59 protein-coding genes and 1 pseudogene (1 of these 60 running past the window's edge) are annotated in these 57671 nt (G+C 43.5%); 16 read left to right on the top strand and 44 right to left on the bottom strand.

Annotation, left to right across the window (positions count from 1 at the left end; translation table 11 throughout):
* The 3 genes in view from F6X55_RS01700 to F6X55_RS01690 are tightly spaced (at most 52 nt apart) and all read right to left on the bottom strand, a layout consistent with a single transcriptional unit that may run on beyond the window.
* On the bottom strand, positions 1-265 hold the 5' portion of the coding sequence (locus F6X55_RS01700) for a DUF4350 domain-containing protein (RefSeq protein WP_153461717.1). Its footprint begins 878 nt before the window's first position; the window shows 265 of its 1143 coding nt (coding positions 1-265); the start codon lies at positions 263-265; the stop codon falls past the left edge of the window.
* A 20-nt stretch (positions 266-285) separates the two neighbouring features.
* Entirely contained in the window at positions 286-933 is a 648-nt protein-coding gene (locus F6X55_RS01695; RefSeq protein WP_026771811.1) for a DUF4129 domain-containing protein, read from the bottom strand.
* 52 nt (positions 934-985) lie between these two features.
* Entirely contained in the window at positions 986-1906 is a 921-nt protein-coding gene (locus F6X55_RS01690) for a hypothetical protein (RefSeq protein ID WP_153461715.1), read from the bottom strand.
* Positions 1907-2334: 428 nt separating this feature from the next.
* Between F6X55_RS01690 and F6X55_RS01685 the strand changes: the two genes are divergently transcribed.
* Positions 2335-2583, top strand: coding sequence for a helix-turn-helix domain-containing protein (locus F6X55_RS01685; RefSeq protein WP_051382133.1), 249 nt, complete (start codon positions 2335-2337; stop codon positions 2581-2583).
* Positions 2584-2664: 81 nt separating this feature from the next.
* Positions 2665-3207, top strand: coding sequence for a competence protein ComK (locus F6X55_RS01680; protein ID WP_153461713.1), 543 nt, complete (start codon positions 2665-2667; stop codon positions 3205-3207).
* Positions 3208-3236: 29 nt separating this feature from the next.
* On the opposite strand, the gene F6X55_RS01675 is transcribed toward F6X55_RS01680, so the two are convergent.
* Positions 3237-3734, bottom strand: a complete 498-nt coding sequence (locus F6X55_RS01675; RefSeq protein ID WP_153461711.1) for a DinB family protein — start codon at positions 3732-3734, stop codon at positions 3237-3239.
* A 194-nt stretch (positions 3735-3928) separates the two neighbouring features.
* Between F6X55_RS01675 and F6X55_RS20155 the strand changes: the two genes are divergently transcribed.
* From F6X55_RS20155 to F6X55_RS01635, 10 genes are all read left to right on the top strand, one after another.
* Positions 3929-4258: an NAD-dependent epimerase/dehydratase family protein gene (locus F6X55_RS20155; RefSeq protein WP_237648579.1), complete on the top strand. Its 330-nt coding sequence runs from the start codon at positions 3929-3931 to the stop codon at positions 4256-4258.
* Positions 4259-4278: 20 nt separating this feature from the next.
* A complete protein-coding gene (locus F6X55_RS20150; RefSeq protein WP_237648578.1) occupies positions 4279-4797 on the top strand; it encodes a Rossmann-fold NAD(P)-binding domain-containing protein in 519 nt (172 codons plus the stop codon).
* Between the two features lie 204 nt (positions 4798-5001).
* Positions 5002-6252, top strand: coding sequence for a hypothetical protein (locus F6X55_RS01665; RefSeq protein ID WP_153461709.1), 1251 nt, complete (start codon positions 5002-5004; stop codon positions 6250-6252).
* Between the two features lie 195 nt (positions 6253-6447).
* On the top strand, positions 6448-7095 hold the full coding sequence (locus F6X55_RS01660) for an HD-GYP domain-containing protein (RefSeq protein ID WP_237648577.1): 648 nt from the start codon (positions 6448-6450) through the stop codon (positions 7093-7095).
* Between the two features lie 255 nt (positions 7096-7350).
* Positions 7351-9147: a cation:proton antiporter gene (locus F6X55_RS01655; protein ID WP_153461707.1), complete on the top strand. Its 1797-nt coding sequence runs from the start codon at positions 7351-7353 to the stop codon at positions 9145-9147.
* A 151-nt stretch (positions 9148-9298) separates the two neighbouring features.
* Positions 9299-9832: a GbsR/MarR family transcriptional regulator gene (locus F6X55_RS01650; RefSeq protein ID WP_153461705.1), complete on the top strand. Its 534-nt coding sequence runs from the start codon at positions 9299-9301 to the stop codon at positions 9830-9832.
* Between the two features lie 20 nt (positions 9833-9852).
* Positions 9853-10524 carry a cysteine hydrolase family protein gene (locus tag F6X55_RS01645; protein ID WP_153461703.1) on the top strand — a complete coding sequence of 224 codons (672 nt, stop codon included), beginning with the start codon at positions 9853-9855 and terminating at the stop codon, positions 10522-10524.
* A 5-nt stretch (positions 10525-10529) separates the two neighbouring features.
* Complete coding sequence (locus F6X55_RS01640) at positions 10530-11438, top strand: glycine betaine ABC transporter substrate-binding protein (RefSeq protein WP_153461701.1); 909 nt, start codon at positions 10530-10532, stop codon at positions 11436-11438.
* 398 nt (positions 11439-11836) lie between these two features.
* On the top strand, positions 11837-11968 hold the full coding sequence (locus F6X55_RS20290) for a hypothetical protein (protein WP_272914930.1): 132 nt from the start codon (positions 11837-11839) through the stop codon (positions 11966-11968).
* A 150-nt stretch (positions 11969-12118) separates the two neighbouring features.
* Positions 12119-12751: a DUF4352 domain-containing protein gene (locus F6X55_RS01635; protein ID WP_153461699.1), complete on the top strand. Its 633-nt coding sequence runs from the start codon at positions 12119-12121 to the stop codon at positions 12749-12751.
* A 239-nt stretch (positions 12752-12990) separates the two neighbouring features.
* On the opposite strand, the gene F6X55_RS01630 is transcribed toward F6X55_RS01635, so the two are convergent.
* The 15 genes and pseudogenes from F6X55_RS01630 to F6X55_RS01565 form a co-directional block, all read right to left on the bottom strand.
* Entirely contained in the window at positions 12991-14235 is a 1245-nt protein-coding gene (locus F6X55_RS01630; protein WP_026571323.1) for a metal-dependent hydrolase family protein, read from the bottom strand.
* Positions 14236-14265: 30 nt separating this feature from the next.
* The gene (locus tag F6X55_RS01625) at positions 14266-15435 is read right to left on the bottom strand and encodes a hypothetical protein (protein ID WP_153461697.1); all 1170 of its coding nucleotides are present in this window, start codon (positions 15433-15435) and stop codon (positions 14266-14268) included.
* 304 nt (positions 15436-15739) lie between these two features.
* On the bottom strand, positions 15740-16198 hold the full coding sequence (locus F6X55_RS01620; protein ID WP_153461695.1) for a hypothetical protein: 459 nt from the start codon (positions 16196-16198) through the stop codon (positions 15740-15742).
* 56 nt (positions 16199-16254) lie between these two features.
* Positions 16255-16698 carry a hypothetical protein gene (locus F6X55_RS01615; RefSeq protein ID WP_153461693.1) on the bottom strand — a complete coding sequence of 148 codons (444 nt, stop codon included), beginning with the start codon at positions 16696-16698 and terminating at the stop codon, positions 16255-16257.
* An 82-nt stretch (positions 16699-16780) separates the two neighbouring features.
* A complete protein-coding gene (locus tag F6X55_RS01610; protein WP_153461691.1) occupies positions 16781-17125 on the bottom strand; it encodes a hypothetical protein in 345 nt (114 codons plus the stop codon).
* A 13-nt stretch (positions 17126-17138) separates the two neighbouring features.
* Positions 17139-17363 (bottom strand): annotated as a pseudogene (locus F6X55_RS01605) (lipid II flippase family protein); the annotation flags it as partial.
* A gap of 799 nt (positions 17364-18162) precedes the next feature.
* Positions 18163-19887, bottom strand: coding sequence for a glycoside hydrolase family 35 protein (locus tag F6X55_RS01600; RefSeq protein WP_153461689.1), 1725 nt, complete (start codon positions 19885-19887; stop codon positions 18163-18165).
* Entirely contained in the window at positions 19874-21952 is a 2079-nt protein-coding gene (locus F6X55_RS01595) for a beta-galactosidase (RefSeq protein ID WP_153461687.1), read from the bottom strand. The genes F6X55_RS01600 and F6X55_RS01595 overlap by 14 nt, the downstream gene beginning before the upstream one ends.
* 128 nt (positions 21953-22080) lie before the next feature.
* Positions 22081-22203, bottom strand: coding sequence for a hypothetical protein (locus F6X55_RS20285; RefSeq protein WP_272914929.1), 123 nt, complete (start codon positions 22201-22203; stop codon positions 22081-22083).
* A 127-nt stretch (positions 22204-22330) separates the two neighbouring features.
* Positions 22331-25441, bottom strand: coding sequence for a beta-galactosidase, LacZ type (gene lacZ, locus F6X55_RS01590; RefSeq protein WP_237648576.1), 3111 nt, complete (start codon positions 25439-25441; stop codon positions 22331-22333).
* A 26-nt stretch (positions 25442-25467) separates the two neighbouring features.
* Positions 25468-26283 (bottom strand): carbohydrate ABC transporter permease, encoded by an 816-nt coding sequence (locus F6X55_RS01585; protein WP_026571312.1) that lies wholly within the window; start codon positions 26281-26283, stop codon positions 25468-25470.
* Positions 26280-27194 (bottom strand): carbohydrate ABC transporter permease, encoded by a 915-nt coding sequence (locus tag F6X55_RS01580; protein ID WP_051382168.1) that lies wholly within the window; start codon positions 27192-27194, stop codon positions 26280-26282. The genes F6X55_RS01585 and F6X55_RS01580 overlap by 4 nt, the downstream gene beginning before the upstream one ends.
* A 153-nt stretch (positions 27195-27347) precedes the next feature.
* Positions 27348-28649, bottom strand: a complete 1302-nt coding sequence (locus F6X55_RS01575) for an extracellular solute-binding protein (RefSeq protein ID WP_026771818.1) — start codon at positions 28647-28649, stop codon at positions 27348-27350.
* A 110-nt stretch (positions 28650-28759) separates the two neighbouring features.
* Positions 28760-30580: a sensor histidine kinase gene (locus tag F6X55_RS01570; protein WP_153461684.1), complete on the bottom strand. Its 1821-nt coding sequence runs from the start codon at positions 30578-30580 to the stop codon at positions 28760-28762.
* Between the two features lie 9 nt (positions 30581-30589).
* Complete coding sequence (locus F6X55_RS01565; RefSeq protein WP_153461682.1) at positions 30590-32107, bottom strand: response regulator transcription factor; 1518 nt, start codon at positions 32105-32107, stop codon at positions 30590-30592.
* A 350-nt stretch (positions 32108-32457) separates the two neighbouring features.
* Here F6X55_RS01565 and F6X55_RS01560 point away from each other — a divergent pair, with 350 nt between their 5' ends.
* The gene (locus tag F6X55_RS01560; RefSeq protein WP_153461680.1) at positions 32458-33291 is read left to right on the top strand and encodes an aldo/keto reductase; all 834 of its coding nucleotides are present in this window, start codon (positions 32458-32460) and stop codon (positions 33289-33291) included.
* Between the two features lie 363 nt (positions 33292-33654).
* On the opposite strand, the gene F6X55_RS01555 is transcribed toward F6X55_RS01560, so the two are convergent.
* Positions 33655-33963, bottom strand: a complete 309-nt coding sequence (locus tag F6X55_RS01555; RefSeq protein WP_153461678.1) for a DUF5634 family protein — start codon at positions 33961-33963, stop codon at positions 33655-33657.
* A gap of 137 nt (positions 33964-34100) precedes the next feature.
* On the opposite strand from F6X55_RS01555, the gene F6X55_RS01550 reads away from it, so the two are divergent.
* Positions 34101-34271: a hypothetical protein gene (locus F6X55_RS01550; protein WP_153461676.1), complete on the top strand. Its 171-nt coding sequence runs from the start codon at positions 34101-34103 to the stop codon at positions 34269-34271.
* 101 nt (positions 34272-34372) lie between these two features.
* Here F6X55_RS01550 and F6X55_RS01545 read toward each other — a convergent pair whose 3' ends face one another.
* A complete protein-coding gene (locus F6X55_RS01545; RefSeq protein ID WP_153461674.1) occupies positions 34373-34816 on the bottom strand; it encodes a hypothetical protein in 444 nt (147 codons plus the stop codon).
* A gap of 177 nt (positions 34817-34993) precedes the next feature.
* Here F6X55_RS01545 and F6X55_RS01540 point away from each other — a divergent pair, with 177 nt between their 5' ends.
* Positions 34994-35293 carry a hypothetical protein gene (locus F6X55_RS01540; protein ID WP_026571305.1) on the top strand — a complete coding sequence of 100 codons (300 nt, stop codon included), beginning with the start codon at positions 34994-34996 and terminating at the stop codon, positions 35291-35293.
* Between the two features lie 80 nt (positions 35294-35373).
* Here the strand turns inward: F6X55_RS01540 and F6X55_RS01535 are convergent, their stop codons facing one another.
* The 3 genes from F6X55_RS01535 to F6X55_RS01525 form a co-directional block, all read right to left on the bottom strand.
* Positions 35374-35586: a hypothetical protein gene (locus F6X55_RS01535; RefSeq protein WP_026571304.1), complete on the bottom strand. Its 213-nt coding sequence runs from the start codon at positions 35584-35586 to the stop codon at positions 35374-35376.
* A gap of 83 nt (positions 35587-35669) precedes the next feature.
* On the bottom strand, positions 35670-35951 hold the full coding sequence (locus F6X55_RS01530) for an AbrB/MazE/SpoVT family DNA-binding domain-containing protein (protein WP_026571303.1): 282 nt from the start codon (positions 35949-35951) through the stop codon (positions 35670-35672).
* A gap of 292 nt (positions 35952-36243) precedes the next feature.
* Positions 36244-37224, bottom strand: a complete 981-nt coding sequence (locus F6X55_RS01525; RefSeq protein WP_026771824.1) for a formylglycine-generating enzyme family protein — start codon at positions 37222-37224, stop codon at positions 36244-36246.
* 349 nt (positions 37225-37573) lie between these two features.
* Between F6X55_RS01525 and F6X55_RS20280 the strand changes: the two genes are divergently transcribed.
* Positions 37574-37702 carry a hypothetical protein gene (locus tag F6X55_RS20280; protein WP_268744594.1) on the top strand — a complete coding sequence of 43 codons (129 nt, stop codon included), beginning with the start codon at positions 37574-37576 and terminating at the stop codon, positions 37700-37702.
* A 146-nt stretch (positions 37703-37848) separates the two neighbouring features.
* Here the strand turns inward: F6X55_RS20280 and F6X55_RS01520 are convergent, their stop codons facing one another.
* From F6X55_RS01520 to F6X55_RS01425, 20 genes are all read right to left on the bottom strand, one after another.
* On the bottom strand, positions 37849-38556 hold the full coding sequence (locus tag F6X55_RS01520) for a copper homeostasis protein CutC (RefSeq protein ID WP_237648575.1): 708 nt from the start codon (positions 38554-38556) through the stop codon (positions 37849-37851).
* Between the two features lie 387 nt (positions 38557-38943).
* The gene (locus tag F6X55_RS01515; RefSeq protein WP_153461672.1) at positions 38944-39879 is read right to left on the bottom strand and encodes a hexose kinase; all 936 of its coding nucleotides are present in this window, start codon (positions 39877-39879) and stop codon (positions 38944-38946) included.
* Between the two features lie 34 nt (positions 39880-39913).
* Entirely contained in the window at positions 39914-40876 is a 963-nt protein-coding gene (gene lacD / locus F6X55_RS01510; protein WP_153461670.1) for a tagatose-bisphosphate aldolase, read from the bottom strand.
* Positions 40839-42041, bottom strand: coding sequence for an N-acetylglucosamine-6-phosphate deacetylase (gene nagA, locus F6X55_RS01505; RefSeq protein ID WP_153461669.1), 1203 nt, complete (start codon positions 42039-42041; stop codon positions 40839-40841). Before nagA ends, lacD begins: the two co-directional genes overlap by 38 nt.
* A 16-nt stretch (positions 42042-42057) precedes the next feature.
* A complete protein-coding gene (locus tag F6X55_RS01500; RefSeq protein WP_026771828.1) occupies positions 42058-43239 on the bottom strand; it encodes an SIS domain-containing protein in 1182 nt (393 codons plus the stop codon).
* A 53-nt stretch (positions 43240-43292) separates the two neighbouring features.
* Positions 43293-43709, bottom strand: coding sequence for a PTS sugar transporter subunit IIA (locus F6X55_RS01495; RefSeq protein WP_026571290.1), 417 nt, complete (start codon positions 43707-43709; stop codon positions 43293-43295).
* Positions 43710-43734: 25 nt separating this feature from the next.
* Entirely contained in the window at positions 43735-44553 is an 819-nt protein-coding gene (locus F6X55_RS01490; RefSeq protein ID WP_026571289.1) for a PTS system mannose/fructose/sorbose family transporter subunit IID, read from the bottom strand.
* Positions 44543-45322: a PTS N-acetylgalactosamine transporter subunit IIC gene (gene agaW / locus F6X55_RS01485; RefSeq protein ID WP_153461667.1), complete on the bottom strand. Its 780-nt coding sequence runs from the start codon at positions 45320-45322 to the stop codon at positions 44543-44545. Before agaW ends, F6X55_RS01490 begins: the two co-directional genes overlap by 11 nt.
* A gap of 37 nt (positions 45323-45359) precedes the next feature.
* On the bottom strand, positions 45360-45845 hold the full coding sequence (gene agaV, locus F6X55_RS01480; RefSeq protein ID WP_153461665.1) for a PTS N-acetylgalactosamine transporter subunit IIB: 486 nt from the start codon (positions 45843-45845) through the stop codon (positions 45360-45362).
* Between the two features lie 146 nt (positions 45846-45991).
* The gene (locus F6X55_RS01475; protein ID WP_026571286.1) at positions 45992-46708 is read right to left on the bottom strand and encodes a GntR family transcriptional regulator; all 717 of its coding nucleotides are present in this window, start codon (positions 46706-46708) and stop codon (positions 45992-45994) included.
* Positions 46709-46855: 147 nt separating this feature from the next.
* A complete protein-coding gene (locus F6X55_RS01470) occupies positions 46856-47206 on the bottom strand; it encodes a PTS glucitol/sorbitol transporter subunit IIA (RefSeq protein WP_153461664.1) in 351 nt (116 codons plus the stop codon).
* Positions 47207-47224: 18 nt separating this feature from the next.
* On the bottom strand, positions 47225-48235 hold the full coding sequence (srlE, locus tag F6X55_RS01465; protein WP_153461662.1) for a PTS glucitol/sorbitol transporter subunit IIB: 1011 nt from the start codon (positions 48233-48235) through the stop codon (positions 47225-47227).
* 10 nt (positions 48236-48245) lie between these two features.
* Positions 48246-48797: a PTS glucitol/sorbitol transporter subunit IIC gene (srlA, locus tag F6X55_RS01460; RefSeq protein WP_153461660.1), complete on the bottom strand. Its 552-nt coding sequence runs from the start codon at positions 48795-48797 to the stop codon at positions 48246-48248.
* Positions 48781-49251, bottom strand: a complete 471-nt coding sequence (locus tag F6X55_RS01455) for a transcriptional regulator GutM (protein ID WP_153461658.1) — start codon at positions 49249-49251, stop codon at positions 48781-48783. Before F6X55_RS01455 ends, srlA begins: the two co-directional genes overlap by 17 nt.
* A 3-nt stretch (positions 49252-49254) precedes the next feature.
* Positions 49255-51138 carry a BglG family transcription antiterminator gene (locus F6X55_RS01450; RefSeq protein ID WP_153461656.1) on the bottom strand — a complete coding sequence of 628 codons (1884 nt, stop codon included), beginning with the start codon at positions 51136-51138 and terminating at the stop codon, positions 49255-49257.
* Between the two features lie 22 nt (positions 51139-51160).
* The gene (locus F6X55_RS01445; protein WP_153461654.1) at positions 51161-51955 is read right to left on the bottom strand and encodes an SDR family oxidoreductase; all 795 of its coding nucleotides are present in this window, start codon (positions 51953-51955) and stop codon (positions 51161-51163) included.
* Positions 51956-52729: 774 nt separating this feature from the next.
* Complete coding sequence (gene galU / locus F6X55_RS01440; protein WP_153461730.1) at positions 52730-53611, bottom strand: UTP--glucose-1-phosphate uridylyltransferase GalU; 882 nt, start codon at positions 53609-53611, stop codon at positions 52730-52732.
* Positions 53612-53878: 267 nt separating this feature from the next.
* Positions 53879-54799, bottom strand: coding sequence for an LCP family glycopolymer transferase (locus F6X55_RS01435; protein ID WP_153461652.1), 921 nt, complete (start codon positions 54797-54799; stop codon positions 53879-53881).
* 138 nt (positions 54800-54937) lie between these two features.
* Positions 54938-56053, bottom strand: coding sequence for a non-hydrolyzing UDP-N-acetylglucosamine 2-epimerase (gene wecB, locus F6X55_RS01430; protein WP_153461650.1), 1116 nt, complete (start codon positions 56051-56053; stop codon positions 54938-54940).
* Between the two features lie 132 nt (positions 56054-56185).
* A partial coding sequence (locus tag F6X55_RS01425; RefSeq protein WP_153461648.1) for an SH3 domain-containing protein occupies positions 56186-57671 on the bottom strand: 1486 nt, incomplete at its 5' end.

The following is a 57671-nucleotide window of genomic DNA, read 5'->3' as shown; positions in this document are numbered from 1 at the left end:
TGAAAGACGGTTCTATCATCAGCAGCATGCTGCCGTGTTTTCCCGAAGGCAAGCGTTCGGGAGACGCAGACCAACGCCCCGCCGTCCCCCGCTCATTTTCCAGATATGTGTACATTGCTTTTGTACCGGTAGGTGACGGAGAAGTGGAAAGATACGGCGGGTATTCCTCAGGTTGTTGACCTTGAATCACATAACTGAGCCCGACAAACAACAAGAGAAAAGCCGCCAGCCATAGCCAGGTGTTTCGGTATGATAATTTACGCAAGCTTGCTTCCTCCTTCTCCGCTACCCATTCTTGCCGGCAGGGTGTTCTGTTGAACGCAGCCAGTGCATCGCCTGGCGGCGGTACGCTTCGTACTCTTCTTGTTCTAAATGCCTGTTTCCATAGGTGACTTCTTCGAAAAGCAATGCCAGCTTATAAAATTGCTCCGCTTTTTGCTGATCGCTTTTCTGCAATTCTTCATAATAATCCCAGTTGGTTTTCCAAATTCTCGCCTCCAGCCATTCCCGCTCATGAAAATATAAAAGCAGGGCGAGAAATAAATGGCGGGCGGCTGCAGGGTAAGCAGCTTCTCCCTCAAGTTTCCTAACCTCGGACAGATGACGCCCGTATGACCATTGCCGCTCGTCCATTCCCTGCAAGGGGGCGACATCGCGGAATGCCTGCCGCCGCTTGACCCTGCCGCTCCATAAGACAATGCCGATCACCAGGCCGGCCACCACGACGACAATAATCAACAGCAGGACGGCATCTGCCGCCCCGCTCGATGGAGTGAGGGAATTAAACCAGTCACTAAGATGGTCGGCCACCCATTGTTTCGCTTTTTCCCACCATGCCTGCAGGAAGTTTTTCGACTCTTCCTGGTATGCTTGGTATTCATCCTGCTCGAGGATCTTCTCCAGCTCCCGTTTAGCATTTTCGTTACTTGCCATTCCCTATCACCTGCCTGCTGCCTTCCCAATCACTGCTTGATTGTGGTTATCATCAACGGAACTGCTGTTCATCCTGGTAATCATCGAGCATTTCCTGTAAATCCTCGCCACTGTTGCGTGTCTTGCTATCCAAGAACATCACCGAATAACCGACAGCAAAAATCATCGACGTAATTAGTGAAAATAAATTGACGAGAATGGTAAAAAGGACACTCGCTCCAAGGGCGATGCCAAAGATTGACTCCACGGCTGTATTAACGACAGCCGTAATCAAATACAAAATGAGATACAATCCGAAAAGCTTCCATGTCTGCTTGCGAGTCAAATTCCAACTGCGGGATAAACCCGGCGACTCCTTATCCAGGACAGTGCTTCCAAGGTAGAAACCCCAGCGAGTAGCCAACAACCCCACCCCGAGCATCAGACCAAGCATGAAGACGATGATGAAAATGATTCCGGTGACTGGTTCGATAAAGGCACCGGCCATACCGCCGATAATGATGATGATCAGGGGCACAAAAAACAGTGCAAATAGAATGACCCCGAATAACAGGCTGCTGCCCAAAATCCCTCCGAACCTTGAAAATGCCTGTTTAATCACAGAGCCGACTGTATATGATTCTTCGTTTTTAATATGATTGATGGCGAACAGGATCGCTCCATAAGCCACCGCCGTCAAGATCATGGCGATCAGTCCGACGAATAACGTGCTGATATCCTCCCCTAACGATGTCGTCTCCACATTGCTCTGATCGAAGGTGGCGATCAACTGTTCAAGCCAAGTGTCTCCACTCTCGAATTCCCGGAAAAAGCCACGTCCGGAGAGCAGTTGGACAATCGCCTGCAATAAGAAAACCGGACCGACGATAATCAAAAAAATCATGAAAAATTCCGCAAAGCGGTTTTTACTCAATCGAAAGGTTTGATCAAGAATCTCTCCAAACCCTTTCGGCTTCCTGAATTGTTCGTTCATATTACATTCCTCCAATAAACTCATCTTTCAACATACCTAACGACTATTTTAACATTGATAGGGGGATTAGCGAACAAACATTGTAAATTTTTAGAATTGATTTTACATACCTTTTCAATGATTTGACCATTCATTTCGGATCCAAAAGAGACGCTTTCCGATTGATGTTCAAATGAGCATATGAAACGCATAAATTCCAGAGCGACCAAGGGCGGACGAATATGTGAGCGATACTGATCATAGTCGTTTGGCTAAAATAAGGGGACTACGGGAAAGGACAAATACCCAATAAATCTGCCTGAAACAACGAATTATCGCCTATTCCACCAACTTCCTCTCCCAAATCCACCAATTTTTTCAAAAAAGTTACTATAGGACCTTTATTTTTCCAATTTATAGGAAGATAATAGAAAAAAGGAGGGTGAGCAATGAAGGAAAAGCAAGTATTTAGACAACTGCTAGGAAAACGCTTGAGGCAAAGACGGACAGAACGTAACATGACTCTGCGTGAATTGGGGAACATGGCCGATTTGGATGACAACTATATCGGAAAAATTGAGCGCGGTCAGAAGAATCCTTCTGTCTACATTATTGTAAAGCTTTGTGATCCACTTGATTTGAATCTCCATTTCTTCCTCCATGAGGTCAAAGAAGATATGAATTCGGAGGTTTTCTGAAATTGAATGAAAGCGTATTCAAATTTTATTCTTGCTTCATCTATGGTTCAGCACAAATTTTATTCAAGGAGTGTGTTATAGATGGAAAAAGTACAAAAGGATTACAAAATCAACAAACAGACGATGGCCCTGCTGACGGCATGCCAGTTGGAATATGAAACGATTGTAATGGAACGGAATCGTCAGCTTTACATAAAGAGGCCACCGCTGCAGTTGATCAAAAATGCTTGTCTCAATGCAGGCTCCTCTTATGACGGACGCCGTTCAGCAGTGATCCATCATACCGGTTCGAAGAAAAAGGTGCCGATTCCGGTCAGTCCAGAAAATAACATCTTTGCCTTTCCCACCTGTTCTCCCGATACTATTCCCTGCCACTGGATCTTTTTAGAACACATCTTCGACATCAAGTCCGCCCCGAAGAAAGAAGAAACTGCTGTTCAATCCATCATTGTTTTCCATAACGGCATGCAGCTACGGTTGACGGAATCCAAGCGGGTTTTGGAAAAGCAATTCCAACGTACCATGTTTGCCAACATCAAGCTTTCAAGCCACATGAGTGCTGCACAGGAAATCGTACAGGACCATAGTTTTGATCCGCCGGAGGAGCTATCTCCACCATCCTGAACAGCTGATCGAACAACCACGTTCACTGCTCATAAATATTTATCCATATCGGCGGGCGTCAACAAATCCGTATCCACCGGAGTGTAACCAAGCTGCCGGGCCATCGAGACGATTTGGCCCTTATGGTGGAATTCATGGGTTACCGTATGGGTGAACAACCAGAGGGCGGAAAGACGTTCCTCCTCTTTTTGCCATGGTACAGAGCCGGTTATCTGCAAAGAGTAGTCTTGTTGATAGAAAGTTAAAAACTCATCGACAAGCTGATCTACCAGCCTGAATTGTTTCCGCATTTCCGGGACGTTCGTGATTGTTTCCGGGTCGGCTCTTCTTCTGTCTTTTTTCAGGGCAAAATGGCCGAGCCACGCCTGGTAACAATCCGCAACGTGGACATGCAGCGTCCGGATCGATCCCCAGCCAAAGCCGTTCAATTCCTTTGTATAGTCTTCGGCTTCAAGCTGCTCACAAAATGCAAATGCATTTTCTCTGGTTAACCGGACAAGTTTATACTGTTCCTTCAAAATGGACATAAAAGTTCCTCCTTTAATCGGATTCGACTCGGAATACTCAATAAAATTGTACTGTATCCTCCAGGGCTGTTCCATAACAATTCACAAGCATTTCTGCAAATAGTATATTGGGACTAGGGAGGAAATGCCTGATAATGTTATGCATGGCATGCATTCAGAACGCATTCAACTTATGGGAGAAAGAGGGAATTATGATGAAAAAAGCCTTGATTTTCGGTGGCACCAAGTTTTTCGGAATCCATTTAGTCAACCAGCTGCTCGATAAGGGGTATCATGTGACCATTGCCACCAGAGGGCAAACACCTGATCCGTTCGGAGACTCGGTGCGCCGTGTGGAGGTAGACAGAACCGATAAACAAAGCCTGGCCCGCGCATTCAAGCATGAAACATGGGATGTCATCTATGACCAGATTTGTTTTTCGTCTCAGGATGCGATGACCTCTATGGAAATTTTCAAAGGAAAAACCTATAATTCACTTCGTCTCTGTCTGTTTACGACATGGAGCAGATTACTCCTCCCGTAACAGAAGAAGATTTCGATCCAATGAAAGAAAACCTGATTGTAGCCGGCAGTGACGCGTTCAGTTATCAAGAGGGAAAACAACAAGCCGAAGCTGCTTTTTTCCAGCATGCTCCCTTCCCGGTCACTGCTGTTCGTTTTCCTATAGTGCTTGGCGAAAATGACTATACCGGACGTTTAGCCCTGTACATAAAAAAGATCAAGTATCACCAGGGTGTTTACCTGGATAATCCCCAAGCAGAAATGAATTTCATTTCCGAACAGGAAGCAGGGCATTTTTTAGCGTGGCTTGCCGGCATGCACATTGCAGAACCGATCAATGCCTGTGCCACCGGTGTTGTATCCCTGGAAGGGTTACTGAATCAAATTGCCGAAATTACCGGACAAGGGGTCGTTTACTCGGATAAAGAGTCGGAATCTCCGTACAATATCCCATCCACATGGACAATGAGCAATGAAAAAGCCGAAGGCCATGGATTTGCTTTTTCCAATCTGCAAGACTGGCTGCCAAAGCTGATCGAGAAATTGGCAGTACAGGTTTAACCGCCAAAAAAGCCCGACATTTCCCATGGAAAGTCGGGCTTTTTTGATGCGCATGATGTGTGCAAGCATGCGCCTTTTCATCCGCTCACCTGGCGTTTTGCCTTATGTGGACTAGCAAGCCGGCGTTTACCTTCTCGTTAAAACGGAAATACCAATTAATAACGTCCTACCGAATGAAACCTAGACAGAGAAGGAGTTACCGCCATGGACAGCATTCACCCATCCAGACCGAGTGCCGACCGCCAGGACACACACTTGGAGACGGAGCTGGAGGAACAGGATACAGACAATCCCCAAGCAGATATCACATTGGGACTGGTTCCTTCTCCCGATTTACCAGAGTCTATCGCTAACAAGCTGGCGGCAAGTTTGCCAGATTATCTAAGCCGCTATGTGGATGACCAGGTCACCTGGGAAGTGAAAACAGTCACCGATCCGCTGACTGGCGCCACAGCTGATTCGGATGAACTTTTAGAGGAAACATCCCGTTCCAGAGAACGCTTTGGATGGGATTATGCCATTAGTATCACGGACTTGCCCATCTTCCTGGATAAACGGCTGATTGTAGCCGAAGCCAGCCAAAATCGATGCAGCGCCTGGTTATCCCAGCCCGCGCTCGGTGCAGCGCCCATCCTTCACCGTGTAGAAGAAAGCATTTTACAATTAACCAATGAGATGTATTATGGCAGTTCTAATGAAGCCCGGGAAAAGCAACAGGAAAAATTCAGACGAAACCATAAAGACAACAAAAAGCTGAAAATCAAAAATGCAAAAGATCTTTACGGGAAAAGACTGTTTGAACGATTGTCTCCGATCCGCAGAACCACGCCGGATGCCGACTATGATGTCGATGTCCGCTACACAGTCGAGTCGAAAATATACGGAGGCTGGCGCATGTTGACCGGCATGGTCCGAGCCAACCGGCCTTATACCATTTTCCCGGCCTTCAAACAGGTTATTGCCGCAGCCTTCACATCCGGTGCCTATGGCCTGATTTTCCCGACACTATGGCAGTTAAGTAACGCATTGGAAGGTTTCCGGTTAGTACTACTAATGTTGACCTCCATCACCCTGCTCTCCGTATGGATCGTCGTTGTCCATGGTTTATGGGAGAACACCGTTGATGCTAATTCACCTTATATTGCCAGACTGTATAATGTAGCAACAGTATTCACATTGATGGTCGCTGTTATCATGTATTACGTGGCACTATTTCTGTTGTTCTTTCTGGCTGTGGTCATCTTTGTTCCGGCCGATATCCTTGAATCCCAAATAAATGATGAAGTGGACTTCTCCAATTACATTACGCTGGCCTGGCTGGCATGTTCTGTCGGTACCTTTGTCGGGGCATTGGGAGCCGCACTGGAAAGCGAAGATACGGTGTTGAACACCACCTACGGTTATCGACAACGACGCCGTTATGAAGAAAGCCGGGATGATGATAATAATGAATGAAGAGACCGTTCTCTATGAAAGGAGAACGGTTTTTTATCGGTGATCATGAAAGAGACAGGATTTGTATAAAGATGAAGTCTGACAAAAACAAAGCTTTCTCGAACTCTATGGTTATCTTATACCCAAGCTTTAATTGTTTGAATATTCTGGTTTTATAGCTATAATAAATGTATCCCCTTCTGAGAGGCTGGTTGGATGATAAAACGTACCCCAGAAACGTTATTTGAAGAAATAGCCCAGGATAATGAGGTTTTGCAATTATTCCGTAATCATTCCTTGCGTGTCATGTACTTATCCACCTTATTGGCCAAAAAAGCAGGCTGTTATGATGATGATTTACGGATCGCCGCCTTTTTACACGACATCGGAAAAATTGGAGTTGCAAAAGAAATTTTGTTGAAACCGGATAAATTAACTCCTATGGAAAAGACGATAATTGAAAGCCATGCCCATATAGGAAATGTCATTGTACGAAAAGAATTAGGAAAATGGAGAGCTGCCAGATTTATCAGAGATCACCATGAGGACTGGAATGGAACAGGGTACCCCCGTGGGCTGATAGGTGAAGAAATTTCTATCCAGGGTAGAATAATAAGAATTTGCGACACATTTGATACCATGACCTATGATAGAAGAGATTACAGAAAGCAAAACATGTCTCATCAAGATGCTTTTGACGAATTGCGCCGATGCTCTTGGTCGCAGTTTGATGGGAATTTGGTGGAAGAATTTGTTTCTATGTTGAAGGAGCTGGAACTCCCTCCAAACTGGTATGATACGTTCCATTATCCTTTTTTCGAGAAATTATTTTCGAAAGTCCAAAAACCGACAGACATTTTATAGCAGTTTTTATAATCCGGAAACATCCACCCAAAAACAGGTCCGCTTGCTCATATCCTCCAGAAAAAATCACGCGGGATTTTCCCCTGTAACATTCTTTAAAGAAAAAACGCTATTCATCTATTGTTTCTATCAGGTATAATAATAACGTTCAGACAGCAATTCCATCATCCTGCAGGAAGCTATACCTGCAGGATGTTTTTACGAAACGACTTTTTGAAATGACTATTCATTCAGGTTAAGAGGTGTTCTACATAAATGGAAAATATCGTTCTAGTTAGTATTGTCATTATCCTAGGAATCGGCATTTTCTCCCAATGGCTGGCCTGGCGCATTCAATGGCCATCGATCGTGATCATGTCGATTGCCGGATTGCTGCTCGGTCCGATTTTCGGCCTGTTCAATCCACAGGAAGCATTAGGCAATCTGTACAGCCCTTTAATTTCTTTGGCTGTCGCCATCGTGTTGTTTGAAGGAAGCTCCAGTCTCGATATCCGGGAAATCAGGGGGATTTCCAAGTCTGTCTTCCGCATCGTGACATTCGGCGCATTCATTGCCTGGATCGCCGGCTCGCTCGCTGCCCATTTCATTGCCGGCCTCAGCTATGAGGTCTCGTTTATTATCGGCGGCTTGTTTGTCGTGACAGGTCCCACTGTCATCATCCCTTTGCTGCGGAATGCCAAATTGGCTCCACGTATTGCTGCTGCGCTCAAATGGGAAGGAATTATTGTCGATCCATTCGGCCCGTTGCTGGCACTGTTTGCTTATGAGGTCATCAAAGTTTTGACCATCGATTCGCTGCAATTCGACTATTTGTTAAAATTTTTCTTCAGTGCGCTGATTGCAGTTGTGTTCGGCTATGCAATCGGCATGGCCGTCAGTATCATGATCAGCAAAGGGATCTTCCCGGAATACTTGAAATCGCCGATTATGCTGGCTTTTGTTTTGATCTGCTTCACGGCAGCCGAAGTGATCATGCATGAAACCGGGATGCTGGCGGTGACAGTGATGGGATTGACGCTCGCCCGGACGAAACGGTATGTCTCTTCCATCGGCAATATCAGTCACTTCGTCGAAAACATTTCGGTCATGCTCACATCAACGATTTTCATTTTGCTGACCGCTTCCCTCTCCCGGGAAACAATAGCCGAGATTTTCACGCTTCCAATAATCGGATTTGTCGTCGTGATGCTGTTCCTTGTCCGTCCCTTATCGATTTGGCTATCGACAATCGGGACCGAATTGACGCTAGCAGAAAAAGGACTGATCGGCTGGGTGGCTCCACGAGGGGTAGTCGCTCTGACGGTTTCGGGGTATTTTTCGGCATTGTTGATGGAAGAAGGGCATCAGGGAGCTTCCCTGTTGACCACGTTAACGTTCGCTCTTGTCTTTATCACCGTGTGTGCCCACGGATTCACGCTAAGACCGTTAGCCAAAGCACTGGGACTGGCCAACGACGCAGCCCCGGGCATTCTCATCGTCGGTGCCAGCAGCTTTTCAATCGCTTTGGCTGAATACCTGCGGAAATTCGATATTCCCGTGTTGATCAGTGATTCCTCTGCTGGGCGGCTTCAAGGCGCCGTTTCTAAAGATATCCCCGTTCATCACGGACAGATTCTTGCAGAGCACACGCAATACGACGTGGATTTGACACCTTATGAAACCATCCTGGCGATGACTGGCGACAGTTCTTATAACGCACTGGTCATCCAGTCGTATGCACCGGAATTCGGTTACAACAACACCTTTTCGTTGCCAAGCAGGAACAATTCCGACGATGAAGAACAGGTGGACAAGTCACACCGTACCCATCTGTTATTTTCCGAAGATGCTATTTTCACCGAGCTAAACCGGAAAATCAATACAACTTATTCATTGCAAACAATCTTCATTAAAGAAAAAAACAAAGTTACGAGGGAAAACCTGCCGGCCGATGTAGTACCGCTCTTCATCAAAAAGGAGAAGGACGGCGTCGAGCTGATCAGCCTGCGAAAAAAGTTCATGCTGGAAGAAGGCGATCAGCTGGTGGTGTTGAAGGCGACAGAAGGAAAGTAAATAATTGAGAATGTAACAGCAGAAGTGAACGCACTTCTGTCTTTTTTATGGTCTTTATGACCATGAGCATTTGACATTTTGTTTAATTTATTTAAAATAAATTATATAAATTGATTTTATTGTATAAATTGAATTAAAAGGAGGCGAAGGAATGACAGAGGAAATGCAACAATTGGAGGATGCCCGTGATGTGATGATCAGTGCTATCGCTCAAACAATGGTCATTTATGGTGTAACCCCTTCTGTAGGCCGAATCTATGGGTTGTTATATTTTTCAGATCAGCCCTTGACCCTAGACGAAATCAAAGACCAGGTAGCCATGAGCAAAGCAAGTGTCAGTAACGGCATTAAAGATTTATTGGAAACCGAAATGGTGACAAAGGTATGGAAGAAAGGTAACCGGAAAGATCATTACATTGCTGAAAAAGATTTTCTGAAGAATTTCCTAACTTTCTTTGTCAAAATGCTGCGGATGGAGCGAAGCCTAATCAGTAAAGCAATCGAACAAACTGAGCCAACCTTCTCTCGCATAGCTGATAAAGGCAGTCAAAATGAGATTAAGGACATGGCGGCAAAAGACTTAAACTTGATTACTGATTCTAAGCAATATTTAGATTGGGTGATGCGTCTAGCCAACGCCATGGAATCTGGAGAAATATTCAACTACTTTCCCAAAAGCAACTAATAGACAAAGGAGTTTTTATTATGAGCATCGAAGAATCAGCTCTCGTTCTAATCGACCTACAAAAAGAAGGAAACTTCGGTTTGGAAAGGATGGACAAAGCAATCCGCAATACACAGGAAGTAATCCAAGCTTGCCGCGAAAATGGCATTCCGATTATTTATACTAGGCAAATCAATCGTGCCGATGGAATTGGGCTCTCAAGACAGGAACCGCTTAAGGAGGATGGCACTCCCTTCTTCTATGCATCCAACACGGAAAACATTGAGATTGTGGAGGAAGTAAAACCCCTCGAGACCGATATAGTTATCGATAAACACCGATGGAGTGCCTTTTTTGATACAAATCTAGATATAATTTTGAGAAGTATGGGAGTCAAAAACCTCATCGTTGGAGGAGTAGTGACAGATGGCTGCCTACTGACTTCTGTTTTCGATGCCTATTTCCGTGACTATAATGTTCACTTGGTCAAGGATATGTGCGCTGCGTCAAATGAAGGAGCACACATGGCCTCCTTAATGATTATGGCCAACTGGGTATATAACCTGAAAGTCTATAACACACCAAAAATTATCCAACAAATCAACGGAGATGGCGTTAATTGTTGGGAATCAAACGAGGTGGATTCTTTGCAGTTCACACCGGAAAATATGAGACAGCAATTTGCCAAACTACCACAAGATAAAGGAGAATAAATTTTATGAAAAAACTAGTCATAATCGCAATATTAGTTGGACTTATCGCCCTTACTGCTTGCGGACAATCAGATGAGACGGAAAACCAGTCAAGTGATTCAGAAAATGCCAACTCTTCCAATGAAAATGTGGCAGAAGAAACAATAACCTTTGGAATGCCATCATGGACCAGTACAGAAGCACCTACAGCGATCGCAACTCAGATATTGGAAGAAGCCGGGTATAATGTCGAAACATCTCTTCTAACACAGCCAGTAATTTGGCAAGGAATACAAGACCAGGAAATTGATTTCTTTATGGACGCATGGCTGCCCTATACGGAAAAAGAGCTATGGAACGAATATAAAGAAGACCTGCAAAAAGTCGCTACCAGCTATGAAAGCGCGCCTCTAGGTTGGGTTGTACCAAGCTATGTTGAAGAAGAAACAATTGACGACTTAGCAGGAAAAGCCGATAAGTTTGACAACGAAATTGTCACGATTGGTGCCGGAGCTGGAATCGTGGAAATATCGAAGGAAGTCATGAACGATAAAAACTACAATTTAGATGGCTATGAACTCGTTCCTTCAAGTGAATCGGCCATGATGGGTGTTATTGATTCAAAAACTAAAAACAAAGAACCTTTCGTGATAACCGGTTGGCGCCCCCATTCCATGTTTGCTAAGTACGATTTGAAGTTTCTAGAAGATACACAAGAACATTTTCAATACGACAACGTATATGTACTTTCTTACAAAGGACTGGAAGAAAAACACCCGAGAGCATACGAAATCATGTCCAAGTGGAGTATAGATGTAGCTGACCTAGAGGAAATGATGCTCGCTTATGAGAAAGAGGATACTTCATTTGAGGACTCAGCGGCAGAGTGGATAGAGGAACATCGAGATCAAGTCGATAAAATGTTGGCTGAATAAGTTTTCTCCTCTTTAAATTTTAGGGAGGAAACTCTGGAACCAGAAAGAAGAACAATTTGCGAAAAGTGGAGAGATTCGACGCGAAAGTAGAGCGACTTCGCTTCAAAGTAGAGCGACCCGACGCAAAAGTAGAGCGATCTCAACACTAAGAAGATCAACTCGCACGAAGTGGAGCGACTTCACTCCAAAGTAGAGCGACTCGACGCAAAAGTAGAGCGATTTCTACACTAAGAAGAGCAACTCGCACTTAGTGGAGCGACTTCGCTTCAAAGTAGAGCGACTCGACGCAAAAGTAGAGCGACCTAGATCAACTAGTCCGAAAAGAGATCAAAACAAAAGGAGAGAGGCTTTCATTGAGCAGCCTCTCTCCTTTTCTGTTTACTGTCTAAAGAAATCTATTGAAACAAATTCTTCTCTACCTTGCCGTCCTTGACGACAACTTGGATATTATCATTGTCAGCCTGCGAAAAAAGTTCATGCTGGAAGAAGGCGATCAGCTGGTGGTGTTGAAGGCGACAGAAGGAAAATGAATATAAGGTGGAACAAAAAGGCAGAAGCAGCTCAACTTCTGCCTTTTGCACATCTGTCTGTTTTTTCCCGGACATTTAAAACATATACAGGAAGTCATGAACGTTTATGGTAAAATATAAATACTTGTGTGTAAATTAGGAGGGGTATAATTGAAGAGGAAAATGATAAGGGGATTCATTTTAGTCATCAGCGTTCTGTTCATTAGTGCTTGCAGTAATTCAGCAGAAGATGAAGAGGTAGGCGAAACCGCTGATGGTGCAGAAGAAAACACGGCTACACCTGAAGAAAATGAAGATAAAGAGGAAAACGATAATAACGACGGCAACGACAGTATGTACGGAGACCTTGATTTGCCTGAAGATCAGCTTGGCTTATCAATTGGCGACACGGCTCATTATAAATATGGTTATCAAGACATCATACGAGAATTTGAAATCACCCTTAATTCTGTAGAAATTACCGATACCGCAGGAGATCAACCGAGCGAGGAAGGCAACTATGTCCTCGCGAACGTGACGCTTAAAAATCTAAGCGAAGTGCCAGTTGTCGCTGAAGATGGATTAAGCCTGTATTTAGATAATGAAAATGTCGGTGGTTTACCTTGGTTCTACATAGATGGAGTGGCAGAAAAGTGGCCAGGTGAAATACAACCTAATGAGTCTAAGACAGGGGTATTATTATATGACTCACCTGTCGGGACTTCTTATTCATTAATTAGTGGCGACTCCTCACCTAACGCAAATACCATTTCATTTGAATTTACAGAGGACGAGGCAGAATAAGTACAGGGACTTAGCAACGTGAATAGTTAAGTATTTAAAGATGCATACACGTCACGCTTAAACAAAACTGGATTTCAGTTAAAGATCGTGCCTCTACTGCACTAATGAATGGCGTTAGCTAAAGACTGCATATAACGGATAGTGAGAGAATATTGCAGAAAAATTCGCATATATAGACAAAAGGAGAGAGGCTGTCATTGAGCTGCCTCTCTCCTTTTCTATTTTCCGCCTAAAGAAATCTATTGAAACAAATTCTTCTCTACCTTGCCGTCCTTGAGCACAACTTGGATATTATCATTGTCAGCCAGCGAGTAAATATCCTCCAGCGGATTTCCTTTTACAATGACAATGTCAGCTAGCTTGCCTTGTTCGATGGTGCCAAGCTTATCCTCCCAGCCCATACATTCGGCTGCTGTTTTAGTGGAAGCGACAATGGTTTCCATCGGCGACATGCCAGCATCGGCCATCAAACCTAACTCACGAAGGTTGGTGCCATGCTTCATTACGCCGGCATCTGTACCCATGGCAATTTTGACGCCAGCTTTGTATGCTTTCGTAAAGCTTTGTTTATGGGCTTCAATAACTTCTTTCGATTTCTCGACTGCGCTGTCCGGCATGCCTACTTCCTTGGCAGTTTCCAATACCGCTACAGGTGCCAACAGCGTCGGAACAAGATATGTACCGTTTTCCAGCATCAATTCGATCGCTTCATCGTCGATGAAAATGCCATGTTCAATCGAATGGATGCCAGCACGCACTGCATTTTTGATCCCTTCTGCACCTTGTGCATGGGCCATAACTTTGACCCCTTTGCGGTACTTGCCTTCCTGGACGATCACTTCCAGCTCTTCTTGGGAAAACTGGGTGAATTCCGGATGGTCGGTGGCGCTCAGGACCCCCCCTGTCGCATGGACTTTGATAACCTCAGCCCCTGCCCTCAGCATCTCCCGGGTCTTTTTCCGGACTTCTTCCACGCCATCGCAAAGACCACTCGGCATGCCAGGGTAATCATTCGGCAGCAAGTCCAGGATATTGCCGGAAACCGTATAACCGTCCCCGTGTCCGCCAGTGATCGTCAGCGCATTGATGCTCAGTTGAAGCCGCGGTCCGGCAATCAAGCCATCCTCGACCGCCTTTTTAACCCCGAGATCTGTGCCAAGCGCATCCCTCACCGAGGTGATACCTGCTTCCAACGTGTTCTTCAAGTACTCTGCTGCTTGATAGTACATAAAGGAAAATGGTGTTTCCAGTCGTTTGGAAACCGGCATGTATTCCATCATCATATGGACGTGGGTATCAATCAGACCCGGCAGAATCGTACCGCCCTGTGCGTCGATGACTTCCTCTTGCCCGGTCGGCTGATAACCGCTTTCTTCTCCTGTATAAACTATTTTCGCTCCGTCGACGACGACGATTTGATCTTTTACCGGCTCTCCGCCGTTACCATCGACCAACAATCCGTTTTTAATCAGTTTTACTGCCATCCCAATTCCTCCTTGTAAAATACTTCTATGTTATAAGGTCCCTACCAGGATTCCTGCCACGACCACCGAGCTTACCGTAACCGTGGTGAACCCGCCAATCAACATCGGGGCCAATAACTCATTGAAAATGATTTGTTCTTCCTCTTTGTTGCGTGCGACACTCCTGCTGGCTTCTTCACACAAAATGTAATCCCCTGGGAAGCCGAACAAGGCGGTCAGCGCCACTGGCATTCCCTTGAGTGGATGCCACTTCACCAATTTGGACACGATGTAACCGCCGAGCGCGATGCCGAAAGTTCCCAACAACAAAAATAGAAGTATGCTTGGCAGGTTATCAAGTACCTGCTGTGGCGTGACTCCTCCCATGGTGCCGAGCACCACAAATATGATGGCAATCATGACAAGTGTGAATGAATTCGATTTTTCCAATGTCCGAGATTCAAAGACTCCCAGCTTCAAACCGATAACGCCGATCGCCAGACACCATAGGCTGTAATTGATCGGAGTCACTTCTCCAAGCGCTACACCGATTGCAGCCCCGACAAATACATAAAACAATTTCAGTGTCATACTTGAACGAAGCGGACTTTGCGCTTTATCATCTGCTTCGGGTTTGCCGCTATCCATCCCGTCCGCCATCGGAACGAAGACACCATTGTCCATGTCATTTTGGATGGTGGTCGCATATTTTTTCATGAAAAATAACGAGAGCGGCATACCAAGAACACCTTGAAAAGCGACAATCAATGCCGGAATGACTACCAGACTGCTCAATCCGATTTCCGTCAGCTTTTCCGAGGTGACGACCAACGCGATGATCCCTCCGCTGATCGGGCCAACTCCTGCCACGGCAGTCGGATAGTCAAAAATCAAGGAAACGATGATCAACAAAAGAACACCTGCAACAATCACTCCGCCCAGGGAAATGGCAACTGCTTTGATTTGTTTTTTCAGCAGCGAAAACGGAATCAAGGTACCCATGTGCAAAATGGCCGGTCCCACCAGAATCGCTCCGAGTGACCCAAAGGTCGACTTATCTAAGATATTCTCCGGAAAGATGCCAGTCCAAATACAAATCAAATATCCAACCATTGCGGTGAGAAGCATCGGGACTCTGGCCCGGGATATGATAGAAATCCACTCTCCCAGGGCGATTAATGTAAAAAGTATGACTGTAGCTATTAGTGGATTTTCTAACAATCCAAAAACCTCCATTCCTTATTTTATTTTCTAAAAATTTAAATAGTTCAAATAGTATAGCACTGTCATAATTTTCTGTCTATATGGTTTTTGTCGAAATTTGCGTTTTGCAAGAATGCCCGCAAGATGTGTAAGCGGTTAACCGATTGAGGATAAAGGCAATCGCCTTTTAAAAAAATAGCTATGACTTCCATAATGAAATGGAATGTCATAGCTATTTAAGTCGTTCTGAATCATTAATATGTAAAGAAATAAAATGTAAAGGTTCCATCAGCTTATGACTATTTAACTACTTATTTTTCAATTATCCTTTCAAGTCATAGATTCGGACAATTTCTCCAATGTTATAACCTACCCAAGCCCCGATAAACGGGAAAGTACTGCCAGGAAAGTCCACACTTGCAGGGTTAATACCCTTAACCCACACGAAGACGGAGATAAAAATACAAATAACACTGATGATGACAGCCTCCGTCATTCTTCTCCGCTTCCAACGCTTCTCCCCCAAACGTCTTCTGTCAAATTTCTGCACCATTATACTAGCCTTAGTACCAAAATATCTTCCTGTCTTTAGGGTGTACAATGTGACGGCTACTATTATCCATATAAGCACAAGACTTCCACCAATGAGGAGGGAGGGCTCTCCGTTCTCGGCCAAATAACGAAATAGCACGAATAACAAGAGCATCACGAGATTGTATTGGACTAACAGCTTCTTTTTTAAACGCTTAACTTCTTGAATATCCAAGTTGACTTCATCCATGTTATCCTCACTTTCAAATTGACAACTTTAAAGATAAGCACCCGTTTTTTTAGTAATCAAGAAATGAAGTCACTTATCCTGTTCACCAATCGACTAAGATGAAATAATGGAAACAAAACTGCAATCATAATATTGCTCTCTAAAACTGCTCTCCAAAACTGCATTCTGATAAGAAGCTTATAAACGAACAAAAATGCGCTTACACTAATTGCAGAAAACAAAATCCAAAGATATTCCTTTTGTTTTTTCACTTCATGTTCTATGGCTTTGATCTTCCAAGTATCTTTTTCTGAAAAAACTGCGTCTATCCCTTTCTTTTCCATTCCAACCATATTGAATGATGTCAACGATATACTTTCGTCTGACACTTCAACTATGTCATAACCATTTGGTAAAAATGAAACTTTATAAACAATTAGATAAGAAATACCAATAAGAATACCTGCAATCAATAAAAAAGCTAAAAATTTCATCACCTTCGGTACAAAATGATCATCCATTTATTGAACCACTCCCCTTAAACACCTCCGTTTTATATAAAAACCCAAATACTGCTGCTGTGTTAGTTGAAGACATTACTATTCAATCCACTTCTTCTACTTCAAATGTCAATCTATCTAAATCCCACACATCTTCCTCATAATTTTTGATCACTTTCACCTGAACTTTTTCCCCTTCTTCATAATCTTCCGGATTGGAAACTCGAATGGTTTGAGAGGTGGGGGCATCGTCAATTTCATATGGTTCTGTAGAAGATCCTTTCTCGCTAACTGTTGTCCATGCGTCTACGTCCACTTCCATATCTCCACTTTCTTTATTGATTCCTGTAATGTCCCCTTGCATAAAAGTTCCCTCTTCCGCTTGAGAACAACCCATCAGTGTACAAAGAAAAATTGCCTCAATGAAGAATAACTTGTTTTTCGACATATGTTAGTCTCCTTCACACAATGTATTTCGTAAACCACGCTATATACTCCGCTCCCCATACGAAAAATAACTGGGCAAGCATTGTACCTAATAACCTCGAAGTCACCATCATTAACGACATGCTTTTTAACTTATTGTAACTTCCTCTTTGATTAACAACATCGTCTGCTATTACTGATAATTTAGGATCGATAAAAATAACCAAGAGTATTGTTGCAATCCCATTTATAACCCCATTGAGTTACTTTCTTTTTGTATTTACCCTGATTTTACCATACTGGGAATTTTTCTTGTTGGATTTTTAAGAAAGAGCCTGGGACAAAAGCATGGCCACCAAATCAAAAACCAAACAAATTATAACTACCAATTAGATTCATTCGGTTTTTAGTTGCGTATTCTTGTTATATCCTGTTGTTTGATGGGTGCTTCGAATCGCTACGGCAAGATACTACGCGTTCCACGGGCACGGCTTCAACTTCCTCAGAAAGCACCAAACGCTTTCTTGCGGGATTTTCAGCTCGTGCTGTTCCCGTAGGAGTCTCGGTATCTTGCCTTCGCTACGTTTTCGTGGCCTGATTTCAACTTTATCAAGACAAGATGAACAAAACTATATTCTTCTATTGGCTGATAGGTATCTAAACAGAGAAGAGGAAAAAAATAAGCACGGAGTTTCCTTTATTCTTTGGAAATGGGACAATAGCATAATAAGGATAAAGAAGTACTCCTGGTCTCCATGCGGCTTCGCTTTCTATCCGTAACGGCATGAGGCAAAGCAGAAAACACACCAGAAGAAAGTATCTCCTTCCAACGGAGGCAAGGTATGAAGACTCCGGCGGGATGAGCGCGAGCTGAAGATCCACTTGGCAAAGCGGTATTCTTTGCCAAGTTAGCTGAAGCCGTGCCCGCGGAAAGCGAAGTACCTTGCCGGAGTGGAACGTTGCACTTTTCATATCATTTGCTTTTAGCTCATCAAAAAACCGAACGAATGATGGATCGTTCGGTTTTCATTTTGGTCACGATTTTCCCGTCTTGTCTCGCTATCCCAGTAAATGCTCACCCTCCAACTGAACTTGCCGCGTACTCGTACCCTCCAATTCCAGAATAACCAATTCATTATGCTTTTCCTTCAACAGAGGACCGGGCAAATAAAGCCGTTGCTGCGGACCTGCTGTGCTCCAGTATCTGCCGAGGTTGAAGCCGTTGATAAAGATGTTTCCTTTTATAAAGCCGGCTGCATCGACAAACGTGTCACGCCGCGCGGGGGCATCGAAGGTTCCCCGGAAAAATTTTGGATAACGCGAATCCTCACTCAACCCATAATCGGTCGGCAAACATTCCAGTTCGATGGCATACATTTCCCAATGAAAAAAGTACTGTTCACCGAGCCAAATGTTGTGAATGAGTCCTTTCCGGTCTGACAAATGCTCTCCATAGTTGGCCCTTCCCATGTTTTCCACCAATATTTCCAATCTATTGATACTGTTTGGAAAAGGCAGCGTAATCACGCGTTCTTCATCATTTTTATAGACGGTCGTGACATAGCTGCCGTTGATGTACACAAAACCGCGGTCCTGGATGGCGTCGATTTTCAGGTTCAAGTCCCCTTGTCTGTCGATCTTGGTGCGGTATAGTGTATAACCATAAGACTGGTCGATCTCCTCCATCGACAGGGGGGCGACGTGTTCGATACGCCTGCTGGTATGCTGCAGTGTATCAAATAAACTGACCGTTTCTTTCAATTTTACTGTTCCATATGCTTTGGCGGTAGACTTGCTTTGATAGTCTTCCGGAACGTCCATGTAATCTTGTAATGTCTGCTTGATGGCACGGTACTTATCGGTCACCCCGCCACTTTCCGTCAATAGACTATCATAATCATAGCTGGTGATCGTAGGGTAGTAGATATCATAGTGATTGGCGCCGTTCATGAAGCCGAAATTGGTGCCTCCATGGAACATATAAAAATTGACCGAGCTGTTGCTTTCCATCAGTTCCTTGAATACCTGGGCAGCATCCTCCGCATCCCGGGTATGGTGTTCCCCTGTCCAATAGTCGAACCAGCCAATCCAGAATTCCGTCACCATCTTCGGGGAACCAGGTTTCATCTCCTCGAGTTGTTGGAAGGCCTCCTCCACCTTTGATCCAAAGTTCAATGTTGTCGTCACGTCCGGCAAAGATCCTTGTTTGATAAACTCCGGCCCGTCGGATGTGAATAAAAACGTCTCCAAACCATGCTTGGCATACTGGTCTTTAAAAAAAGCTAAATACGGATGATCATTTCCGTAAGCACCATACTCATTTTCGATCTGCATGGCAATGACGGGGCCGCCATGTTGATACAAGAAAGGACGCAGCTTCGGAAGCAGTATGTCGTAATATTCTTCCACATGTTGCAAATAGACAGGATCACTGCTGCGAAGCACGATATCAGGGTTTTTCAAAAGCCAGGAAGGCAGGCCGCCCATTTCCCATTCAGCGCAAATATACGGGGAAGGACGGATAATGATATACAAATCCAACTCATGCACCAGCTGAATGAACTGTTCGATATCGGTCAGCCCGGAAAATTCAAACCGCCCCTTCTTTGGTTCGTGCAGGTTCCAGGGCACATAGGTTTCTACCGTGTTCAAACCCAGCGCTTTCAGCTTCTGCAGCCGGTCTTCCCATTGCTCGGGGACCGTGCGGAAGTAATGCATGGCCCCGGATAAGATCTGAAAGGGTTCGTCATCTAAGTAAAACATTCCGTCTCTAGCCTGCAGCATGGGCGCCCTCCTTCCGCTCTCGTTTTAGGAGTCGCAATCCGAAAGAAGGCACTTCAATCGACTGGGAAACAGAGCCTCCGTCAATAAGATTAGTAAAAGTTCCATCAGGCAAAACAACGGTTTGCTTTTCACCGCCAAAGTTCATAAAAAATAAGTAATCATGCTTGCCATCTGTCCGGCTTTGCGCCGACACACCTTGCGGCAACTTGGATTCCAGAGCCTTTTTTACCCCAGTTTCTTCCACCAGTTTTCCATAAAAGGCGTCGTGGAAGGACTGTTCATTGCGAGAGGCGATATAGTATGCTTTTCCCCGGCCGAAACGATTGACCGTCAGTGCTGGACGGCCGGCATAAAAATCTTCCTGGTAAGTCGCCAACACTTCCGCTCCCTCCAAATGAATCAAATCACAAAGCTCGACAGTCGTATATTCTCCATTCAAGCCAAGCGTATTTTCCTTCAACTTGATTTGGTTCTTCTGCCCATCATGCAAAGCGTCGATTTCCTCGGACCAGATGCCGAGTGTACGTCGAATCGGGCCGGGAAAACCTCCGAGGAACGTCAAATCGGTTTCATTGACGATACCCGACCAATAGGTGGTGACGACTGTACCCCCATTCTCGACAAATGCTTCGATTTTTTCGCCAATACCATCCCGCACCATATAGAGCATCGGCGCTACCACCAGTTTGTATTTCGAAATATCCTTCTCCATATCGATGACATCGACAGCTACCCCTTGCTTCCAGAAGGCCTGATAATGTGCCGCGACTGTTTTTTCATACTTGATCCCTTGATTGCGCGGTCCCTGGGCATCTTTTATCGCCCATCGGTTTTCCGTATCAAAAATGATGGCTACTTCTGCTTCTACGGAGGTTCCGACAACCTCATCCAATTTGGCAAGAGTCTCCCCGACTTTGCTTACTTCCCGGAACACCCGGGTATGTTCGTGACCTGCGTGATCAACTACGGCACCATGAAACTTCTCGCTGGACCCCCTGCTTTTACGCCATTGAAAATACTGCACAGAGTCCGATCCATGCGCGACTGCCTGCATCGAAGACAACAAGTGCATACCTGGACGTTTCAGTTTGCTGACTGGCTGCCAATTGGTCATGCTAGGTGTGCTTTCCATCAACAAAAACGGCTGTCCGTCTTTGATCGAACGAAACATGTCATGGTTCATCGCCACCCAGGCTGCCTGTTCGACATCCCCGTCAGGGTCATGCCAGGTCGGATACGAATCCCACGAAACAAAATCAAGCGTATCGGCAAACTTACCGTAATGGAGTCCCTCGAATGCCTCCATGAAATTGGTGGTAACCGGCAGATCTGGTTTCACTGCTTTCAATGGTTTGATCTCCTGTTTAAGGAAGTCGAGGGTCTGATCTGTCACGAACCGCTTCCAATCCAAATTAAGTCCGTGGACCATCGTTTCCCCGTGCGGTGCAGGCGATTCAATTTGCGACCAGGAGGTGTACGTATGACTCCAAAACGTCGTCCACCAGCTATGATTCAAGCGATCCAATGTTCCGTATTTTTCTTTCAGCCATTCCCTGAATGCTTCCTGGCATAAATCACAATGGCATTCTCCCCCGTATTCGTTGGAAACGTGCCAGCCGATCACTGCAGGGTGGCCGGCATACCGTTTCGCCAGCTTTTGGTTGATCGTCTTCACTTTTTCACGGTAAACCGCGGAAGTATAACAGTGGTTATGTCGCAGCCCGTGCAGGTTACGTACCCGGTTTGGACCGACTCGGAGCACTTCCTGATATTTCTCCGACATCCAGGCCGGACGCGCGCCGCTCGGAGTCGCCAAGAACGCGTAAAGGCCATTCTCGGAAAGTTTATCGAGAAGCTTGTCAAGCCACTCGAATCGGAACACTCCTTCTTCCGGTTCGAGTTTAGCCCAGGAAAAAATACCGACAGACATTACATTGCAATTTGCCAGTTTCATCATGCGGATATCTTCTTCCATGATGCCGGGATAATCCTCCCATTGCTCCGGATTGTAGTCGGCACCGTGAAGCATTTTCGGGATTTTCGAACTGACTGGATTATATTTCATTTCATCAAATCCTTTCCTGACTCGTTCTTCCTTCTTTAAAGAGGAATTTTTCGCATGGCTCGTTGCTTTTTCATGCAGCGTTACGAATCGACTACGGAAAAATACTTCATTTCCGTGATGGTTGTACTTCATCCACATGGAATGAAGACAAAGGCACTCTGCGTCGACCATTCATTCCCCGTTTTGCGCTGCTCCATTTCATCTTCACCGCTCCCATGAAAGACGTTTTCTTCTTCCGTGCGCCTTTTCATCTTCATCACACCGGTGAAGGGGTTCCTTCTTCCGCACGCCTTCTTTCCATTTTCATCAACTGTGAAGGATGGTATTTCCCTCGTTACTCAACTCCAATTCACCGCCATCCACTGAAAAGCGCCCCCATCAATGCCATTCCGGATTCATCTTCACGCCAAACCGGAAAGGGCCGCTCTTGAGTCTGTATTTTTCCAGCACATCGGGACCGCAGCTTGCCGAGCCGAGTCCGTGCTGCCGGTGATCGAGCATGATCGTAAGAAAGTCCTGTTTGACTAAATCATACGTATGTTGTGCTTCCTCTATGTTTTCCTGTGTATAATATTGCGCGTTGAAGTCAAATACAGGCTGACCCCGGAAAGTCATTCCGGTTCCTGCTTCATTGGTCAACCGCGCCCAGCGGACCTGGTGGCGGTTGCCGTTTTCCTGCGGGTAAACATACGGCGTGCGGAGGTCCTCGACAGCCTTTGTCCAGACACCGACGCGAGCCGCTTGCCGGCTGTCGACATATGCTTCTCCCGGCCCGAGGCCATACCATTTCACATGATTGAACACTGCCGGCACTTCCATCTTCAACCCGATGCGCGGAAAGGTACTTGGAAGCTTTCCATACGGTTCACCTTTTACATCGATTGCAAGTCCACCGGCAACATCAATCGTATAGCTGTACGTAGTGGCAACTCCCCACTCCAGGACAGGAGGAGCCACCCGGGCTTTCACAGCGACCTGTACCCGGCCATCACTCATCGACTGCCAGTTCAATTTTTCAATCCGCTGCTGGAGCCAGTGCAGGCCGAAGTCTTTCCATTCTTTGATCGAGGGGATATCCTTCCAATGCACCTGGGCCCATAGATCATTGTCGATCGGTGCCCTCCACAAATTCAGGGACGGCCCTTTCTTCAACAAATCGACCCCCTGGTACTGATATTCGGCAATATCTCCGTTTCCTTTATTAAACAGGAGGTGAAAATCCACTCCCTCGACAAGCAGACCACCAGTTCCATCTACCACACGCAAAGGCATTTTTGTTTTCGTTGTAGCAGGAAATACATCAATCGAAGGAGCCGGGAGTTCAAATTGAGCCCATGCAACCAGGTGACCGGCTTTCGCCCAAGTAGTATCGACCCCTAACATAAAGTCGATATCCAGCCAGTATTCTCCTCCTTCGCCCAGCACCCTTTCCAGTTGATAAGACAAGACAACTTCTTCGCTTGCACCTGCCTGAATACCGGCAACCGAAAAGGTACCAGTTGCGACCACCTTTTCACCGGTCTTCACCGACCAGACCGCCTGCAAATGATCCAAGGAAATAAAATCATAACGATTCGTAACCTTTATCATGCCTTTTTCCAAATCAACCGCTTCGACCAAAACCGGTTCGATGACTTTTTTATACTCCTTTAACGCCGGTGACGGAGTGTGATCAGCCTTCACCAGACCATCGATCACAAAGTTGGAATCGTGCGGTTTTTCTCCGAAGTCACCTCCATACGCAAAGTATTCTTCTCCATCTTCTGTCACCCTGCGAATCCCGTGGTCAAGCCATTCCCAGACAAATCCACCCTGGAGACGATCATATTTGTAGAAGGCTTCCCAATACTCCTTCAACCCGCCGGGACCATTTCCCATGGCATGGGCATACTCGCACAGGATATGCGGCTTCTTCAAATCATTCCGCTGCCCTAAATCATCCATCACTTCAACAGCCGTGTACATCGTCGTGAAAACATCCGAGGCTTCCGGATCGCGCTGCGGATCATAATTGCTTTCCGACCGGGTGATTGCCCGGCATTCCCCTTCATAATGGATCAATCGTGTGCAATCATATCCTCTCGCCCACTCTGCCATCGCCATATGGTTTTTTCCGTAACCGGACTCGTTCCCGAGCGACCACATGATGATGGATGGATGGTTTTTATCACGGGCGACCATCCGTTTCATCCGATCCAGGTAAGCTTCCTTCCATTCCGGGTCATCGCTTAGCCTGCTCCAGTCACCGATTACATCAAAACCGTGCGTTTCCAAGTCGGCCTCGTCAATTACATACAATCCATATTGATCACACAAATCATAAAATCGCGGATCATTCGGATAATGAGCCGTCCGGACTGCATTAATATTGTGCTGCTTCATCAACCGGATGTCTTCCTCCATCCATTCCAGCGGGACGGCGCGCCCCAAGTCGGGATGATGATCGTGGCGGTTTACCCCTTTCAGCTTAATCGCCTTGCCGTTCACATAAAACAAACCGTTACGCAACTCGATTTTCCGGAACCCGACGCGGACGGGAATCACTTCGGTTGTTTCATCCAATCCTGTCTGGAGCGAAATCAGCAGCTTATATAAATAGGGATCCTCGGCCGACCATGGATGAGGACTTTCCACAGAAAAAGTGGTGATGATCGTTTCCTTTCCTGCCCCATCGAGCGTTACCTCTTCGCTATCCGCTTCCCCAACAAAAGCTCCGTTTGCATCAAAAAGCTGATAATGCAGCCGGGATTCCCCGCTTGCCGTTTCTCCGCTGTTTTCAATGACCGTTTCAATCGACAGGCGGCCTTCCCCGTTTTCAACAAAGTCTGCCTTTACAAAAGTATCCTCGACATGTACTTTCGCAACAACAGTTAAATAGACATCGCGAAAAATACCGCTCAGCCACCACATATCCTGGTCTTCCAAGTACGTCCCATCGGACCACTGATACACTTGGACAGCCAGCTTGTTGTTTCCTTCCCGGATATAAGCGGTCAAATCAAATTCAGATGGAACCCGGCTCCCCTGGCTGTAACCGACTTCTTTCCCGTTCACCCATAAACAGAAAGCACTGTCCACCCCTGCGAAGGTAATGGTCACTTGTTTTTCCAGCCATTCTGCGGCAATCCAGAACTCTCTGACATAGGAACCGGTCGGGTTTTCGGTGGGCACGAAAGGCGGATCCACTGGGAACGGATAGACGACATTCGTATAAGCCGGTTTTCCGTAACCATGCATTTGCCAGGATGAAGGGACAGATAAATCATCCCATCCACTCGTTTCATAGCCTTCCGTGTAAAATCCTTCCGGTGCCGTCTGAGGATTTTCCGCGTAATGGAACTTCCAGCGTCCATTCAATGAATGGACAGCTGGTGAAAGCCTGCGATTGAATGTCAGCGCCGTTTGCCTGTCGGAAAAAGGAATAAAATGTGCGCGTGCGTCCCTGCGATTTCGCTGTAATAGCTGGTGATTTTCCCAATCATGTACCATCTGAATCTCCCCCTACGTAAATAAATTTATCCTTTGACTGATCCCATCATTCCTGCTACAAAATGCTTCTGCATCACAAAGAAGACGATGGCAGTCGGCAGCGTTGCAATCACGATGGCTGACATGATCAACCCGTAATCTGGAGAATAACCGGCGCCAAGATTGGAAATCAACAGCGGAATCGTCTGCTTTTCCGGTGACTGCAGAATGACCAACGGCCATAAATAGTTGTTCCAGCTGTTCATGAACGCAATGATTGCCGCTGCGGCATAAGACGTTTTCATTGTCGGTAAATAGATTCGGAAAAAGATGCCAAGCTCGCTCAAACCGTCGATTCTTCCAGCTTCCACCAGTTCTTTGGCAAACATCTTCGTGTTTTGCCGGAAGAAAAAAATGAAAAATGCAGTGATGATCGTCGGCAGTATCGCCGCAGCCAACGTATCGATGCCGAAAAAAGGCAAGCCGCCGAATAATCGGTACAACGGGATCATGATCGCCGCAAACGGAATCATCATCGATAACAGCAGGAGATTGAATATCCTGTCTTTCCCGGGCGTCCGGTAAATCTCGAAACCATAACCGGCAAGTGAACCAATCAACAAGGTCAAAAAAGTGGTAATCACGGCAATGATGGTGGAATTGAGCAATGCCGTCCCCATGTCGACCGTGTCAAACAACGCCTGTAAGTTTTCCAATAAATACGTACCCGGCAGCAGGCGTCCCTGGGTAACATCGACAGATTTGTTGGTCATGCTGACGAGCATCCAAAGAAACGGAAAAATCGAGACGATCGAAGCAACACTCAGGAAAGTGTAAGTTGCAATCCGTTTTATCTTTCTCATTTATCATCACCTGCCACTTTGAATTGTAAGAGCGATAAGAGAACGACCAGAATCACGATCACATAAGAAACCGTTGCCGCATAACCGAAATCCGGACTGTATTCGAAGGAAAGATTGTAGATGTACATCGAAATCGACAAAGTCGCATTCCCCGGTCCCCCATTGGTAATGTTCATGACTTCATCGAATAGCTGCAACGTACCGATCGTGGAAATGATGGAGGTGAACAAAATGATCGGTTTCAGCATCGGCACCGTAATATAAAAGAACTGTTGCAAGCTCGAAGCACCGTCGATTTTCGCCGCTTCATACATGGAACGGTCGACGTTTTGCAAGGCAGACAGATAGAAAATCATGTTATACCCAGTCCAGCGCCATGTGATCGCTGCAATGATCGTGAATTTTGCGAGAAGCGGGTCGGACAGCCAGTCCAACGGTTCCGAAATAAGCGACAAGTTCATCAAAAACTTGTTGATCAGGCCATCCACGCCGAACAAGTATTTAAATATGACAGCATAGGCTACCAATGAGGTAACACATGGTAAAAAGATCGCTGTACGGAAAAATCCTTTGAACTTCAAGGTCGCATCATTCAACAAGACGGAAAAAAATAATGCCAGGACAATCATGACCGGTACCTGGATCAGCAAATAGATAAATGTGTTCGTCAATGCGGCGATAAATGTCGGATCACTGAACAGCCTCACATAATTATCCAGACCGACATATTCCAAATTCGCTCCCATTCCGGACTGGAAAGAGAGCAACAATGCACGGAGCATCGGATAAAAATAAAACAAACTGATTCCTGCTGCCGCTATCAAGATGAACAGCCAGCCGATGTAATTGTTTTTCAACCGCCTGCCGAGCGTTTTCTTGCTGGCAGTATAGGGAAGGCCCGTTTCTTTCATCACTTTACTCATCTGTTTTTAACTCCTCCTTATGCGAAATCTATATAGGACTGTGCAAGAAAGGGACCCTTTGAAAGTACAAGCTTTCGCAGAATCCCTTTTGGTTGGACTTTCCTATTCAAGGCTAAGCTATTGTTTTTTCATCACTCCGCACTATTTCAACTGCGATTCTGCTTGTGCCTGGGCGTCGGCCAATACATCCTCGATATCCTTGCCTTTCAGATAGTTTTGCATTTCTGCGGCGAGAATGTCTTCAATCGCATATGTGTGCAACCCATAGTTGACGCTCGGGATTTCCTCTGTCCATTCGGAGAAATCGGCGATGACAGGTTGACCACTGAAGTAGTCATTTTCCGCCTGGTATGCTTCTCCATCGGCAGCAGGTGCGTACGTACCGAGTGCGCCTACATCAAGTACGAGGTCCTGGTAAAACGCTTCGTTCGAGCCAAACGTAGCCCCGAGGAACTCAGCCGCTTTTTCCTTGCCAGGGATATTCAAGACATAGAAAGAGCTTCCTCCCTGGTTCGATGCATTGACAGCTCCCTCCAAATTCAGGCGCGGAATCGGAGCGACTTCCCATTTACCTGCCTGAGATTCTTCCGCTTCAATACTCGGAGCAATCCAGTTACCACTTGGAACGGTTGCTACATCGCCGCTGTTGAAGGCAGCAATAAACTGGCTCCAATCGGAATTGGCTTTGACAAAGTCCGCTTCGATCATCGCTTTATAGTTTTCAAATGCCTTTTTCAAGGGCTCGTTGTCGACCAGGTTCACAGTTTTTCCATCATCTTCCACGTACCAGGAACCTGCACTTTGAATCATGACCCGGAGAATTCCCAAGTCGTTCGGATCAAGTGAAATCATGTCTTTGCCTGTTTTCGCTTTGACCTCCTTGCCGATTTCGATGTACTTTTCCCAGGTGATATCGGTCAAATCCTCCTTGCTGTATCCCGCTTCCTCTAAATAATCCGTACGGAAGAACAGTCCGGTAACCCCTGTATCGAACGGCAGTCCGTACTGCTTTCCATCGAGACTGGTAGGAGCCAGCTTATAAGGTGCGAAATCATCGGTGCTGAAATAATCGCCAATCGGATAAAAAGCATCTGGATAAGATTGCAAGAAGCTTTGAGCTCGCTGATCTTCAATCAATACAATATTTGGCATGCCTTTCATACTGCCGGAGCTGAGACCTGTGTTTAACTTTTGCACGATATCGTCCTGTGCGTTTTCTATAATTTCAAGGTCCAAGTCTTCTTCGTACGCATCTTTGGCAAGCTCCAGTGCCGCAATGTTAAAATTCGGATCCCAGGCCCAGGCCGTGATTTTGTCCGGTTCTTCTCCATTTCCGCCATCCGAGCTTCCACTGGCATCATCCGAGGAACAAGCTGCCAAAGCGAGAAGCGTGACGACAGACAGTAAAAGCAAACCTGTCTTTTTCCAGTGCGCAAAATTCATAAATCTTACCCCCTCTTTAATGTAAGCGTTATCATTATCGCTTGTTTCCATAATAGCATCGAGGAAAAAAAGACCGTTAGAACGATCTTTAGGTCATTGTTCAATTATTTTTAGAAGTTTTCTTCACCGCTGACACGGGGCTTGGTATTATTATTAGAAATGGTATTTTCTTTAGCGTCCTCTTCAAGCAATGGAAGCACAATTTTCACTTTGGTCCCTTTGTTTAATTGACTGGTCACTTCCACCCCATATTCTTTGCCGAACAACAGCTGGATCCGTTCATGGACATTGCGGACGCCGATCCCGCTGAACAGCTGTCGTTTTCCTTTGCGGCTCGGTATCTGGTCGATCCGCATGCCGTCCCCTGTGTCGACGACTTCACAAACCAGCTGTTCTTCCCGCCTTGCGATCAAGACCTGGATATAGCCCTGCTTCTTTTCCGTGAAGGCATGGAAAAAAGCATTTTCGATAAACGGCTGGATCACCAGCTTCGGCAAATGAAAGTGCAGACAGTCCGGAGCAATGAGGGTATTGACCTTGATCTGCTCTCCATAACGCGTTTGGTTGATCAATACGTAGTTTTTGATGTTGGTTACTTCCTGTTCGACCGTGATGGTTTCATCGACATTGCCGAGCGCATTTTGCAGCAGCGGAATGAGCGCATCGATTGTCTCCAGTGCTTCCTCCTTTTTGTTTTCCTTGACGAGAAATTTCACCGAAGTCAATGTATTGTAAAGGAAGTGCGGATTGATTTGATGCTGCAGAGCTTCCAGCTCGGACTTCCGCTGTTTACGCTGTGCCTTGAGTAGGTTGCGGACGTGGTCCTGCAGTTCATTCAGCATGTAATTGAAAGCGTGCGCCAGCTTTTTGGCTTCATAACCGCCGCTCTCATCAACCGGTTTGTTAAAATCGTATTTAGCCATATCGGATATTTGCTTGACGAGCCTCTGCAGCGAATTGGTCATTCTCCTGGAAATGATGAAAACAATGCCGACCGCCAACAGGACGATCGCAATACTGATCAGGACAATCTCCTTCCGATCGACCAGATTGTTGATGACCAGCTCTTTATCGACGAGATTGACCACATACATATCCAGTGCAGGCAGTGACGAAGTCAGCAGCATATAATCCTTGCCAAACACATGAACATCCTGGTATTCCAAGCCATTTTCATCTGTCTCTTTGGCAACTGCCAGCAATTCCTGATCCGTTTTTCCGATTAATCCCTGCTGATTGCTGGATATGATTTGCCCGTCCCCGTTCATGACCAGCACACTGTTTCCCTCGCTTGTATATCCTTCATAAAACTCACGCAAGTCCTTTTCGCGAATCGGTATATATAAATAGCCGTATACATTATCGGTCGAGCTTTCGGTGAGTGCTTTTGTCGCAACGATCATCCTCCTGCCATTGGTGAATTCCCCTTCTGCCACAAATTGATAAAGAATTTCATCTGGATGATCGTTGGTCTTTTTCGTGATCGGGTGATCAAACAAGGCATCGGCGGACACCGACCAGTTGATATATTTCATATTGAACAATTGCTTGTTTTTCCCGAGGACAATCATGTTGGCATCGTTCGGATTGTTTGAGAAAATCCGGTCCATCTGCTCTTTGATGGTGTAAAAAGAATTGGAAGCTTCCAGCGAGCTGACGTTCTCTTTTGTCAGCAGCCGCTTGATCGTCCCGTTATCCTGGACGTTGATAGTAGTAAAAGCTACCGAATAACTGAACGATTCAAATTGCTGTTTGATTTGATTCAGCACCTTCGTATTGGTAATACTGAACGTTTCCATGAATAAATTATTCGACATCCGGATGGTGCTGAAGGTAATCAACACCGTCACTGCGATGATGCTGATCACCATGACCAGGAACATTTTCACAAATAGACTGTTTGTCCGGATTGTGTTCATTAAATTTTTCATCATTCATCCTCACATCTTTGCTGAACTTTTTTTGCGATACCGTCCCGGAGACATACCTTCTATCCGTTTGAAAACTTTGCAAAAGTAGCTAGGTTCCCCATAGCCGACCATTTCGCTCACTTGATTGACCGATGATCTGCTTGTGGCCAGAATTTCTTTTGCCTTGGCGATCCTGACATGGTTTAAATAGTCACTGAAACCGATATGAAAATGAGTGCTGAAATAACTGGATAAATAGGAAGGATTGTAATGAAAATGCTCGGCCAATGCACCCAATGACAGAGAATCGGCATAATGCTCATCGATGTAGTCGAGCAGTGCCTGAATACCCGGAGAACGGTCCGCCTTCGTATGGTCGGCAAGCAAAGACTGAACAACACCAAGGAATTCTTCAAACCGGGCAACTGCCGATTTGGCAGTTTTAGCTTCATTGATGTCGGCAAAATACTGATATTTTCCCTGTTCCAGTTCCTCGACACGGTATTTCATATTGCCCAATAAAACGATGATGTTGAAAATGATGTTTTCCAGCCATGATTTAAACTCAAAAATATCTTGTTTATAATCCTGCGTTAGCTGTTCCACGTGCCTTTCCAGTGAAGCAATCGCGCTGTCGAACTTTTTCTGTTTGAACACTTCGATGAACTGACTCAGACGGAACGTATTTGCCTTTTCTGTTTCAGGCAGTTCCCCGTCGATCAGGACACTTTCTCCTGATAAATAAAACAGGTAGTTATACAATTTCTGGAGACTGTTTTCATGGATATTTTTCAGTTCATCTATAAACGAAAACGGCATACTAATTAATGATGCAATATTTTTTCCGGTCCCGCGATGCTCGTTTGTCAAGTTAATCAGTTCCTGCTTGACGGATAGCTGCTGCTCAACCGGGAAATTGATCAGCAGCAAATAGAAATCGTTTTCATTTTCAGGCAGCAGCAAGGCTTTTTTATCCACCCCCAGATTCATGAAACTTTCCAACACCTGTCCTTCCATGTCAGAATCCAACCAACAAATCGCTGTCAGGAAAAATCGGTCATAAGGAAAATCCTTTAGCATTTGTTCTTCATGGCTGGGCAAGGTGTACCCTTGAATCCGTTTTTCCAGCACCTCCTCCATCGAAGCGGCCTTTTTAGCAGTTCCTTTAGTGGCAGGCGCTATCCTGCGCAGCGTTTTGATCAATTCTTCCCCGTTGAGCTTAGGCTTGAGAATATAATCTGCCACCCCATTTTGAAAGGTCGAGCGGACATAATCAAAGTTTTCGAAACTGCTCAATACGATGATTTCCAATTCGGGATATTTCGCTTTTGCCAATTTGACGAGTTCGGTTCCATCGAGGTCGGGCATCACGATATCGGTGATCAAAATATCGGGCTCCACTTTTTCGATCATCTGCATGGCTTCCTTGCCATTCGCAGCCTCCCCGGCTATTTGGAACCCTTCCCGTTCCCAGTCGATATAATTGATTATCCCTTTTCTGATCAACATTTCATCGTCAACGATCAATACCTTGTACAACCCACTCATAGTATCTCCCTCCCCCTTTTACAAGTAGCTTACTACGAAGCGGCACGTGCACGGGAAAACTTTTTATATTGCTGAAAACATGGCAGGAGAATCGGTTTCTTTATATAAGTTTAATATAAATGATCGGGGATAAGTACTTCTTTTCGTTCAACGCCGCCATGCCAAGAGCTTTTTTATGGAAACTCCCCACATGATGGCATTCAATAAACTGATCGAAACAGTTGTGAACCATTCTATCGTATGGAGGTTATTTTGACTATATGGGAAGGGGACCGCAACACGAGGTATATCATTTGTGTTTTTCAGTAGGTATGGGAAAATAAAAAGAAATATTGCTTGGAGGTATCTAAATGGTGAAAAATCTTCAGGACACAACAACATTGCATAATGGGGTGGAAATGCCTTGGCTCGGACTTGGCGTTTTCAAGGTTGAGGATGGCGACGAGGTAGTCCAGTCTGTCAAAGCCGCCATCAAGCACGGCTACATAAGCATCGATACTGCTGCTGTTTACAAAAATGAAGAAGGCGTAGGCCAAGGAATAAGGGAATCCGGCATCCCCCGAGACAAGTTGTTCGTAACCTCGAAGCTGTGGAACGGCGACCAAGGATACGACTCGACCCTGTCTGCATTTGAAACCAGCCTGGACAAATTGGGGCTCGATTACTTAGATTTATATTTGATTCATTGGCCGGTGCCATCGCAAGGCAAATTCAAAGAGACATGGAAAGCAATGGAGAAGCTGTACAATGAGGGAAAAGTGCGGGCGATCGGTGTCAGCAACTTCAAAGAGCATCATCTGGATGAGCTGAGGGACGAAGCAGAAATCACGCCGATGGTCAATCAGGTAGAATTCCATCCCCACTTTCAACAAAAAGAACTGCGGGCATATTGCCAGGAACACGGCATTCGATTCGAGGCATGGTCCCCATTCAAACGGGGCCAACTGCTCGACGACCCGACATTGACAGAAATCGGTGACAAGTACGGCAAGTCACCGGCCCAGATTATTATTCGCTGGAACCTGCAAAGCGAAGTCATCACCATTCCAAAGTCGACAAAGGAGCATCGGATCGCAGCCAATGCCGATGTATTCGATTTTGAGTTGTCAGAAGAGGATATGAAAAAAATCGAACAGATGGACACTGGCGTGCGTGCATTCAGTGATCCGGATGAAAAGAAATAAAGGACAAAGAGCATGTGATAAAAGTATCGTGACCAAAATAAAATCGAACGAATTTTGTATCCCGATTAAATTCGTTCGGATTGCATTTATATATTCTTTTATCCTGTTGTTCGTTCCGCGCTTCAAATCGCTACGGCAAGATACTACGCGTTGGCAAAGCGGTATTCTTTGCCAATTTAGCTGAAGCCGTGCCCGCGGACAGCGAAGTACCTTGCCGGAGTGGGAAGTTGCGTTTTTCTTGGGGTAGAAAGATTTGCTTATTATTTTGGTCGCGTTGCTTTTGTCCTTTTTTCCATTCTGGGAGAGTGCGTACGGGAAACGAATTCCTTTTCCTGTCCATTCATTCCCGTTACGGATTAAATGCTATTTGAACAATTGCTCGAATACAGCGTCGATAGTCGTAAAGCCGCTGATATCCTTGTCGGTAGGGTCATCTGTTTCCACTGTCCATTCCTGTCTAGCCAGTTCCAACTGCCCCTCGCCTGTTTTGGTGAACGGCATGTGTACCATGTAGACTCTTCCATTTTTTCTTACCGTATAGCCGATGTAGTATTCGTCTTCCGGCCCTTCTTCTTCAAAAGTACCAATATCGTCGATGTTATATCTTTCCATTAGCGTATCGAAGGAGTCTTGCAAGTCGCCCCTTATCTGGTCGATGGTTACCTGATCCACGATCCATCCCTCCTTGTTCTTTAATATGGATTCCTTTCGTACAAACCATGCATGCAAAAATTTCCTCGTCTTGCCGTGTGTGTTTGAAGCAGACTAGAGAAGGAAGGTACTACAAGAACTTTAGAAGGATGGTTCCGATGACGAGAGCAAAAGATCCAAATAACCTCAAACGCGAAAAGAAAAACAACCCCATTGGGGAACAGCCATTGAGCTATCCGGGACAGGAAGCGAATGATTTTCGCGATATCACTTATTCCCCCGGCGAAAACAGTTATTTGAACGAAGAGCACAGAAAAAAGCAGAAATAACAAAAATAGCAGTTGGTCTGTGTTTTTCAGAACCAACTGCTTTTTCCTCCAGCTCTTTGAAGAAGAGGATTCGTTACCAATCGATTTAGAAATGTCACTCCTTAAAACATGACATGATGATAAGCATCATTTACTAATTCTGCATACCTCAGCCATTGAAAGACAAAGAAACCTGCAACAGTGACATTGACTGCGGCTGTATAGGAGATATATTTTCTTTTTTTCGGGTGACTTTTCATAAGCCGTTCACTTAACAAGACGGCGTACGTCGCTATAAAGAAAGGAGCAATGATTAATGCCGCCAATACCCACATGTTGAATTCCTCCATATATGTCCCCAACACAGACAGACTTTCCTCTTCATTACTTACGTCCGAATTGATCACGGGCCGAGGTCCGCTCAGGCCCTCATACATGACGAACTGATTCTGGTCGTTGACTTCGTATTTGATATACTGAAAATCGAAAGCAAAGTAATAAGTACCCACCAGGATCAACAAACTGATGAAAAAAGCAAGATACCATCTGAACTTCTTTGTCTTCACATTCATCCCCCTTTTGAATTGCGGATTTCCATATGTTGGCGTTTTAGATAATACCAATTATTTCAAAATTTCGTTATCAAGATTTTAATGAGGATAAACAGCATCTGTTATGGAATATGAACCCTTTTTATCTCTTTTTACGTATTTTGATTAATACTATTCAGAGGAGGGATTTTCTTGAAAGCATTATTTTACTTGTTTATCTTTGTTTTCCTTGTTTTTATCGAACTTTTTCCAGTTAGAAAAATCGTCACAGGAGAAGATGTAGGTGAAAATTTAAAACAACTAAAAAAACACCAATGGTTCAGGGATTGTCTGAAAGACGAAAAATACAAGGAGCTGATTGTCCACAACCGGAACGTCCGTAAAACGATTGGGGGCTTTCATTCCTCCAAACTGGATTCAAAAACTTATCTCGTTAAATGTCAAAAGAAGTTGGAGAAAAGCCTCATCAAGGAATTGAATAATGCCGATTGAACAATCTTTATTTGTTACGGACGGCAAGGAACACAAAAAAGCAGTTGGCTCGTTTTAACGAGACCAACCACTTCCTCTTTTTACTCTTCCTCGGCATGCATCCACGTTTTCCCGTCGGTATTGTTTTGCGTGATTTCTTGTTCGGCGGTGAGTGGATGGTTTTTAGTCAGCTCTTCATTCTGTCCTGGATGCTGTTCGAATTCACTGTCAATGACATCATTCAGGACTGCTGAGCTGTCCGTTTCGGTTTTGACGTTGTCCATTTCTTTACGCAGTTGTTTGTCGTTTTTCATATAGGACCTCCATTAAATAACGAGTTGTCATTTATTCTTCCGGATTTCCTATGTAGTATGAATGTTACTTAAAAAAATGTATTTTAACCTTTAACAGGAAAATTGTCTTCAATTTGTTCTTGAAGGATTTCCATTCCCTTTGGGCTCAGTACAATTCCGCTTGGCAGTACAATATTGTCCTCGCTGATTTCCCCTGTTATCATACACTGCTTGCGCGGCTTGTATTTTTGCAGGATGATTTTTTCTTCATCGACAAAGATTTCCACCGGGTCCTTTTCTTCTATTTCTAAATTCCTGCGGACTTCCATCGGAATAACAATGCGGCCCAATTGATCCAATTTCCTTACTACACCGGTACTTCTCACTTCATTCTCTCCTTTATGAAAATAATAAATAAAAAAACTAAAAACCAGATAGTATCATTGTAACAAGTCAGAGCAGAATTCAACGAATACTTTGTTTTTGTGTAAGATTTTCACCATTATACGCCATCCTGTAAAACTTTTAACAGGTTGACAGGATGGCTAATGAAGCCGATAAATCACGCATGATAGTGAATCGGAAACCCTTTTTCTTTTAAAAGCAGGCCAGGTTACCGATCGAGCCGCTTTGCTTATGCATCCGTCACTGACTACACCGCAAAACATCAGTATCCTTTCAAGTATCCCGCACGCACCGGAACCCCATGTTCCCGGTCGAACTGTCAATGGTATTCGAACTGCGGGCTGCTACTCTATATCGGTTGCAATAAGAATGATGACAAAGGTAGGAACCGCCGCGCATCACCTTTGCTGTGCCTTTGGAAGGTCCGGTCGGATTCAGCAGCTGTTTCATATCTTTGCTTCGATCAAACCAATCGGCACACCATTCCCAAACATTTCCTGATACATTGTATAAGCCGAATCCATTGGCAGGAAAAGATTTGGCCGGCGCGGTTCCAACGTATCCATCATCCGCCGTGTTCTCTTTTGGAAAATCACCTTGCCAAATGTTGCAGTGGTGTTCTCCATTCGGCATCAGTTCATCTCCCCATGGGAATTTTTTCTGTTCCAAACCGCCCCTGGCAGCAAATTCCCACTCCGCTTCGGTCGGAAGCCGTTTCCCGGCCCATTGGCAAAACGCTTCCGCGTCGTTCCAGGAAACATGAATCACCGGGTGATCCATTCGGTCTTCAATCGAAGAATCCGGCCCTTCCGGCTGGTACCAATAAGCACCCTCCACAGCAAACCACCATGGTGTGGAAGGAAGCTGTTGAATGGTCATGGACGGTTTTTCGGGCAAAAATTTATAAAAAACGAACGACCAACCGAATTTCTCTGCTTCGGTCTGGTAACCTGTTTCCTTCACAAACGCATCAAATTCTTCGTTGGTGACAGTATAACTGTCCATGTAAAAAGGAGATACTTCCACTTTTCTTACTGGTCCTTCTCCATCGGTTTTAAAACCTTCCTCATCGTCTGTTCCCATCAAGTATTCACCGCCGGGAACATAGATCATTTTCTCCTGAAACCGCACGTGCCCTTCTGCATTTACAATTGATTTTGCGGTTTCATCTCCAGGTGGAATAAACTCGCGGACCTTAGATCTACTTCCGGCACAGCAAGAGCCTATATGGTGAGTAGATGTCTCTTTTGCCATCTTAGCACACCTCCTTTAGCTGGAAATTGCATCCTTAAAAACACACTCTTTTTCGCCTTATTCCTGTCAGATAAAGTTTCCTTCCTTTATTCTATCATTTATAGGAAGAAATGCGGGCAATACAAGTCGGTTCTACTCAGTAAAAGATTGGGCATTTACATATGCCGCTAGGTCACTGGTTTATTCTTTGTATATGATCGTTAGATTTCTCCACAATACCTATGATTTGCATTATAAGAGCGCTTGGCTCACTCCCTCAACTCCCTGACTGATAATCTATGATGTTTAAAAAAGCAAGAATAAGAGAATAATAGAAACAAACAACAAAACGATTTAGGAGGGAAATGACATGCAACAAAGAAATAATTTGAAGTTAGATCAATTCATAAAAGAGGATCGGTTTGAACTTGAATCGTATGTATCAACTCTCATTAAACAACATACCAAAAATGCTCCTTCTCGTTCTGAAGAAATGTAGGATTTAAATAGCAAGGAATAGCTACTTAATTAAGGAATAAGGATTCCCGAACATAAAAAAAGAGTGGACTATAAAAATACACAGAAAGGTTGGCTGCTCTCGACTGCCAACCTTTCTCTATAAAAAGCCTACTCACTTCACTCGATTCAGTCATCCTTCATCTTCGAAAACTTTTTAACTCTCGAAAATGCTTCCGGGTCAAAACCTTCAGCAAAATTCTTCTCTTTGCGCAACCCTTTTCCAAAATGATACTGGGTAGCAGAGACAACGGAATGAATCATCTCGATGTTGTCCGGCCCTAAACCGGACCCAGGCAGGATTTCGGGGCCGTTAGTTCTTACCGATAAGTTCACCAGCTTCTTCAAATGGTGCTTTCCAGCTTCACAATCAACTTCTCCACCAGAAGTCAAGATCCGTTTCACTTGTTGTTTATAATCGAGCAACGTATGATAAGCAGCTTCTTGAGCCATTACCTTATCAAAGGCCCGATGGAAAGTGATATCGACTTCGGATTCCAATTTGATTATTTCCGTCAGTGCCCTCTCGTCGATTGTGTTATCTTTATTCAACCCACCGAACACTATTCGATTGCTGCCTAAACTTAGCACACCCTTAATATCCTCTAAGATGATAGCTAAATCTGCATCATTATAATGAAAGTGGTAGCTGTGAGGGCGGATCATAACTTGCACTGGGATTTTTACCGACTGCAACACTTGTTTTATGGTGCCATAGCTAGGGGTCAAGCCGCCCACACTGATAGCGGAGACAAGCTCCAGACGGTCTGCACCTAAGTATTCTGCTTGTCTCGCTTCCTCTGCATTTTGGACAATTACTTCTGTGATCAGTTTCATTCACTCTCCTGTATAACTATCTCTATTTATGCTAGAACTCCACCCCGTTGAAAGACGAATTATCTACCATCAAATAAACACAAGGAAAGAATTCTGCCTAATCTATTCCCCTGTGTTATCGACTTTTACCACGAGAGTTAGATTTTGCATTACCTCTTCTTTGTTCATCTGGTTGCTTTTTGCTTGGATTGGTTGGAGCAAAGTTCTTTTTTCTGTGTTCTTCAGCCATGCTGCTTCCTCCTATTACCTGATTGTTTAGGTCTTATAAGTTGCTTGCAAAACGACAAGAATCGTCTTCGTTTTATCATGACCGACGTATGGGAAATTATTCGGACTTCCAAAGCGGCGTGATTTCCATCGAATATTATACTCATTTTCATAATGGTATCATTTCACCGAGGTAATCCGGATCCTCTCCATCAAATCACTTATGTCAGAAAGCTGAACACACCCAGTCTGCTCTTCCATGGCATTGGATACTCCCATCGCAAGGCTATACCTAATTGCTTCTTCATCCTTCATTCCTTTATGGAAAGCAGAAGCAAATCCGGCAAGGACAGCGTCACCTGACCCTACAGGATTGATTGCTTCCACCAGAGGAATCTCTGCTTTATAGAATTTCTCTTTGCATTTAATGATTGCTCCGTCCGCTCCCAGAGTCACAACAACCCACGGAATTTTGGAAAAGTACTCGGACTGAAGGTTTGCGAGTATATCCTCCTGGTTTTGAAAATCTTTATGAAACAATCCTGCGACTTCTTTCGCGTTAGGCTTGATTAAAAATGGTTTTGTCGTGTGCCTGATGGCTTTTTCCAGCAGGTCTTCTTTCGTATCCAGCAAGACCGGTATCCTGAACTTACGGGCAATGGTTATAAGCTGATTATAGAAATCACCCGGCAGACCAGCCGGAAGACTTCCTGAAAGAGTAACAACATCTATTTCTTTTAATTGAATGGCAAATTGATTTAAAAACTGGACAGCTTCTCCACTATTTATCATGGGGCCTTTTTCCAGAATCTCCGTCTGCATCCCTTCATGCAGTATGGAAATACAATTCCGTGTATCCTGTTTTATACGAACAAAATCATGCCTGATGTCCCGTACAGACAATTCTTCGGCGATGAACTCTCCTAAATGCCCGCCTAAAAACCCTGTCGCCTTTACCTCATTTTTCAATTGTTTCAATACTCTCGATACATTGAGTCCTTTTCCTCCGGCAGTTTTATTGATTTCAGAAACTCTATTGACATCATCCAAATTAAGTGTGCCGTTCAACTTGTAGCTGATGTCCACTGAAGGGTTCAGCGTTACCGTGAGAATCATCTCATCACCTCATTTTTCTCGAAACATAGATATTTTATGGCTGGCTTGAAGCGGCTGTTTCCGCTAGTACATTGTTTAGAGACGTGATATTTTCTGTCCCTTCTGTTTCCAACCATTCATTGGCAGCTGCTGACCCAGCTTCTTTATATTTAAAAGCAGATCCACTCCATGTTGCACGTCCACAAAGGACACCATGAAATGCTGCGCCTGATTGTTTTGCGAACTTCAGTGTTTCTTGAAAAAGCTCTGCACTTACACCACCGCTCAAAAATATATAAGGAAGATTCGTAGATTCACTTTGTTCTCTAAAATAGGAAGAGGCTTCCTCACGGGTATATACTGGTTCTTCTTCCGTGAACCCTTCTACAAAATTCATATTAACAGGAACCTCGACCTTCAGCACGTCAGCCCCGAACCGCTCACCAGAAAAGTGTTTCATAGATGACAGGACTTTTCGAGGCTTCATTTTAGCAAATTCCCGGCCTTTCATATCATCCATTCCTTCATCATACGTAATGATTTCTAAAAAAAACGGTATATCTTCCGCTTTACACTCGGATGCAATCCTTTCCACGAAGGCATTCTTCTTCTCATTCACTTCGATAGAACCATCGATATCATGATAAATGAGTATTTTTATTCCGTCCGCTCCTTTCTCGACAAGCCGTTTGACCGACCAGTCCGGAAGAAGACTGGGCATACGACCAACATCGCTTGTGTCATACCCCGTTTTTTCATAAGCTACAAGAAGACCGCACTGTTCATCTTTTTTGCCTGCCGCAGGCCAGCCATACTCAGGATCCAATAGTATAGCAGAAGCATAAGGAGTTAACCGCTCAGAAACGAGTGATTTGTACTTCTCGATTTCTTGTTTCGTTGTGTCTTCTCCCATCATCCGTTTCAAGGCACCACGTTGATCAATCGCCAAAGCGCTGAAATAGCCATTATCGTTCATCAACTTACTTAATCGCTCTGCTTTCACTGTACGGGTTTGCATCATTTTTTCTCCTTTCTTCTTCCTTAGTGTAGATGAGGTTTCCATCGACGGCAGTCGCTTGAACTTCCAAGTTTGAATCAATCACCACATAGTCTGCTTTTTTTCCAAATGAAATACTGCCGATTTCATTGTCCATCTCTAAACTCTTAGCAGGTGTCAAGGAAGCCAAGTGCCAAATATCTTGTAAATCAGCTTTTGTCCACTTCTGTAAATTTCTGATTCCGTCCAGCAGTTTAAGTGTACTGCCAGCAAGCGATCCTGTTTCCGTTCTTGCTACTCCGGCCTCCATGATTACAGGAAATTCTCCCAATTTGTAACTTCCGTCAGGCATGCCGCCTGCACGCATACAATCCGTAATCAACATCAATTGATCTGCTTTCAAACGATAGGTAAGAGCAGCCACTTCCGGATGGACGTGCAAGCCATCGGAAATCAACTCAACAAACGCATCTTCCGAATGGAAAGCAGCTCCTACTACACCCGGTTCTCTGTGATGGAGCCCCCTCATCCCATTAAACAAATGGACGAAATTATTCACACCATTCTCAAGGGCCTTTATACAACAATCAAACGTAGCATCCGAGTGGGCGATGCTTACTTGCACCCCAGTACCTTTTACCTTACGGATGAACGCAAGCGAGCCTTCCCGTTCCGGTGCCAAAGCAATTTTCACTATATTGCCACCAGATATCTCTTGCCACTGTTGAAACTCCTCGATATCCGGGTCCCGGAAATACTTCTTGTTTTGTGCTCCCTTATGTTGTTCAGTAAAATAAGGACCCTCTAAAAATATTCCTTGGGATTGAGCGCCGGGCAGCCCATCATCTTCCGCTCGTTTTATGGCCTCAAGCGTCTTTCTTAAATCTGTACCGGAAGACGTCAAGGTTGTCGGCAGAAACCGTGTCACACCTTGCGAAGCCAATGTGGTGGAAATTCCCTTTACAGCTTCCTCCTTACCATCCATGATGTCCTGACCGTTGATTCCATGAATATGTGTGTCAAACAGACCTGGAGCGACCATGTAGCCGCTCCAGTCTATGACTTTTTCTCCGGTCGGTACTTCAGTGGATATCGAAGAAAAACGCCCGTCTTCCACCACCAAATATCCTTTTTCTATTACTCCATGCTCAAGTAAATATTGATCTGCCTTTATAAAATACCGCATGTTTTCACTCCTGCTTTTATGCTTCCACATTATAATGGTGAATGGTGACACCCTGGACCACACGACTGATTTCGCCATTGGGGCTTGGATTGTCAGGTGTGATTCCCAATTGCATCGACTTTTTCATAGCTAGTGCTTGAGCAAAGATTATATAAGATAAAGCCGCTTGAAGATCGTTTTGTGGACTTTTTCCTCCTTCACTGATTGAAACAGTGAAATGGGCAAGTTCCTCCACATCCTTATCGGCATTTTGCGTCATTGCCACCACCATCGCTGCTGTTCCTTCTTCGTGAAGTTGTCGAAGCATGTCCAAATCATATTTTCTGGTATACTCGTTTTCTGAAAGGAATACGACCACCACAGTTTGTTCATTCAGAACAGACTTTGGACCATGGCGAAATCCAAGGGAAGAATCATGGAAAGCAATCACCTGGCCGCCAGTCAACTCCAGCATTTTCAAGGAAGCCTCTTCGGCAAGCATCCCTAAAAGACCAGAGCCGAGATAAACGATTCGATTAAAATCGATACCTAAAACCGTATCAATGTGATCACCAACACGCTTTATCAGTCTGTCTCCATTTGCTATAACTTGATCAGCAATCGTCCCTTTAGCCTCTTCCGGGAGAAAAAGTTCATAACCTGCCAAAAGCATAGAGGTGAAACTGCTGGTCATTGCTAAGGACTTATCATTGGATTTTTCTGGCATTAGCACGGTTATGCTTTTATCATCTCCTTTTGTATTTGCAGCTAACTGACCGTCTTTGTTGCAGGTGATGACAACTTGGTAAAAGTCTTTGATGCACTTCTCGCCCAGTGCTACAGCTGCTACACTTTCCGGACTGTTTCCTGATCGGGCAAAAGACACCATGACGGTCGGACGATCCGCTTTCAAATATTCACGTGGGTTGGAGACAATATCTGTAGTTGGGATGGCATCAAAAAAAACATTTTGTTTGCACCATTTATTCAATTCCGGAGCGAGGGTATCCCCGACAAAAGCTGATGTACCTGCTCCTGTCAAAATGACATGCACTTGTTCATGCTTTTCAGAAATTCCTTCCAAAAATTCTTTGAATCCGGATTTCGACTTTTCCATAGTCGACAATAACTCCTGCCATACTTCTGGTTGATGATGAATTTCTGTGGCTGTATGGAAAGCCCCTCTCTCCTTAATTTCTTCTATCGATAAATTGAACAAATCAAGCCCTCCTCATTTGGTCATGTTGTCATAACCAGTTGTGATGTAATTCATTAAATTCCTGTAGAACTGGATGCTTCTTTGTTTCTCTTTTTCTCGAATTTCTTGACGTTACCAGCCCCTTCACTTAAAACAAAAGAAACAAATTCATCTAGTGATTTTTCGCGTTGAAAAACGCCGCTTAACACCATTGGGACATTGGTTCCTCCGACGACTCTTACATTATCCTTTTCGTTGGCTATCAAGCTGCTGACATTGAATGGTGTTCCGCCAGCGAGGTCTGCAAAACAGATGACTCCATCCCCTTGTTCGACAGAGGCGATCGCTTCACGAAGCTGACTCTCCAGCGCACCTTTGTCTTCTTTAAATGACACCGCTTTTACATTTTCTTGTATCCCTGCAATTAGTTGAACGGAATCCAGCAAACCTTCCGGAAAAGTGCCATGACCCGTCAATACCATTCCAATCATTCTGAGCCCTCCTCAATGAAAGTGATTACATAATATTAAAGAACGAACCAATCAGCCCAACGACCACTGTCAATCCGATTAATGTGATAGGGGAACGTCCTTTTTTCAAAAGCCAGTAAACCAACAATGTATAAATTAATGGAAGCAAACCAGGCATGATCTGATCCAAAATATCTGTCTGCACGTTCATTTCAGATTCACCCTGTTTCCAAATGTAGTCTATTTCAAAACCCACATAGGTAGCAATCAATCCTCCTACAACTGTTAAACCTACAATGGAAGCAGAGCGTGAAATATACCCCATCATTTCTTTTAACTTGGATATGGCCTTTACACCCATTTTGTATCCGTAGTTCATTAAACCGAAGCGTACGCCGAAATGGATAATATTAAAGGCAATCAAAAATACAATCGGACCCGCTATATTCCCTTCCACAGCTAAAGAAGCACCTATACTGGCCGTAATCGGAAGAAGCGTCAGATAGAATAAAGCGTCTCCGATACCGCCTAACGGTCCCATTGTCGCTACCTTGATTCCCCTTATAGCTTCACGGTCTTCTTTCTTTTGTTCCATGGCCAGGATGATACCCATCACAAATGTCACTAAAAATGGGTGTGTATTGAAGAATTCCATGTTGTCCTTCATCGATTTACTTAAATCTTTTTTATTCTTATGGATTAGTTTCAATCCGGGAATTAAGGCGTAAAGCCAGCCAGCAGCCTGCATACGTTCATAGTTGAAAGATGCTTGCAGCAACAAGGATCTCCAGGCAAGTTTTTGGATTTGCTTCTGACTTAACTCCTCTGCCGGATGTGAGTCTTCATACACGTAGTTAGATGCCATCCGTTATCTCCTCCTCATTAGCTTGATTTCCACCTGCTGGGCCATTTTTATTTTTATTTTGATAAAAATCATATAACGCAATTGCCAACCCGATTAATGCGATAGCGAGTATCGGTAACTCCAAATAGGCCGCAAGAATGAACCCTACAATGAAAAACATGATGTATTCAACTTTCATCATAATCCGCAGAAGCATGGCGAAACCGATAGCCGGCATGATCCCCCCTGCGACGGCCAATCCATCTATAATCCATTGTGGTACAGCTTCCACATATTCAGCAGCTGTCTGTGCGCCAAAGTATATTGGCAAGAATGCAATGAAAGCGTTAAAGAAAAAGGTGATGGTAAGACCCAGATAGTTGAGATTGTCTATCCCTTTCGTATTTGCATCTAAGGCGAATTGATCTGCTTTATGCATCAGCGGAGCGAATAATGTAAATAAAAGTGTAACAAGCCCTTGCATTGCCACCGCAAACGGGATGGCGATACCAACAGCAACATCCGGATCCTGTCCGGTAATGACACCAAATGCGGTTCCTATTACACCACCAATAACAACGTTAGGAGGTTGAGCACCGGCAAGCGGAACCATTCCCATCCATATCAACTCTAACGTTCCCCCTACAATCAGCCCGGTGGTGAGGTCCCCCAGTATCAAACCGACAACTACTCCTGAAACAACCGGCCTATGAATATGCGTCAAGCCGTTGTATAAATCTATTCCCAGGATACCTGCCCATAAGGCAATAAGTATCGCTTCTACTAACATAGTGACGCCCCCTTTTTCGTATTGGTCAGCGAATAAATCATTTTTCTAACAGTTCCAATATATTTCTGCCTTTTTCATTCGGCACTCCTCTTAAATCGAGTTTCACCCCAAGTTCATCCAGTTTCTTGAAGGCTTCGATGTCATCCTGGTCCACGGAAACCGTCGAGGAAATTTGCTTTTTGCCTTCTTCATAATCCATGTTTCCTATATTTAAATATTCGATAGGGACCCCATTCTCTTTCAATTTAAGTGCATCCTTCACGTCTCGGACGACCAAAAATATTTTCTGTTTTGGCGAAGCCTTGTGGATAATATCGATCGTTTTCTGCAAGGTGAAAAACCTGGTTTGGATTACATCCGGCAGCACCATATCCATCAGGTTTTGCTGTACTTCGTCTTCAGCCACTTTATCATTGGCAACAACTACTAAGTTGGCTCCAAGGTGATTTACCCAGGTGACCCCTACCTGACCATGTATCAATCTGTTATCAATTCTCGTCAATAAAATGTTGGGTTTTGTCATTTTCTCCATCCCCTTTATAATAGTAGTTGAACTCAAAACCAAGTACATCGCTTCATTCCATCACAAACATGAATCCCCCCTTTTACTAGAAAATTAATGGTTATGTTGTCATAACCAGTTTATTAAAAAAGGTAGTATTACCTTTCTTAAGTCAGTTCCACTTTATATTCGAATTTGTCACCCCTGGCCACGGTAATGGTATATTCAATTAATTGTTTATCTGAATATGCATATCTTTTTATCAACATAGCCGTTTGTTTGCTCGAAATTCGTAAATGCTTCGCTTCCTCTTCTCGAACCAATGTAGGTGAAAAGCTTTCAACTGCCTTATTTACAGGAATATTGTAATCGTTATAAAATACTTCATACATTGGTTGTTTATCCAGTGTTTCCTGTGTCAGTCCCGGAAACTTGGCTACCGGAATGTAGGACGTTTCATACATGAGAGGTTCTTCATCAGCAAGTCTTAAACGCACAACTTTATAGACTTCTTCTTTTGGGTGGATCCCCATCTTGCTGCCAATCGCTTCTTCCGCTTCTACGGCTTCAAATGAAAGCACTTTGCTGGTAGGAATCTTCCCTATTTTCCTCATCTCATCTGTAAAACTATATAATTTCACCAAGTTTTGACTGTAGGATTTCGGTGCCACAAATGTTCCCTTGCCGTGCAATTTATATATATATCCTTCCCGTTCCAATTCCTGCATTGCTTGTCTGACTGTAATGCGGCTCATTCCATACATGTCACACAGTTCCCGTTCGGAAGGCAGCTTTTCTTGTTCTCTATACTCTTGTGCATTAATTTTCTCGATGATTTTATCCATCAATTGAAGATATAAAGGAATTCTTTTATTATTAATCACATGCTGTCACCTAACTCTTTTATTCATTCTGAACTGGTCATTACCAGTTAGGCTTATGATAACCTTTTTTCAGAATTTTGTAAAGAGGACATCATTATTTATTGATAGAAAAAGCCCTCCTCAAATATCCGAGGAGGACTTCTGTCTCTATTCAATCGTTATCGTAGAACCAACCTCCACCGCCACCAATTCTGCATCTTCCAAATATAACGTACCTGATTGCTCTGCTTCCGTACTCCCATTAAAGCGTAACGTTATATGTCCTAAATCATGCAGGTTTTTGTTGACGGCAGAACCAACTTTCGTGATTTCATATGTCGTTCCGTCAATAGTCAGCTTTGAATCTTCCGTTATTTCTTTTTCTACTGTATTGACATCGATGATATAGCAAAAGTCCGCAAGTTCAGCTGGTGCATTTTCTCCAAACAGAACCATCATTTTTTCTGCTTCAAAAGCTTTTGCATCTTTCCCGATTTTTTTTATTTCTGTTCGATACATGAATCATACGCTCCTTGTTTATTTATATAATCCGAAGCTTGCCAGCCAAGCGACAAATACTCGCGGCACACCATTCAAGAATCTGGAATAAAGGACAGATGGCACCCCTACTTCGATTGTTTTCGTTTCTGCTTCTGCCAGACCTAATCCAACAGGAATGAAGTCTGCGGCGTTTTGCGTATTGATCGCAAATAGGGCCGGGAGTGCAAGGTTTGGAGGAATGTTCCCTTTGCCGATTTCCACTCCGATCAGCGTACCGAGTACTTGTCCGATAACTCCACCCGGCCCTAGTAATGGACTTAAAAAGGGCAAGGAACAAATAAAGCCGATGGCCATCAGTCCCCAAATATTTCCGGCAAGCGGAGACATCACATTTGCGAACAAGTCGCCGATGCCAGAGCCTTGAATGATGCCGATCAATAATGCCACAAATCCCATAAACGGAATGACGGTATGCAGCATCGTTTCCACAGCATCGCGGGAAGCCTGGTAGAAGGTGTTGATAACCTTGCCCGCAGCCAGGCCGATTTTGGTAAGCAGGCTTTTGTTTTCTTGTTCCGCGCGTGTTTCCATGATTTTCTTGTCTTTTGAATAGGTCGCTTGTTGTTCTGGCTGTTTCTCCTCTGCTTGCGTCTCTTTTACAGACGTACTTTCACTTTCTGTACCGGCCGCCGACACTTGATCAACGTCTACGTTGGATACGTAAATGTCTTCGGTTATATATTGGCGCAAAGGTCCGCTTTTACCGGTAGCCATGATATTGATCGTAGGGATGCCTTTTTGCGGATAAATGCCACAACGTAACGTTCCGCCACAATCAATGACTGCTGCCATGATTTCCTCTTCCGGTACAGATGTTTCAAAACCATTCACAGGTGTTGCCCCGGTGATATCACATATTTTATCTACAATGGCAGGCTTATGACCGCCAGTGACATACATCAGTTTGTCCCGTTTACCATCGACACCGATTGTCAACGGGCCACCGAAACCACCCGAACCTTTAACGATTTTCGCTTTTTCAGCCATGCTGTCCACCTCAACCTTCTACTTTTACTTCTTTGCTCAATTTCACGTTTTGTTGTTTCTCTATATAACTCGTTGTGAAGTCCGTAACCCAACCACCGATGAAGTTCATCACCAAACCGACCAATAAGTAACGGACAGCCAAATCTGTCATCGGCAGCCCCAGCTCCTGGATACCTTGTGCAATGCCCAAGTAGATAAATAATTCCGCCGGGTTAATATGTGGAAAAATCCCGTTACTTGTATGGGCGAACTGTGCCGCGGAAGCAAAGTAACTCGGTTTATATTTCTCTGGCATGAATCTGCCCAAAGAGTGGACCATAGGATTCGCCAGCATGAAGGACCCCAGGAATGGTAACACCAAATACCTTAAAAACGGATTTTTGGCTGATTTCTGTGCGATGAGGTTGATTTTCTCCTCGCCTATCAATTGAATGATGGTATTCATCGCAATCAACAACATCAGTACAAGCGGTACAATCGTTGTCATCCAATCGATAAACGTATCGGCACCTGTTTGGAATAAGTTGATAAATCCTTCTGCAAATTTAACGATGTAGTCCATGCTTTAGACCCCTTTCTTTTTTAAACATTCCGTTTACTTTCCGTACAGCTTTCATCATCGGTGAAGGAATTTGGGCAATTTCTCCGCCATTTTGAATGACATGGAAAGTGTTTTGCGCATCTAAAACCGCTTTTCTCAGCAGTTTGTTGTAATCCTCCAAATCACTGGCATTAACTTTTTGCAGTTTCTTTCCTTCCAAACCCTTAAGCGGTTTGAATTTAGAGAACACGGTGACACCTTGCATGTATCGCGCATCTTCAATCTCGTTTTTATTGTTTAGCTGAAGTAACACCAGCGTTCCAGATTTAACGATAGCCGGACGTCTTCCAATGGCGACTCGGCCCTTTTCCCGCAGTTGGGTATAGTTTTTGGTAAAATTTTTGATCTGGAGCAGACCTAGTAAATACTGAACGACAAAGCCTATCGCAGCAAAGATAATCAGCATGATAAACATAGGCTATTCCCTCATTTCCTGATTTAATAATCGTGACAAATCCGTAAAGGTTGTCTTAGCATTGATTTTGTTCAAAATATAGTGATTTGTCGTAATCGCCAATACTTCCTCATAAATCCGGATAAGCATTGCCTCATTCACGTTTTCCTCGGAAGATGCGATAAGTACGACCAATCTGACATTTTCATGATCATCAAGCGGTTCATCTAAAACACCGACCTTGATAAAAATCCCGTCTTGCTTATGGCTTGCGTGCGGAAAGCCTAATTGACCGTTGATCGTAGATTTTTTGTTTTCCCTTTCAATCAAACTCTTTTTAAAACCTGCGTCTACTTTCCCTTCATTGTAAAGCTCATCAGCCAGTCGACAAATGATATCTTGATATGTTTGCCGGCCCTGAAAGTGGTAAAAATCGGAATGATCGAGGAAATCCACCAAAACACTGCGGTTGAACAATTTTTTATTACTTACATCCTTATAAATCAAGAACTGTTCTATTTTCAATTTAAGCAGCTGCTGATCAAAGACATCCTCGATGTATATGACTTTGTTGAACATTCTGTTTGTTTTGATCGATGAGATGACTAAATCAAATGGATGAATGCTTTCTTCGGTAAACTCGGATTCATCAATGACCTCCACGTTGATTTGGGTGCCGAACACTTTGCGCAAGTTCATGGTCAACAACTTGGTCGTGCTCAATCCTTGATTCGTCAAAATCGCAATGTCATGTAATTCATTCATCTTTTGCTCGAGTTGTTCCAAATACACACTGAAATATATCGTTAAAAAGCCCAGTTCCTTCTCCGGCATTCCCAAGCCGGTCACGCGTGTAATGCTTTCTCCCAGCAAGGTAGACAATTCATAGGCAAAAGGAAATCGCTGCTGCATGTCATATGCCATTTCATTATTCAACTTGATACGGAAGATCAATCGATTGATTAAATGCTTAATGTGTAAACGAATATCCTTCGTGAATAGCTCCTCGTCGATTTTAAGCCCGTAAAACCGTTCTACATCGCGAATCGTTTGATCAATGATCTTTTGAATAAGGCTTTCATCTTGTTGCGTCAATAATTCATCCAATAGCGAAGCCCTGCGTCCCATCAATTGCACAACGATTAAGATAATCTCTTTTCCTGCATTGGCCTCTGGGAAAACTTTTTCTATATACTCTTTTATAAAATCCAATGCCATGTACTCTTCCGAATGAAAAATATGTGCATCTAAATCGACTGTGCCACTTATTAAACAAAGCTGCTCCATTCGCTGCAAGGTCACTTTGAGCGCCAAAATCAACCGTTCCAGTGACTGTTCATCCAGTTTCCAATCTTGTTGCAATTGATCCAATCCTGTGACCAAACTCGGCGGCACTTCATATTCGATAAACTCGGACGGGAATTGTTCAATCGCCAATTTGCGTATCTCGAACTCAGAGCCTTCCAATATCAAGCCTACATTTGGCGTACCTGTGATCTGTACGTGTGATGTCTCGATATCCTCTTTCAACTCCCGCAGAATTTTACTGACCAGTGTCTTGCTCAAAAACAACCTATCCGCCATGTCATCAAGGGTCGTTTGCTTGTGAATAGATAATTGATAAAAAAGTTCGTCTTTCCTTTGCTGATTCACTCTGTCATGTTCCTGGCATTCATCTTTTAACAAATCCAGTTTGTCGAAAAATACCTGTTGTTCCTTGATTGCCAGGGATAATTTTTGATGCTGTTTGGTGATGACCGCGGCATCTTGAAAGTCACTGTTGATTTGTCTTATATAATTCACGATTGTTTTTTCTGTAAGATTTAATTGATAGGACAACTTTTCTACTTCAATCTCTTCATGCATGAGAGACTCTATCATCTTTAGGTGTTTTTCATTAAGTTGCATGACCTCTCCCCTATCTATGGAATCAGCCTCTAGACTTACCACCCGAAATGTTAACTGTGGTTCCTGTTATATAACTTGCTTTATCAGAACTTAAATAACAAACCAGGTCAGCAATCTCCGTCAATTTGCCCACCCTGCCCAATGGAATCGATTTAGAATAATCGCCATTTAATCGATCGACAGTCGTATTTCTACTGTAAGCAAGAGCTTCCTCATATTGTGGTGTACGCAATCCAGTTTCTTCAAGAATCCCCGGAGCTATGGCTACAACGTTTACATTATGCTTACCAAGTTCTTTTGCCCAACTTCTTGTAAAACCAATCAAAGCAGCTTTGGTCGCCGAATAGATACTTTGACCTTCCGAGCCTTCTTGTCCAGCTTCACTCGAAACATTAACAATAATACCAGACTTTTGAGAAATGAAGTGTTTGGCTACTGCTTGACTGAGCCAAACAGGCCCCTTTAAATTCACATTGAACATGACATCTAAATCTTTTTCCTCCATTTCATATTCAGGCTTTTCGCCTTTGATATCTACAAGCAATCTCGGAAGATTAATGCCTGCATTGTTGACCAGCACATCGATTTTGCTTTCTTTTTCCACTACCGTGTCTACCGTTTGTTTTACAGCTGCAGCGTCTGCGACATCCAGTTCCATAAAACGATAATGATCGTGATCCAATGGCTGATCTTTTAAATCCAAGTTATAGACAATCGAACCATTGTCCAACAAGGCTGTCACAATCGCTCTGCCAATTCCTGAACTTCCGCCTGTCACAATGGCAACTTTTTCTTCCAGTCCTAACCAACTTCCCATCACTAATGCCTCCTAAATTTCTTGTTGCGTTCATTGTACAAATAAGCGTTTTCAAAATTAATTCTTACTTTTGTGGCGATTTTGGAAAAAGGGGGGGATAATTAAATTCACGTTCTGTAATTTGGGGAAGGGGTTAACTAACTGACATATGCCGAAAGTGAAAGACGGTATTAAAATGGGCAACAGCACACCGGGCAAAAATATACCAAACATCGCCTTAAATTTCGACAAGCTTCATAAATAAATGATCATAATGAGGAGGAGTTTTAGCGTTATTTTTATGAATTTGAGAGAGACATAAAAAAAGAGAAGATTGAGTTATAGTATGTCTCATACGGATACCATACATTTGTAGATATCGGCTTTAAGAAGATCTTAAGTGAAAGAGAAAGAAACCATGTAAAAAAACGAAAAAAAGTGTTAAATTTACATCTAGCCAATGGAGAGGGGATTATAGCATCAAAATAACAGCCTGGTTGCTTCACCTTCCAGATTCTTTTCCAACGATGGCGAAATTTTTCTAACGAAAAACAAAGCTGCCAATGGCAGCTTTATATATTTTTTACTTTGAATTGGATTACACGTCCTTGACATACTTTATTAAACTGAAATTCAGAGAAAATTTTACAATAGTAGAATAAAAACTGGGTGCTTAAGGGGACTTTTACTAATGTCTCACAAATTAAAACCCTTATCTTAAGGAGAGAGTTTTGCACTACAACTGCTCACCTTCCATTCAGACAACCGCCTTTTGATACAATATCTTTTATTCATCTATTCTATTTTTCTCTCCTTATCAATTGTTCTTATTAGAAAATTAAGAAAATCTTTTCGTAAATCTTCTCGTTGAAGAGCAAATTCAACAGTAGCTTGTAAAAAACCTTGCTTATCTCCAACATCGTATCTCCTACCCTCAAAGGTGTACGCATACATTTTTTCTTTCTGGGCTAAGTCCTTAAGAGCATCTGTGAGCTGTATCTCCCCCCCTTTACCTGGCGCTGTTTGTTCCAATATCTCAAATATAGCTGGGGTGATGACGTACCTTCCAAGAATGGCAATATTAGAAGGAGCCTCTTCAACAGATGGCTTTTCTACTAATCCACTTACTTTATATATTTTATCTTCTATTTCATTGCCATAGACAACGCCATATTTCCCTACATCTTCATTAGCTATTCCTTGTACTCCTAGTATAGTAGTCTTATATTGTCCATAAACTTCCAACATTTGCAGAAGGCAAGGTTTTTCATTTTCAACGATATCATCACCTAACATCACCGCAAATGGTTCATTACCTATAAAACTTTTAGCACAGTAAATTGCATGACCTAATCCTTTAGGCTCCTTCTGGCGTATAAAATGGATATTTACCAAATCAGATATTTTTCTTACTTGCTTTAATAACTCCTGTTTACCTTTTGCCTCTAGTTCAAGTTCTAGTTCTACAGATTTGTCAAAATGATCCTCAATGCTTTTTTTATTCCTTCCAGTAATTACGAGGATCTCCTCGATTCCAGAATTCACCGCTTCTTCAATGATATACTGAAGCGTTGGCTTGTCAACTATCGGTAGCATTTCTTTTGGTTGTGCTTTCGTTGCCGGTAAAAATCTGGTGCCTAGTCCAGCTGCCGGTATAATTGCTTTACGTACATGCACCTTTAATTCTCTCTCCTTTAAAATCATTAGATTAACTGTTGGATTAATATATTTGCAGTGAGTAAATCTAAATAACTTGTCTACTAATTCCCTGAAATTTTTCACTTTTCGGATAAAACTCTTACTCGATCACTTACTCATTGTTATATCCTCTACCTCATAATTAGCACATCTGAAGATAACCAACTACAACGTACTCTGACAACTCCTCGCCCAAGTAAAGAAAAACTGCACTAAAAGTGCAGTTTTTCAAGAATCGAGTAGACACTAGTTTGTACTAATCATCTTTTTAACCTTAGCAACTTCAGCATCATCGATTACATAATAGTAAATGCCATCTATTTTCTTACCTGTGCCTTGCATTTGATAAGTACTAACGTTCTTCCTTGTATCCCGATAATTTAGCAAGAGATTTTGCATATCTTCAAAGTCCATATTACTTGCCATGTTATTTCCCAATACTTGAACTATATCATCTATTTTATTGACAGAACCTACGGAAGCTCCTTTGTCAATTATTCCTTGAATCACTTTACGCTGCCGTTCATTACGGCCGAAATCTCCATTAGGGTCCTGTTTGCGCATCCTTACATAATCCAATGTTTCCTCTTCACTTAACTGAATTTCCCCAAGTGGATAGTGATGCTCCTTTCGGGTGAATTCAATCTCGTTATCTACAGTAATACCACCGACAGCACCAACCAATTCGGTCAATCCTTCCATATTCAAGCGAACATAGTAGTCCAACTCGATTCCAAGAAAATTCTCTACTGTATTAACCGACATATCTACGCCTCCAAAAGCATATGCATGGTTAATCTTATCCTGAGTCCCTTTTCCTACTATTTCTGTCCTTGTATCTCTTGGAATACTAACTAGTTCCATACTATCATTCTTTGGATCAAGTGACAGCACCATCATAGCATCCGAGCGGCCAACGTCATTCTCTCTTTCATCCACACCAAGGAGTAATACGTTCAGTGGTTCCTGATCCTTCACTTTCTTCTTACCAACCGTAGTATCAATAGAATCAACAGGCTGAGTGATTTTATTTGCAACGGTTTGTTTAGTATTATGGTAGATAGAATAAACGAAAGCGCCGGACCCTACGACAACTAGTAGGACAACAGCCAATAAAACCTTGACCCATAGCCTTCTAGACTTTTTTTTATACTGAGAACGTTTCATTATCAACATCTTCCTTTTTCTCAAATACTCTCAAAAAATATTTTACTTGCAATAAGAAGTTTTTCAGTGCTGTTAACAGTATATCAGAAGTTGTTCAAAATCCAACATAAAATAATTTATTTTTACAAAAAACTACATTTAGTTTTGAAAATAATTTGTTATGGCATCCGCAATTCGTCTTGAAGCTTGTCCATCGCCATAAGGATTGGATGAACGAGCCATTTTTTTATGGGCTTCCGGATCAGATAACAGTTCATTAGCCAGGTTAAAAATGTTTTCCTCATCTGTTCCTGCTAACTTCAAGGTACCGGCATCAATCCCTTCCGGTCGTTCAGTTGTGTCACGTAGAACTAGAACAGGAACTCCAAGCGATGGTGCTTCTTCCTGCACACCACCAGAATCAGTCAAAATCAAATGAGCACGTGAAGCGAAATTATGAAAATCTACTACACTTAAAGGCTCTATCAACTGAATTCTTTTATCGTTTCCTAATATCTCATTAGCTGTTTTTTGAATCACCGGATTTAAATGCACAGGATATACGACATGAATATCCTCATGCGTTTCCACTAATCGTTTAATTGCACGGAACATCTGCTGCATATTTTCTCCCAAGTTTTCTCTCCGGTGAGCTGTCATTAAAACTAATCGTTTACCATTTAAGGAATCTAAAACTTCACTTTGATAAGATTCATCCACGGTAGTTTTTAATGCATCAATTGCTGTATTCCCTGTAACAAAAATTCGTTCTTCTGGTTTATTTTCATGTAGCAGGTTTTGTTTGGACTTTTCGGTAGGTGAAAAGTGCAAATCTGCCATAATACCTGTTAGTTGTCGATTCATTTCTTCAGGATATGGTGAATATTTATCCCAAGTTCGTAAACCCGCTTCCACATGACCTACTGCAATTTGGTTATAAAATGCAGCTAAAGAGGCAGCAAAGGTTGTCGTCGTGTCTCCGTGTACCAATACAATGTCCGGCTTTGCTTCCTTCATAACATTATCCAAGCCTTCCAACGCTCTATTTGTAATCTCTGTAAGTGATTGCTTCTTCTTCATTATATCTAAGTCAAAATCTGGTGAGATATCGAATATTTCCAGTACTTGATCCAACATTTCTCGATGCTGAGCAGTCACTGTTACAATTGATTCAAATTCTTGTGGACGTTTTCTTAGCTCTAAAATTAATGGAGCCATTTTTATTGCTTCTGGTCTCGTTCCGAATATTGTCATCACTTTAATAAGCTTGTCCAATTCAGTCACTCCTGTTAAAAGTTAATTGTCTCATTAACTATTTTCTCTAATCATAAGTCGAATTATATCATATTATGCGCATGAAATAAAAAACACATAAAAATAGCCTGCAAAAAGTTTGCAGGCTATTTTTTAATTATATACTGGTATGTCCAAATATAAAGTTGTTAATCCAATCTCTTGATATAAATTGTACATGGAACCTACTTGTTTATAAGCCCAGCCAATATCTGATGCATATTGGTGGGTGGCATATCCATACCTTTCCATAGCATCCGGATTCCAACGCATTTTATATAAGGTATTTTGACCAACCTTTATATAACTATTCCCAATAAACTGGGCTCCTCCTATGATGGCCTCCTCAGGACTGAACCAGCCTTCTTTGTAAGCACGAAATGCACCTCCTTCATATGCATTTCCGTCAACAGCTCCAATACCATACATATTATACGTTGTTCTAATATCTCGTAAACTACTGCGATTACTAGAATTAACTAACACCAAATTACCAGATTTGTCTTTACCTACTTCAACCCCAGTAGCTAGAGGTGCACCTCCATTTCCTGTTTCTAGAGATGCATGGGATACTAGATAGACATCGTTTACTCCATGAGTCTTACTTGCTTCTATAAAATATTGCCCCTTTCCAGACAATATTCCTTTTCCTGACAAGTAACTATTTAGTTCTGATGCTGTTGCCCCACTAGCTTTTCCTAAATCTAAGAATTGAAATTTTTGACGGCTGTTTTCCAAAAAGTTGTTTGGGTCTAGATAGTACTGAACATCCTCTTCACTGGCTGTCACCCATTGAGCGTTCCCATTAAACTTAATCTGATACCAACCATCATATTCACCTAGAATACTTACTTTATCCCCGTTATATAACATTCCTATTTCTTTATAATTTGTTCCTGGTCCGCCACGTACATTCAGAGCACTGGCCGTAACTTCATTCTTACTATTGATATATGATTTTGATACATACCCGTAGTTCTGATCAGTCTGCGGGTTTACCTTCATTTGCAGCTCAATGGCTTTTTCAAGAGTAAGATCATATATTGTTTTGCTAATTCCAAAAATATCAACTTCCTCTTTTTTTACATAGCCCACACGTTCTGCGAGGATTACCCTCCACCAATTTCCATAGTCTGTTGCAATAGGAAAAATAGTTTCCGCTTCTAATTTTGCAAACGCAACTAAATTTCCTGACATATTGTCATAGACAGTTACTTTGCCTTTTGTCACTAAATTACTATCTGAATTAGAATACTCATAATTCAGATTAGGAACTTCTTTTTTAGTCGCATAACCTGTGTCTGACTTTCGAACATAACCATAATTATTACCGAATTGAATTTGCCACCAATTGTCTCCATAGTCTTTTACAATCGGATATGTTTGACCTTTTGTTAACTCACCGATTTTTTTCAAAGTAGAGCCTCGATTATCATACACAGGTAAATTATCCGTGAATACTCGGAAATAATCATCACCATTTTTAAACTCTGCTTTAACACTATCTTTGTGTACATAACCCACTTGATCAGAATAAAGGACTCGCCACCAGTTCCCGTAATCTGTCGCAATCGGAAACTTTTCCCCTTTTTCAATTTTT

The sequence above is a fragment of the Sediminibacillus terrae genome, from assembly GCF_009602435.1.
Taxonomy (GTDB): domain Bacteria; phylum Bacillota; class Bacilli; order Bacillales; family Amphibacillaceae; genus Sediminibacillus; species Sediminibacillus terrae.
This window is presented reverse-complemented; position numbering and strand designations above follow the sequence as displayed.

Coding starts and splice junctions, on each gene's coding strand:
- F6X55_RS01645 (WP_153461703.1), top strand. CDS start 9,853: ATGAGCATCGAAGAATCAGCTCTCGTTCTAATCGACCTACAAAAAGAA.
- F6X55_RS20280 (WP_268744594.1), top strand. CDS start 37,574: ATGCAACAAAGAAATAATTTGAAGTTAGATCAATTCATAAAAGAGGAT.
- F6X55_RS01455 (WP_153461658.1), bottom strand. CDS start 49,251: ATGTTTATCATGCTGATTATCTTTGCTGCGATAGGCTTTGTCGTTCAG.
- F6X55_RS01565 (WP_153461682.1), bottom strand. CDS start 32,107: ATGAGTGGGTTGTACAAGGTATTGATCGTTGACGATGAAATGTTGATC.
- F6X55_RS01615 (WP_153461693.1), bottom strand. CDS start 16,698: ATGGATGATCATTTTGTACCGAAGGTGATGAAATTTTTAGCTTTTTTA.
- F6X55_RS01680 (WP_153461713.1), top strand. CDS start 2,665: ATGGAAAAAGTACAAAAGGATTACAAAATCAACAAACAGACGATGGCC.
- lacZ (WP_237648576.1), bottom strand. CDS start 25,441: ATGGTACATGATTGGGAAAATCACCAGCTATTACAGCGAAATCGCAGG.
- F6X55_RS01470 (WP_153461664.1), bottom strand. CDS start 47,206: ATGTATCGAACAGAAATAAAAAAAATCGGGAAAGATGCAAAAGCTTTT.
- F6X55_RS01595 (WP_153461687.1), bottom strand. CDS start 21,952: ATGAAATATAATCCAGTCAGTTCGAAAATCCCGAAAATGCTTCACGGT.
- F6X55_RS01600 (WP_153461689.1), bottom strand. CDS start 19,887: ATGCTGCAGGCTAGAGACGGAATGTTTTACTTAGATGACGAACCCTTT.
- F6X55_RS01620 (WP_153461695.1), bottom strand. CDS start 16,198: ATGGATGAAGTCAACTTGGATATTCAAGAAGTTAAGCGTTTAAAAAAG.
- F6X55_RS01695 (WP_026771811.1), bottom strand. CDS start 933: ATGGCAAGTAACGAAAATGCTAAACGGGAGCTGGAGAAGATCCTCGAG.
- F6X55_RS01560 (WP_153461680.1), top strand. CDS start 32,458: ATGGTGAAAAATCTTCAGGACACAACAACATTGCATAATGGGGTGGAA.
- F6X55_RS01685 (WP_051382133.1), top strand. CDS start 2,335: ATGAAGGAAAAGCAAGTATTTAGACAACTGCTAGGAAAACGCTTGAGG.
- nagA (WP_153461669.1), bottom strand. CDS start 42,041: ATGCGGTATTTTATAAAGGCAGATCAATATTTACTTGAGCATGGAGTA.
- F6X55_RS01610 (WP_153461691.1), bottom strand. CDS start 17,125: ATGTCGAAAAACAAGTTATTCTTCATTGAGGCAATTTTTCTTTGTACA.
- F6X55_RS01490 (WP_026571289.1), bottom strand. CDS start 44,553: ATGGCATCTAACTACGTGTATGAAGACTCACATCCGGCAGAGGAGTTA.
- F6X55_RS01675 (WP_153461711.1), bottom strand. CDS start 3,734: ATGTCCATTTTGAAGGAACAGTATAAACTTGTCCGGTTAACCAGAGAA.
- F6X55_RS20150 (WP_237648578.1), top strand. CDS start 4,279: ATGAAAGAAAACCTGATTGTAGCCGGCAGTGACGCGTTCAGTTATCAA.
- F6X55_RS01655 (WP_153461707.1), top strand. CDS start 7,351: ATGGAAAATATCGTTCTAGTTAGTATTGTCATTATCCTAGGAATCGGC.
- lacD (WP_153461670.1), bottom strand. CDS start 40,876: ATGCAAACCCGTACAGTGAAAGCAGAGCGATTAAGTAAGTTGATGAAC.
- F6X55_RS01690 (WP_153461715.1), bottom strand. CDS start 1,906: ATGAACGAACAATTCAGGAAGCCGAAAGGGTTTGGAGAGATTCTTGAT.
- F6X55_RS01640 (WP_153461701.1), top strand. CDS start 10,530: ATGAAAAAACTAGTCATAATCGCAATATTAGTTGGACTTATCGCCCTT.
- F6X55_RS01580 (WP_051382168.1), bottom strand. CDS start 27,194: ATGAAAGAAACGGGCCTTCCCTATACTGCCAGCAAGAAAACGCTCGGC.
- F6X55_RS01450 (WP_153461656.1), bottom strand. CDS start 51,138: ATGCAACTTAATGAAAAACACCTAAAGATGATAGAGTCTCTCATGCAT.
- F6X55_RS20285 (WP_272914929.1), bottom strand. CDS start 22,203: ATGAAAAGGCGCACGGAAGAAGAAAACGTCTTTCATGGGAGCGGTGAA.
- F6X55_RS01445 (WP_153461654.1), bottom strand. CDS start 51,955: ATGGGAAGTTGGTTAGGACTGGAAGAAAAAGTTGCCATTGTGACAGGC.
- F6X55_RS01570 (WP_153461684.1), bottom strand. CDS start 30,580: ATGAAAAATTTAATGAACACAATCCGGACAAACAGTCTATTTGTGAAA.
- F6X55_RS01630 (WP_026571323.1), bottom strand. CDS start 14,235: ATGGCAGTAAAACTGATTAAAAACGGATTGTTGGTCGATGGTAACGGC.
- srlE (WP_153461662.1), bottom strand. CDS start 48,235: ATGGCTGAAAAAGCGAAAATCGTTAAAGGTTCGGGTGGTTTCGGTGGC.
- F6X55_RS01525 (WP_026771824.1), bottom strand. CDS start 37,224: ATGGCAAAAGAGACATCTACTCACCATATAGGCTCTTGCTGTGCCGGA.
- F6X55_RS01575 (WP_026771818.1), bottom strand. CDS start 28,649: ATGAATTTTGCGCACTGGAAAAAGACAGGTTTGCTTTTACTGTCTGTC.
- F6X55_RS01650 (WP_153461705.1), top strand. CDS start 9,299: ATGACAGAGGAAATGCAACAATTGGAGGATGCCCGTGATGTGATGATC.
- F6X55_RS01535 (WP_026571304.1), bottom strand. CDS start 35,586: ATGAAAAACGACAAACAACTGCGTAAAGAAATGGACAACGTCAAAACC.
- F6X55_RS01520 (WP_237648575.1), bottom strand. CDS start 38,556: ATGAAACTGATCACAGAAGTAATTGTCCAAAATGCAGAGGAAGCGAGA.
- F6X55_RS01665 (WP_153461709.1), top strand. CDS start 5,002: ATGGACAGCATTCACCCATCCAGACCGAGTGCCGACCGCCAGGACACA.
- agaW (WP_153461667.1), bottom strand. CDS start 45,322: ATGTTAGTAGAAGCGATACTTATTGCCTTATGGGCAGGTATCCTGGGA.
- F6X55_RS01495 (WP_026571290.1), bottom strand. CDS start 43,709: ATGATTGGAATGGTATTGACGGGTCATGGCACTTTTCCGGAAGGTTTG.
- F6X55_RS01515 (WP_153461672.1), bottom strand. CDS start 39,879: ATGATTCTCACGGTAACGCTGAACCCTTCAGTGGACATCAGCTACAAG.
- agaV (WP_153461665.1), bottom strand. CDS start 45,845: ATGACAAAACCCAACATTTTATTGACGAGAATTGATAACAGATTGATA.
- F6X55_RS01660 (WP_237648577.1), top strand. CDS start 6,448: ATGATAAAACGTACCCCAGAAACGTTATTTGAAGAAATAGCCCAGGAT.
- F6X55_RS20155 (WP_237648579.1), top strand. CDS start 3,929: ATGAAAAAAGCCTTGATTTTCGGTGGCACCAAGTTTTTCGGAATCCAT.
- srlA (WP_153461660.1), bottom strand. CDS start 48,797: ATGGACTACATCGTTAAATTTGCAGAAGGATTTATCAACTTATTCCAA.
- F6X55_RS01550 (WP_153461676.1), top strand. CDS start 34,101: ATGACGAGAGCAAAAGATCCAAATAACCTCAAACGCGAAAAGAAAAAC.
- F6X55_RS01435 (WP_153461652.1), bottom strand. CDS start 54,799: ATGAAACGTTCTCAGTATAAAAAAAAGTCTAGAAGGCTATGGGTCAAG.
- F6X55_RS01585 (WP_026571312.1), bottom strand. CDS start 26,283: ATGAGAAAGATAAAACGGATTGCAACTTACACTTTCCTGAGTGTTGCT.